This window comes from Micromonospora salmantinae, assembly GCF_022230905.1.
Classification (GTDB): Bacteria; Actinomycetota; Actinomycetes; order Mycobacteriales; family Micromonosporaceae; genus Micromonospora; species Micromonospora salmantinae.
Genome location: NZ_JAKKFG010000029.1, coordinates 1 through 57,671, shown reverse-complemented (window position 1 = coordinate 57,671; position 57,671 = coordinate 1). Strand labels below are relative to the sequence as shown.

Below are 57,671 nucleotides of genomic sequence, written 5' to 3'. Positions count from 1 at the left end.
CCGCCGGCGGCCGGGCGTACGCCAGATCGTCGGACGGTTGTGCCAGGCTGTCCGGCGTGGCACACCGACCCCCGATCCTGCTGATCGACGCAGCCAGCCTCTACTTCCGGGCCTACTTCGGCATACCGGAGTCCGCCGCCAAGGCCGAGGACGGCACCCCGGTCAACGCGGTGCGCGGCTTCCTCGACATGCTCGCCACCCTGATCCGGGTGCGGGGCGCCGACCGGATGGTCTGCGCACTCGACTACGACTGGCGCCCGGCGTGGCGGGTCGACCTGCTGCCGTCGTACAAGGCGCACCGGGTCGCCCCGCAGGGCGGCGAGATCGTTCCGGACACCCTCTCCCCGCAGGTGCCGATGATCCTGGAGGTGCTGACCGCGGTGGGCATCACCGCTGTCGGCGCGACCGGCTACGAGGCGGACGACGTGCTCGGCACCCTCTCGGTGACCCAGCCCGGCCCGGTCGAGGTGGTCTCCGGCGACCGGGACCTGTTCCAACTCGTCGACGATGCGCGACCGGTCCGGCTGCTCTACGTCGGGCGCGGCGTCGCCAAGCTCGACGACTGCGACGACGCCGCCGTACGAGCCCGCTACGGTGTGCCCGCCGACCGGTACGCCGACTTCGCCGCGCTACGCGGCGACCCGAGCGACGGGCTGCCCGGGGTGGCCGGCGTCGGCGACAAGACCGCCGCCCGGCTGATCGAGCGGTACGGCAGCATCGCCGGCATCCTGGCCGCGCTCGACGACTCCGACTCGTCCTTCGCACCGGGCCTGCGCGCCAAGCTGGTCGCGGCGCGCGACTACCTGGGCGTCGCGCCGACGGTGGTCCGGGTCGCCCTGGACGTGCCACTGCCGGAGCTGCCCACCGCACTGCCGAGCGCGCCCGCCGACCCGGACCGGCTGCTCGAGCTCGCCCAACGATGGAACCTGGCCGGCTCGGCCCGCCGCCTGGTCGACGCCCTCGCCGCCCCTCGCGGCGGCGCGAAGCCGTCGACACCCCCGCAAGCGGGGTAACCACCCGACACGACCCGGTCGGGGGACGAGCGGGCGAACGCCGGATCCCGCGCTCGCCCGCTCGTTACCGTCCGTAGAGGTGGACCGGACAGGTCCATCGAGTCGAGCGGTTCCGCAGGAGTATCCCGTGCACCTCGCCGCGCCGGAGCCCGGATCGCCACGGGCCAGCGGTCCGCCGGTGCGCGACCCGGAGGCCCCACGCCGGGTCACCCTCCTCGAACTCTTCTTCGACCTGGTGTACGTGGTCGCACTGGCGCTCATCTCACGGGGAATGGTCGACCAGCTCGACTGGCACCGTGCCGCCGAGGCACTGATCATGCTGGCCGCCGTCTGGTGGACCTGGGCGATCACCACACTGGTCACCGACCTGTACAACCCGGAACGCACCGAGATCAAGCTGCTGATCAGCGCCGTGATGTTCGGCGCGCTGCTGATGACCACGGCGATCCCGGAGGCGTTCAACGATCGGGGGCTCGTCTTCGCCGGCACCTACGTGGCGATCCACCTGGGGCGTGGCCTGTTCCTGATGCCGGCCGTACGCCGCGAACCGCAGACCCAGCGTCGGGCGGCCCGCATCTTCGTCTGGTTCACGGTGTCGGCGATCCCATGGCTCATCGGCGCGTTCGTCAGCGGGGACGCCCGGATCACGTGCTGGGCCGTCGCGCTCGCCATCGACTACCTCGGCTTCCGGCTCGCGTACCCGGTGCCGGGGCTCGGGGTGGTGCCCGAGAAGCAACGCAACGTCACCGCGGAGCATCTCTCCGAGCGCTACCAGCAGTTCTTCATCATCGCGCTCGGCGACGCCATCCTGACGATCGGCACCATGTTCAGCATTAAACACAACGAGGCCGAGAACATCGGGGCCTTCGCGGTGGCGTTCCTGACCACACTGCTGCTCTGGCGGATCTACGTGCACAAGTCCGGCGAGCTGCTGCCGACCGCCATCCAGGCGGCCCAGTCGCCCAGCAAGTTCCTGTTCAGCGCGCCGTACACCCACCTGTTGATGATCGCCGGCGTGGTCACCACGGCGGCCGGCTTCCACCTGGTGCTGCACGAGCCGACCGGGCGGACGCCGCCGGCCTGGCTGGCGGTGATCCTCGGCGGCCCGGCGCTGTTCCTGGCCGGCCGGGCCTCGTTCGAGTACGAGGTGTTCAGCCGGGTGTCGTGGTCCCGACCCGGTGGGGTGCTGGCGCTGCTGACCATCGCCCCCGCCCTGCTGTACCTGCCGCCGGTCTTCGCCTCCCTCGGCGGGCTGCTGGTCCTGGTCGGCGTGGCCTACGCGGACTTCCGGCGTAGCCACGGCAAGCCGCCGGAGGCCCCGTCACCGCCGCACTGAACCAAACCCGCCCTTCACCGCGGAATCGGGCCGGCCAGCAGCCGGCCCGCGTCGGGCACGTACGGTTCGACACCCAGACCGGTGAGCAGTTGATGCACTGTCGCCGTCGCCGCGGTGAGCACCGGGCGCCCGAGACGGGCCTCCACCTGCGGCACGGCCGCCAACGACGGCAGCTGCACGCAGGCGGAGAGGACCACCGCGTCCACGCCGGTCACGTCCAGACGACCGGCCAGCTCGACCAGCCGCGCCGCGGGGATGCGCCCGACCGCCACGTTGTCCGGCTCGCAGAGGCTCACCGAGTCGGTCACCTGCACGCCGTACGCGGCGAGGTAGGCGGCGACGGTCGCTGTCAACGGTGGCAGGTACGGCGCGATCAGGGCCACCCGGCGGGCACCGAGCGCCCTCAGCCCGGCGACCAGCGCGCCGGCACTGGTCACCACCGGCATGTCGTGCCCGGCGCGAACGGCCGCGCGGCCCAACCGCCGCTCGGCCCGCTCGTGCGCGCCGGCGCCTTCGCACATCACCGCCACCAGACAGGCGTACGCGAGCACATCGCAGCGGGCATCGGCCAGCTCCGCGACGCAGCGCAGGGCGGAGCGGTTCATCCGGGCCAACTCGTCGGCCGTCACCTGACGCAGCCGTACCCGACTGGCGTGGGTGGTGAAGCGGACCGTCGGATCGACGACCTCGCGTCGGCGCAGCATCGCCGGGATCTCGGTTTCCATCGTGGTGTTGGAACTGGGCACCACCAGGCCGATGCGGTAGCCGCTCACACCAGTGCCCCGGCGTACCCCCGGACCCGCAGTCGTTCCCGGGCACCTCCGGCCAGGCGTACCTGTAGGCCGAGCGGCGCGGCGGCGCGGCGGACGTCGTCCAGGTGCAGCGATCCGTGCCGGTCCACGGTGAGCACCGGCGGTTCTTCGAGGTCACCCTCCGGCGCGTGGAACGAGAGCAGCGTGACCGAGGTGGTGAGGTAGCCCGGGTACGCGGCGCGGGCCGCGGCCTCGTCCCGGTGGACCAGCACCACCAGATCATCGAGGTGGGCGAAGTCGGCGGCGAGGGCGCCCGCCTTCCAGTGCGCCGGTTCCTCCGCCGCGCCGGTGAGATGCCGGGAGCGGTTCGCCGAGGTGATGTAGAGGTGATCCGTTCCGGTCTCGGCGAGCGCCCGCTCGAAGAAGGCGTTGGACGGGCAGGTCAGCCCTGGTGCGATCACCTGGGTGGTCCGCATCCCCTGGTCGATCTGGGTGAGGTGCTCGGGGAGCCGATCCGCCGCGGGCCCGCGGAAGCCGAACGGCCCGGCCCCGTAGAGGGCGTCCATCAGCGCCCGCACCCGACCGACAGGCAACCGCGGCGAGATCCGCGTCCAGTCGAACATCCCGGGGATCCGGCCGATCGCGGTGGTGATGCTGCCGACCTGGTGGACCGGACGGCCCTTGGCCAGGTTGACCCGGCGTACGGTGGCCGCGTCGGGACGCGTCACGATGACGTAGAAGTTGGCGAACGCCGCCGCGACGATCGCGCCGCCAGCAAGCGCGCGGGCCGCGACCGCGACGTCCTCGGGGCGGTCGATATAGAGGGGCGGTGTCGGGGCGTCCATGAGTCCTCCTCGGCGGGGCCGTGAGGCAGTTCTACGTCCCCTCACCCGGATGACGGCGAGGTCGGTCGCGGATCCGATAGCCGACAGGCGCTACCCGGTGCGGGCGGCGGATACCCGGGCGGTACACAACGACGGACGGCATCGGCCGGATGGGGGATCCGGCGGGGGTCCGTAGCACGCAACCGTTAGCCGCGCGACCCGATTGGGTACAACGGCTGCACCTCAGATCCACCACATACCTCAGGAGGCAGCGATGCGCGGCACCTCGATTCTCGGAGTCATCGTCGTGATCTGGTTGGTGATCGGCGCCATCGCCGGTGGCCAGCGCGGTTACTACAGCGGCGACGACACCAACTGCGCCGAGGCCGGCACCATCCTGGTCACCATCGTGGCCGGGCCGTTGAACTACATCGGCGCCAACCCGAAGGTCGACTGCAAGCTGCCCGAGCCTTCCAAGTAGACGACAGACGTACCCCGGCCCGTGCCCCCACTACGGGGGCACGGGCCGGCGCGGTTTCGACGAGGTCGCCAGGATCACTGGGCCGTCTCCTCCCCCGACCGTCGACCGGTCGACCGGTCGCGTCCCCAGGCGGCCATTGGCTCCAGGGCCTCGTTGAGGCGCGTGCCGTCCTCGGTCAACGAGTACTCGACGCGGGGCGGCACCTCGTCGTAGGAGACGCGGTGCACCACGCCGTCCGCCTCCATCTCCCGTAGGTGGGAGGCCAGCACCTTCTCGGTGATCCCCGGAAGCAGTCGACGCAGCTCGCCGAAGCGACGCAGGGGGTGCTCATGGAGCGCCCAGAGGATCAGCACCTTCCACTTGCCGCCGATCACCTCCATCGCGGTGTCGATACCGCAGGTGTGTCCGTCCGCGGTGCCCGGCCGGTTCACCGTCGCCATACCCACCCCTCCGACGTGCTCGCTCACCCCCGGGTAACCACGCACTCCGAAGTGCGTACTTGATCATCTGGGGACCGATGACCAGCCTAATCGGCATGGAACCGAACACTGTGGAGAAGCCCTCCGTCACGATGCTGGGACTCGGTGCGATGGGTACCGCGCTGGCCCACGCCTGGCTTGCCGCCGGCTACCCGCTCACCGTCTGGAACCGCACCCCGGCCCGCGCCGCAGCGCTCGCGCCCGACGGGGCAAGGATCGCGGGCAGCGCCGCTCAGGCGGTCGCGGCGAGCACCCTGGTGGTCGTCTGCCTGTTGGACGACAGCTCGGTCGACGAGGTGCTGGCTGGCGTGGACCTGGTCGGCCGGGACCTGGTCAACCTGACCACCAGCACCCCTGCCCAGGCCCGCGCCCGCGCGGCCTGGGCCCGCAGCCGCGGCGCGCGCTACCTGGACGGTGGAATCATGGCTGTCCCGCCGATGGTCGGCGTCCCGGAGGCCGGCGGCTACGCCTTCTACAGCGGCTCGCGAGCGCTGTTCGAACGGCACCGGGAGACGCTGGGCGTCCCGGTCGGCACCACCTACGTCGGCGAGGACGCCGGCTTCGCGGCCCTGCACGACGTGGCTCTGCTCAGCGCCATGTACGGAATGTTCGCCGGGGCCGCGCACGCCTTCGCCCTGATCCGTCGGGAGGACATCGACCCGGCGGCGTTCGCGCCACTGCTCGCCGACTGGCTCGTCGCGATGGTCCCGGCGGTGCACCAGACCGCCGACCAGCTGCGCGGCGGGGACTACACCACTGGAGTCGTCTCCCCTCTCGCCATGCAGGTGGCCGGCACCTCGACCTTTCTGCGCACCGCCGAGCAGCAGGGCGTCAGCCCCGAACTGCTCCTTCCCTACTTCGACCTGATGCGCCGCCGCCTGGCGGAGGGCGGTGGCGAGGAGGACCTGACGGGCGTGATCGATCTGCTGGTGCGGTGACGATGTCCGGTGGCTGGAGGCGGTTCCTTGGTGCCTGACGTCGCCCACCGCACACCGGCTAGGGCATCCTAGGAGGCTGGTTTGCAGCTCGCCGGCGTTTGTCCGCGCCGAGACCGGGAACCGCCGATGCCTCAGTCGGCGAACGGGATCGGGAGTGTGGGCATGCAGATCGGCTACAAGCTGGCCGCGGAGGGATACGGCCCGCAGGAGATCATCCGGCAGGCCGAGCGGGCCGAGCGGGCCGGCTTCGACTTCGTCGAGATGAGCGACCACTTCCACCCGTGGCTGGACGCTCAGGGGCACTCGTCCTTCACCTGGAGCGTGCTCGGCGCCATCGCGGCCAGGACCAGCACCCTGCGCCTGGCCACCGGGGTCACCTGCCCGACCGTCCGCTACCACCCGGCGATCATCGCGCAGGCCGCTGCGACAATGGCGCTGATCTCCGACGGCCGGTTCACCCTCGGGGTGGGCGCCGGAGAGCGGCTCAACGAGCACGTGGTCGGGCAGGGCTTCCCCAGCGTGCGAGGGCGACACGAGCGACTACGCGAGGCGCTGGAGATCATCCGACTGCTCTGGCAGGGCGGCTACCAGTCATACGAGGGCCGGCACCTGCAACTGGAGGACGCCCGGATCTTCGATCTGCCGGACACCCTGCCCGTGATCGCGGTGGCGGCCAGCGGTGAGGTGTCGGCGCGGCTCGCCGCCGAGTTGGGCGACGGCCTGTTCGCCACCGAGCCGGACGCGTCGATCGTCGAGCACTACCGCCGCGCCCAGGGTTCGGGCCCGCGCTACGCCGAGGTGCCACTGGCCTGGGCCACCGACGAGCAACAGGCGGTGCAGGCGGTGTTGCAGACGAGCCGATGGATGGTCACCGGCTGGAAGGTGATGAGCGAACTGCCGAACCCGGTCAACTTCGACGCGGCCAGCGCGTACGTCGAGGAGAAGCACATCCGGCAGCTCTTCGCCATCGGCCCGGACCCGGAACCGCACGTCGCGAAGGTCCGGTCGTACGTCGAGGCCGGCTTCGACCACATCGTCCTGCAGAACGCCGGCCCCGACCCGGACGGCTTCCTCGACTTCTTCGCCGGCGACCTCTCCGGCCGTCTGCGCGCGATGGGCTGAGGGCGCACCCATCCGCTCGCCGAGGGCAGGCCAGGAGGCTGGTTCGGAGCATTCGCCGCCGGAGGTGTCGCCCGCATGACCATCAGCTACGCCAGGGGTACAGCCGGCGCACCCGGCCCACCGGCGATCGGTCGATCGCTCCTGCGGGTCGGGTGCGTTTTGGACCGGTGTCCGCCACCCGGCGGGCCACCCCACTGATGGTCAGCGGAAACAGTTGGGAACCGGCGCCGTGCTGTCCAGGCAGTTGCTGGGCTCGTTGCCGCTGATCTCGGTCTCGTCATCGACCTTGGCCTGGGCTTTGTCCACGAAGAGGCCGCCCGGCCGAACGTCGGAGACATTGTCGGCCACTCGGCTCTTGAACAGCGAAATCTGGCCCATGGTGACGAAGATGCCGCCCGCCTTCTTGTCGGCGTCGTTGCGGCTGACGTCGCTACGGCGCACCAGCAGGTTGGACTTCTCCGAGTAGATCCCACCACCGTCGCCTTCGGACATGTTGTCCGTGATGGTGCTCTCGTCGAGCGGAAGCAGGCCCTGGAAGGTGGAGATGCCGCCGCCCTTGACCGTGGCGGTGTTGTCACGGATCGTCATGCCCCGCAGGTAGAGCACCGCGTCCGAGTTCGCGATGCCCCCGCCGACCTCGGCGGTGTTGCCGATCACCCGGACGTCCGAGACCTTGCTGCGCGCCGAGAAACTGGCGAAGCCCCCGCCCTGCGCCGCCTTGTTGTCGGCGAACGTGCTCCGGTGGACCTCGGCCGCTCCCCGGTAGTTGCCGAGCCCACCGCCATAGCTGGCGGCGGTGTTCTCGAAGAACTTCGACTTGTCCAGGGTGAGCACGCCACCGTTGAGCAGCCCTCCGCCCTTGCCCTCCTTGCCGATGGCGCGGTTGCCGACGAAGGTGCTGTCGCTGATCACCATGTTGCCGTCGTTGAAGACCGCGCCACCGCCTCCCTCGGCGGAGCGGGAGGTGCTTCCGATGATCGTCGTGCGCCGCACGGCGGCGGCGGCTCCATGGACCACGTGGATGCTGCCCCCCTCGGCTGCCGACCGGCCGTTCTTGAGGACGACGTCACTCAGGTCCAACTCACCACCATCGCGGACGGTGAAGAACCGGAACTCCTCGGCGTCCGGGTCGCGCCGGATGGTGGCGCCCTCCCCCCGGATGGTGATGGCGTGGTAGATGACAGGCAGACCGGCCTTGTCGTCCTTCGGATCGCGCGGGGGCGTCTCGGCGTCCCCGGGGTTCTCGGCGGTGTCGGCAGCCTCGCGGGCGTCCCGGATGCCGCCGTCGTAATCGTCGGGTTGCTGGAAAGCCTCGGTGAGGGTGTAGGTGCACTTGCGCGCCAGGCGAAGCTCGCCGCCACCCTCGGCGTTGGCACGGACGAGCGCCGCGATGAGCCGGTCGGAGTCGCAGGGCACCGTCACCCGGTCGGCCGCCGCAGCCGCCACGCCGGTCAGACCCGTCGTCGCCACCACCATGCCACCAGCCACCAGACCACCGGTTAAGAACCACCGGGACCGCCGCCTGGGCCGCGCTGGGCGTCGACTCGCTCGGTACGTGAACATAGAACTTCCCTGCCCCTCGTGCATCTGAACACGGCCGCCCCCAAAACAGGCGCGGGGTGGCTAACGTCCCTACCGCCACCGAAATGACGATACGACGGTCAAATGTGACAAGGCAGGCGAACGTGAATAAGCTTGCGATTGCGCTTGGGTGCCCCGTCCGGCACCCGACCGGCACAACAGGGCCGAATCCCTCCGAAACACCGGCTCGGGGCCGCTCCAGTGCCAGGGGCCGGCCCCAATGGCGGCCACGTCAGCGCCGAACTCACCCGCCGACGTGGATGCCGGGTCGACGCAGCGGGTCCCGTTCGGTCCGGCGGATGATCTCCCGCACGACCGGCGGGGTGTCCCCCCGGCCCAGGATGAGGTAGCGCGCCAGATGCGCGATCGGGCTGCCCTCCGACCACTCGAAGTGCGCGTGCGGCCGGACGCCGGTGGCGTCCCGCAGGGCCAGCAGGATCGCGGCGATCGCGTTCGGCGCGGCCGGGCTGTTGGCCCGCAGCACCCGGAAGCCGCCCACCTCCATCCCGTGCACGCGCAACACCTGACTGAACTCCGACGGATCGACCACGTCGATCTCCAGGAACAGCACGTCCGCGGCCCCGGGCACCGGATTCATCCCGCGCTGCGCACGCTCCTTGATCGTGTACTCCTTCACCGACCCCTTCTGCCGCTTGTTCGCGATCAGGTGCAGCTGCCCGTCGTGCGCCAGCGACTCGGTGATGAACCGACGGGCCGCCTCGTCGAACTCGATCCGCTCGGCGCGCAACTCGGTGGTCCGGGTGACCCGGGAGACCAACGAGACCACGATGATGCCGAGGATGAACAGCGCGGAGATCGTGATGCCGTCCGGCTGTTCGATGACGTTCTCCAGCAGCGCGTACAGCAGCACCAGGGTCAGCACTGTGAAGCCGATCGCGGAGCCACGCCGGTGATGACGGGCCGCGGAGATCGTCACCGCCACCGCGCCGGAGACCATCATGGCCAGGATCCCGGTGGCGTACGCCCCGGCCTGGGCGTTGACGTCGGCGCGAAAGGCGATCGTGATGGCGACGCTGACGACGGTGTAGACGATCACCACGGGGCGTACCGCCCGCGCCCACTCGGGCGCCATGCCGTACGACGGCAGGTAGCGCGGCACGATGTTGATCAGCCCGGCCATCGCCGAGGCGCCGGCGAACCAGAGGATGAGCACGCTGCTCACGTCGTAGACGCTGCCGAACACCTCCCCCAGGTAGGTGTGCGCCAGGAACGCCAGCGCCCGCCCGTTCGCGCCGCCGCCCGGCCGGAACTCCTCCGCCGGAATGAGCGCCGTGGTCACGAAGGTCGTCGAGATCAGGTACACCGACATGATCAACGCGGCGGTGGTGAGCAGCCGACGAGTGTTGCGGATCCGGGCGGCGAGCCGGGCCTGCTTGTCCGCTCCGTCGGCCGAAACCAGGGGCATCATGCTGACCCCGGTCTCGAAACCCGACAGCCCCAGCACCAGCAGCGGGAACGCCAACACGGCGGTGACCAGCACCCCGCCCGGGCCGCCACCGGTCGAGGTCACCGCGGCCGTCCAGTTCGACACGATGCCCGGGTCCTCGACGATCCGGGCCACCGCGACCACGACGATCACCGCGTTGAGCACAAGGAAGACCGCGACCAGCGGGATGGCCACCACCACCGCCTCGCGGAACCCGAGCAGGAACACCCCGCCGAGGATGAGCAGCAGCACCACCGTCACCACGACCGGCACCACGGACCCGTGCAGGACGTCCGGCAGGTACGGGTTCTCCAGCAGGTGCACTGTGGCGTCGGCCGAGGAGAGGGTGATCGTGATGATCCAGGAGGTGGCCACGAAGCCGAGCAGCACGAGGACGAAAATCTTGCCCCGCCAGAACGGCAACAACCGCTCCAACATCGCCACCGAACCCTGACCGTGCGGGCTCTCCTGGGCCACCCGCCGGTACATCGGCAGCATGCCGAACAGGGTGAGCACGACGATCAACAGGGTCGCCAGCGGGGAAAGCGCGCCGGCCGCCACCGCCGCGATTCCCGGCAGGTACGACAGCGTGGAGAAGTAGTCCACGCCGGTCAGGCACATCACCTGCCACCAGGCGTGCCGACGGTTCTGCCCCTCGGTCGCCTCGGGGCCGGGCGGCTGCACCTGGTGCTGGAAGAGCCACCGGCGCAACGGGCTGGCCGGCGGCGCCGAGCGGGCCGGGGTGGCCACGCGTTCGGGCACCACGACGCCGTGCCGGCCGCCCCGGTGTGGGCGGGCCGGATCGCGGGCCGCCCGCAGCGCCGGGTCCGGGCCGCTCGGCGCGTGGCGGCGCCCGGTCCAGCGCCCTGGTTTCGCCCGGTGCTCGTCAGCCATCGCCAGTCCCACCCTCACAGGTCCTGATCTGACGGTAGGCGGTGACCCGGCGCCCGATCGGCGGAACCGGGCACCTGTTCGGCCTGCTCAGGACAGGTCCGTGACGGTGAACAGCCGGGCCAGCGCGGGTGGGTCGGCGACGGTCACCGTGGCCGCCGGGTGCCGGGGCCGCCCGCCAGGCAGCAGCGCCGGCACCGGTACGGCGAAGCGCAGGCAGATCCCGCCGGCCGCACTGCTGCCGAAGGTCGCACCGCCGTCGGCCAGCGACAGGTGCGGGCCGATCGCCCGCCACCATCGGTACGGCCCGCTCAGCTCGACGGCGGTGACGTTGTCCCGCTCGGTCCGCAGCCGCCAGGGCCCGTACCGGATCATCAGGTCCCGTTCGGTGACGACGACCCAGGCCGTCGCCGGGCGGACCCCCAGCAGCGCCAGCACCGGGCGGAACACCGGGTCGAAGCGGAACGGAAACCGGGCCACGACGCCGGTCATCGGGCGCCGGGCCGAGCGGTGGGCCGCGACACCGGGCCGCCCGGCCGCAGGGGGCCGGGCCGCGCGGGCCGGGGGCGGGCGGCGGGCCGGCGCCGGGCCAGGACGGTCATGGCGCGGGCGTACCCGATCCGGGCCCGCCGACACCCCCCGGATCCGCACGCCGGTCGAACTGACCCCGTTCGGTGCTCCCCCACCGCCGGCCGACACCCCCCGGGCCGGCCGACGGTGGCAGACGGTCGACACCCCCCGGGCCGACCGGCTGTCCCCCGGCGTGACCGACCCGACCTCGGGCGGCCACGCGGGGTGGAACTGGTGGGACGCGCCCCCGCGCTCCGCCGCCCCCCACGGGGCGGAGCGCGGAGGCCCCCCGTCCCGGCTACTGCAGGAACGCCCCGAGGGGCGAGAGCAGCAACCGGCCGAGCGCCGCGGCGTTGTCGTCCAACCGTGTGCGCTCACACTCGCGGGCGTCCGGATCGTGCCGGCACCGCCAGATCTTCTGCGCGTTGCGCCAGGCGACATCGCGGGTGTACTCGACCAGTTCCCCCTGGTACCAGTCGTCGATGTCGCCGTTGAGCATGTCGATGAGCAGCTGCCACCGCTCCAGGTAACCCCGGCGCAAGCCGGGGATCTTGTCCGCGAAGATGTTGTTGATCTCGAGGTAGTCGTGGTGCTGGTCGCTGCCGTCGACCGGCTCCGACTCCAGGTGGTCGAACGTGGTCACCAGTGCGAACGGCAGGTCGAAGTTGATGTGCGCGTTCACCCCGGCCGCCGCCGACGGCAGCGGGCGGGCATCGGGCCCCCGCATCCGCTCGAAGAGGCACGACCACGCCTTCGGGGTGCCGGGGCTGGAGTCGGTCCACAGTCTCATCGCGTCGAAGTACCGGGCGGCGAACTCGACGTCGAGCCGGGAGAGGAAGACCGGATCGACGAAGCGGTCGTCGTACAGCCCGTCCAGCACGCTGCTGGTGATGGTCAGGTAGAGCTTGTTGAAGTCAGCGAGGGGGCAACTGGCTTCCAACGGTGGCAGCCGGACCAGCATGTCCTGGAGCTTGGTCAGGTGATCGACCACGGCCGGCACGTCCGCGGGATGATCGGCGAGCAGGTCGACGATGTCCCGGTGCACGGGCCCCCAGACCGGTTCGATCATTTTTCCTCCATTGTGGTCGGCGGCATCCCCCGTGCCGTCGTCGACGCGGCCCAGCCTCTCAGCCGACACCGGGGCACCGGATCAGTAGAACGACGTATCCCGGCGCGCACACGCGCCGGGATACGTACTTCAGTGGTCGGGTCGGTCAGCCCCGTTGGTTGCGCAACTGGATCGCGCTGGCCTGCACGCGGGTACGCACCTGGAGCTTGTCGAAGATGTGCGACACGTGCACCCCGATGGTCCGCTCGCTGATGAACAGCCGCTGCCCGATCTCCCTGTTGGTCAACCCCTCGGCGACCAGGGCGAGCACTTCCCGCTCCCGGGCGGTGAGCGCCGCCAACTCGTCGTCGGACGCCTCGACCGGGACGCTGCGCGCACCGGTGGTGCTGTCGCGCTCGTCCAGCGACACCCGGGCCCGCCCGGCCAGCTCGCGGATCTCCGAGGTCAACGGCACCGCGCCCAACCCCTGCGCCACCCGGTACGCCTCCCGCAGGAGCTTGCCGGCGGTCGCCACCCGGCTGCGCCGAGCCAGCAGCGCCTCGGCCTGCCGCAGCCGCGAGTAGGCCGCCGGATAGGGGTGATTGCGTCGATCCCACTCGGCGGCCGACACGGCCCACAGCTCCGGATCGCTGCCGTCGAGGCGGCTCACCTCGGCGGCGCACAGCGCCAGGAAGCCCTCCACCACCGAGCGCACCGGCCGGGCGGCACCGGCGCTCTTGCGGGCCACCCGCTCGGCCACGTCCCGCAGCCGGCGCACCGCCGTCGGGTCCACCTCCACCGTGCGGCTGGCGTGCGCCTCAGCCTCGGCGCGCAGGCCGTGCCAGACCAGCGCGGAGAGGATCATCACGTCGTCGGAACGGCTCTCGGTGAGGCCGCGCTGCACCGCCTGCCGGGCCACGTCGTGGCGGCCCTCCCACATGGCGAGCCCGGAGCGCAGGGTGAGCAGCGGAATGACGTGTCGCGCCCCGCCGCCGGCGAGCAGGGTCGCCACCGCGTCGAGGTCCCGACCGGCGGCCTCGATGTCGCCGTAGCCCACCGACAGCCGACACCGGGCCAACAGCAGCTCCACGGCGTCCGCACCGGACGGTCGGTGCCGCAGGGCCGCGGCCACCACCTTCTCCGCCTCGGCCCACTGGCCCACCCGGAACAGCCCGTTGATGGCGATGGCCAGCAGCCGGGTGCCCCAGGTGCGGCCCAGCCCCAGCTCGGCCACCCGTTCGGCGCCCCGCCGGGCCACCACCACGCCCTCTTCGAGGACGTTCAGCGGCCCGGTCAGCAGCTCCGCCAGGTGCAGGTACGCGCAGGCCACGTCCTCGGGTTGACCGGCACGCTCGGCGGTGTCGAGGGCGTCGCGCATGACCGCCAGACCGGCGTCCGGGTCTTCCAGACAGGCGTCGCTGAAGCCCAACGCCGAACTGGCCAGCACCACCTCGGTGGCCGAGCCCGCCACGTTCTCGGCCAACGCCAACGCCTCGCGGGCCCGCTCACCGGCGTCGGCGTAGCGGCCCAGGTGCAGCAACAGCTCGGCCAGGCGGGCGGCGGCGCTCGCCCGGTCCCGAGGGGAGCAGTCCTCCGCCTTGAGCGCCCGCTGGTACTCCTCCTCGGCCAGCGCGGAGCGACCGGCGGCGGCCAGGTAGCGGGCCCGGCGGATGTGCAGCGCGCAGCTCGGCTCGCCACCCCGCAGCGTGGCGAGCTCCTCCAGCAGGGCCAACGCGCGGGCATGCTCCCCACAGTGGTGGGCCGCCTCGGCGGCGTTCTCGAGCAACTCGACCCGGTCCACAGTCAGCGGGCCCGGCTCGGCGGCCAACTGCAACGCCGCCGACCAGTGTCGGTGCGCCTCGGCGTAACCGTGCAGCCGCTCGGCCTCCTGGGCGGCGGCCACCGCCGCCGGCAGGGCCCGCGCCGGCTCGCCGGCCAGCCGCCAGTGGTGCGCCAACCGGGCCTGGTGCAGCTCACCCGGCGCCGTGGTCAGCGCCTCGGCGTAGCGGCGGTGCAGCCCGGAGCGTTCGGCCGGCAGCAGCTCGTGCGCCAGCACCTCGGCCACGAGGCGGTGCCGCAGCCGGTAGCCCTCGTCGGCGCCGACCAGCAGCCGGTGCGCCACCGCGGCCCGGGCCGCGGCGATCAGCTCGTCCTCCGGCATCCGTAGCACCTCGGCCAGCAGCCAGTGCTGCACCGGCTCGACCCCGGCGGCCACCGCGTGCACCACGGCGTGCGCGTGTTGGGGCAGCGCGTCGACCCGGTCGAGGAAGATCTCCCGCAGGGTCTCGGACAGGCCGTCGCGGCCGTCGCGCAGATCCCGGGCCAACTCCTCGATGACGAACGGGTTGCCACCGCTGCGCTGCCACACCTGCTCGGCCGCGTCCGCGGTCAGCGTCCGGCCGACCACAGCGGCGGCGAGCGTCTCGGTGTCGGCGCGGCCCAGCGGCGCCAGGTCGAGCACCCGCACCGTGCGGAGCCGACGCAGCTCGGTGAGCACCCGGCGCAACGGGTGCACGCCCTGCAACGACTCGGCGCGCACCGCCGCCAGCACCGACAACTGAAGATCACCCAGGCCGGCGAGCAGGTAGAGCAGGAGCTGCCGGGTGCTGCGGTCGACCCACTGGAGGTCGTCGAGGATCAGCACCAGCGGGCGGCCCTCGGCGATCAGGTGCAGGCCACGGGAGACCCGCTCCAGCAACGCGCCGGCGCCGTCCGGGCCGGCGGTCTCGTCGGCGAACATCTGCAGCAGCCCCCGCACCGCCGAGGAGGTGCGCGCGGGCGAGGCGGACACCTCGGTGTCGAACCGGCGCAGCGCCTGCAGCAGCGGGTGCAGCGGGGAGGCGTCGCCGATGTCGAGGCAGCTGCCGGTGAGCACCACGGCGCCGCGCTCCCGTAGGCGGTCGCCGATCTCGCCCAAGAGCCGGGTCTTTCCCACACCGCTCTCGCCGGTCAGGAAGACCGCCGCGGTCTGCCCGTGCGCGGCGTCGCCGAGCAACGCGGACCGAACCGTCTGCACCAGCTCGGCCCGGCCCACGAGCGGTGCGGTGTCCACATCGCTGGCCATGCCACGCAGCCTAATCACAGTGCCCCTCACCGTTCTACGGCCGCCCACCGCTTGTGGTACTCCTCGCGTCGACTTTGCGACTAAAGGTTGCAGGTGGCCGACATACGTCGTTCGGCAGATCCCCCGTCGGCCCACTAATGCCAATCTCCGGAGGTGATCAGGCAACAGCGGGGAGAAAGGCCGGTGCGACACCCATGACCACCAGCATCATCGTCGACACACAACGGACCGTCACCCCGCTCTGGCCGGTACCTCAGGAGAGGCGCGTCGTCACCGTCCTCTTCGCGGACATCGTCGGCTCCACGGCCCTGGTGGACCGGCTCGACCCCGAGGACGTCCGAGCGTTGCAACGGGCCTACTTCGACACCGTGGCAGGTGTGCTGCACCGCTGGCACGGGGTGGTGGAGAAGTACATCGGCGACGCCGTGATGGCGCTCTTCGGCGCTCGGCACTCCGACGGCTTCGACGCGTACCGGGCGGTGCGCGCCGGGCTCGAGATCCAGGCCGCGCTGGACCGACGGCCCATGGTCGACGGCATCAGGCTGCGTGTCCGGGTCGGTGTCGCCACCGGCGAGGTCGTGGCCGACCTGGGCGACGTCGTCACCGGTGGGCACGGCGTGGCCAGCGGCGCGGTGATCACCACAGCGGCCCGCCTGCAGGAGTACGCCGCGCCCGGTGCCGTCGCGCTCTGCGCGGCCACCGCGCGCGCCACCGCCGGCCTGATCACCCAGCGTCAGCTCACGCCGGTGCCGGTCGCCGGTCGGGTGCCGCCGGTGCCGGTCTGGCACGCCGTCGGTCCGGTACGCCCCGGCGCCGACCGGCACGACGGCCCGTTGATCGGTCGACGCCGCGAACTGGCCACCATCCACGACCAGTTGGGCGCGGCCATCCGAGACCGGACGCCACGCTGGATCTCACTGGTCGGCCCCACCGGCAGTGGCCGCAGCCGGCTGCTGCACGAGCTGACCCGTGGGCTGACCACGGTGGACGGATTGACGGTCCGCTGGTGCGTGGCGCACTGTCAGCCGTACCCCGATCAGGTGTTGGCGCCGGTCGCGCACCTGCTCCGCAGCCTCGCCGGGATCCGGCACAGCGACGGCCCGGCGGCGGTCCACGACCGGCTCGTCGCCGCCCTGACGCCGCTGTTCCCGCCGACCCGGGTGGCCACCGCCGTTCCGGCGCTCCAGCGGATGCTGACCACCCCGGACGGCTCGGCCGCCGCCCTCGCCGGCGCGGCGATCTGCCGCGAGGTCCTACTGCGGCTGGCCGCCCACCGGCCACTGATCGTGGCAGTCGACGACCTGGACCGGGCCGCGCCCCCGGTGAGCCGCTTCCTGCACGCGCTGTTCGGCGCGGCGACGGAGCGCGGGCTGCCGCTGGCCCTGCTCACAGTGCACCAGCCGCAGTGGGCCGACACCCGGCCCGGCCCGGCACGCCAGATGACGATCGGACCACTGGCCACTGTGCAGTCCGGACGGCTGCTGCGCCACCTGCTCACCCGGGCCGGGCAGCCGGTGGCCCTGGTCGACCGGCTGCTGCCGCTGGTGGGAGGCCGCCCCGGGCACGCGGCGGCGTACGTCACGTCGCTGGTGGACGGTGCCGATCCGGCGGCCCTCCCGCTGCCCGAGGCGGTACGTCGAGCCGTCGGCGCGGAGCTGGACCAGCTCGACGGTGAGCGGCGGGCGGTGCTGATGGCCGCCGGCACCCTCGGTGGTCTGATCTCCGGGGCGGCCGTGGACCGGGCACTCGGCTGGACGCCCGGTCGGTCCGCATCCGCGCTCCGCAAGCTGGTCGCCGCCGGGCTGCTCCTCCCCCACCACGTCGACGGGTACGCGTTCGCCGCTCCCGCGCTGCGCCAGGTCGCCGTCGAACGGTTGCCCCGCGCCCTGCGGGTCGTCTTCCAACGCCGGGCCGTCGACGTGCCGAGCGGCGACGCCGGGCACCTGGATGCCACCCCGCCCGACCCGCGCGCTCGTGGCGTCAACGGCTCGGCGGCGAGGAGTGCGGAGATCGTGCGCCTCGACACCGTCGGCGCTCGGACCGGCCGCCTCGACGCCGTCTTCGCGGCGCTGGCCCCGGCAGGGCCGGGCGGTGGCACCGGCCCGACCGCGCTGAGGCGAGGCAGTCCCACCCCGACGATGGCCACCCGTCCCGCCGCGTCGGGTTCCGACGCCAACCGTACGGCGGGCTCACGCCGGCTCCGAGCCGTCGCCTCGGCGGGCGACGTACCGCCGACGCCTGCCACGGCGGCGTCCCGACCTCGGCGCAGTGCGGGCGGTGACCCGTTCCGGGACATCGGACGCCCCGCAGCGCCGATCCGCCCCACGCCGGCGGGTTCGGCTGGGCACCGGACACTCGCCGACGCCGGCACTGCGCCGGGCGTGGTGCGGGCAATACCCCGCCCACCGTTGATCCGCCCACTGGACGGCCTGCCCGCCACCGCCTGACCATGGGGCATCGGGGCGGTTCAGGGCAGGTCAGGACGGTCGCCCTCCGAACTGCCAGTTGTGCACCTCGATGTCGGCGTACCGGTCCACGGTCAATATGGCGCGCGCCGCGTCCGGGTTCGGCGCCCGCAGCAGCGCGGCGGTGCCGAGCCAGGTGACGCCGTCGTCGGCCAGCAGGGGCCCGTACGCGACCAGCTCGTGCGGGTCGGGCGGCACGGCCAGGTCGGCGGCCTGCCCGGCGCCGAGGCCGAGCACCAGATAACGGGTGCCGCCGGTCCGACCGCCAGGGAAGTCCCACATGGTGCGGCCCAGCGTGTTGCGCCACCGGCGCAGCAGCACGTCCCGGTACACGCCGGCCTGGTAGTTCGGTTCCTCGAACGCGAACGCCCGCGCGGCAGCCGGGTCGGGCACGTCGACGATGTGCACGCTGCCGGTGGGCGTGTCGCCGACGAAGGTCGGGCCACGGGCGATCATTCCCGCCGCGTACCGATCCATGTACGACCAGTGCTCGGGCAACAGGTCGTCGCGCAAGGCCGCCGAGCCGGGCCGGTCACTGTGGTAACAGAGAAACTCCACGCCGCATTCTCGCCGGGTGCCCCTCGTCGGCGGCGGGCCGGGTGCCGCAGTGGCCGCTACGGTACGGACGCCGAGGCCAGCAGCGCGCGCCTGCCGTGAGCTGGGTGCCCGGTGTCCCGTGGCAGCGGTCGAGCCGCTCACCAGCGCGACTAGGATTGGTCCGTCATGCTGCTACGGGTGCTCGGGCCGCTTGAGGTCGAGGTCGACACAGGCGGGCCGGTCGACCTCGGCGGCCCCCGCCAACGCGCTGTGCTCGCGCTGCTGCTCGCGGCCCGCGGCCAGGTCGTCTCCGTCGGGCAGATGATCGAGGATCTGTGGCGGGGTGACCCGCCGCCCCGGGCGATCGCCTCCCTCCAGGCGTACGTCTCGCATCTGCGTCGCCTTCTGGAGCCGGCCCGCGAGCGCCGGGCGCCGGCCCGGGTCCTGGTCACCGCGCCACCGGGCTACGCGCTGCGGCTGCCCGTCGACGCCGTCGACGCCGGTCGGTTCGAGACGCTGCTCGCCGAGGCGCGTGCGGTCGGCCCCGCCGACCCGGACCGGGCACGTCGGTTGCTCAGCGTCGGGCTCGAGCTGTGGCGCGGTCGGGCGTACGCCGAATTCGCCGGTGAGCCGTGGGCGCAGCCGGAGGTGCTGCGGCTGGAGGAACTGCGGCTCGGCGCCCGGGAGCTGCTGCTCGACGTGACGATGCGCTGCGGCGACGCGGCCGAGGCGGTGCCGGAGGCGGAGCTGTTGACCCGGCAGGCGCCGCTGCGGGAGGAGAGCTGGCGGCTGCTGGCGCTGGCGTTGTGGCGTACCGGTCGGCAGGGCGACGCGCTCGCCGCGCTGCGCCGGGCCCGGACGACCCTGGCGGACCAGCTCGGACTGGACCCGGGCCCGGCGCTGGTCGAGGTGGAGTCCGCCATCCTGGGCCAACGACTCGACCTGCTGCCACCGGCGGCAGCGACAGCGCTACGCGTCCAGCGGCAGGGGCCGGAGGAGGTCTTCGTCGGCCGGGAGGCAGAGCTGGAGGCGCTTCGGCAGGCAGCCGCCGAGGCGATGGCGAGCGGGCCGCGAGTCGCTCTGCTCAGCGGTGAGGCCGGGGCCGGCAAGACGAGCCTGCTCACCCGGTTTCGGGACGAGCTCACCGCTAACGGCTGGCTGGTCGCTGTCGGCCGCTGCCCCGAGATCGAGGGCACCCCGCCGGCCTGGGCCTGGGTCGAGGCGCTGCGGCAACTCGCCGAGCAGGCGCCCCCGGGCGATCTCACACCGGCGCTCGCCCCGCTGCTCGGTGGGGGCGACGGCGAGGCCGGCGGCGACGTCACGGCCGGCCGGTTCCGGCTGCACCGCGCCGTCGGCGCCTGGTTGGACGCCGCCGCGGCCCGCAGACCGGTCACCATGATCCTCGACGACCTGCACGCCGCCGACGCGGAGACATTGCTGCTGTTGCAGAGCGTCACCGAGATGACCACCGGCACCGTCCTGTTCGTCGCGGCGCTGCGTCCCGCCGACAACACCGAGCGGCTCGCCGACACGATGGCCGTCCTGGCCCGCCGGTCACCGCAGCGGATCCCGTTGGGCGGTCTGAGCACGTCCGAGGTCGAACGGCTGCTCGGCGCGCTGGCCCGGACCACGGTCGACCCGGACACGGTCACCGCGTTGGCCGAGCGGACCGGCGGCAACCCGTTCTACGTCCGGGAGTCGGCGCGACTGCTCGCCGCCGAGGGCACGCTCGTGGCCACCTCCGACGTGCCCGAGGGCGTACGCGACGTGCTGCGCCGACGACTCTCCCGCCTCCCGTCGACGGCCGTCTCGGTGCTGCGTCTCGCCTCGGCCGTGGGTCGGGAGGCCGAGGTACGAACGCTCGTCGACGCTGCCGGCACCGACGAGGGAAGCGTCCTGCGGGCGCTGGAAACCGGGTTGGCCGCCGGGTTGCTCACCGAACCGGCGCCCGGGCGGGTGCGGTTCGTGCACGGCCTGGTCTGCGACACCATCTACACCGACCTGCCGCAGCTGCGCCGCACCCGACTGCACGCGCGGATCGCCGCCGCCACCCGTCGGCTGCGGCCCGACGACTACCCCGCCCTGGCCCACCAGTACGCCCGGGCCGCGTCGGCCGACACCGCACCGCTCGCCGTCGACTACGCCATCCGGGCCGCCGAGTTGGCCGAGCGGCGGTACGCGTACGACGCCGCGATCGAGCTGCTCAGCAACGCTGTCGAGGCCGCCGCCACTGTCGCCGGCGACCGCGACGCGCTCCAGGTCGACCTGCTCGGGCGGCTGCTGCGCGCCCAGGCGCGGGCCGGCGCGGTGGCCGCCGCCCGGCAGACCCGCGCTCGGGCGATCGACGTCGCCGCGGCGTCCGGCCGCGACGACCTGCTGGTCGCGGCGTTCACCGCGTGGACCGTGCCCACCCCGTGGCTGACCCACGAGTACGGCGTGGTGGACCACCGGGTCGTCGAGCTGCTCGGGCGGCTGCTGCGCGCCGACGACCTGGACCCGGTCGCCCGCTGCCGGCTGCTGGAGGCGCTGGCCACGGAGTTGGACGGCGAGTCCGATCCACGAGGCGTGGCGGCCGGACGGGAGGCGCTGGCCCTCTCGCAGCGGTTCGACGACCCCGAGCTGCGCGCCCTCGGGCTGGCCGCGCGGCTGCGCACCATGAGCTACGAGCGGGAGGCGCCGGACCGTCGGACCTTCGCCAGTGAGCTGCGTGACCTCGCCGACGAGCACGGGCTGGTGACCTACCGTTCGGTCGCCGAGCAGGCGCTCGGCCACTGCGCTGCCGCGCTCAACGAACCGGACGAACTGCGCCTCAGCGTCGCCCGGCAGGGGTGGCTCGCCGAGACGTACCAGCTGAACGAGGCGCAGACGATCAACCTGTGCTCGCTGGGCGCTCTCGCGCACATCGCCGGCGACTTCGCCGCGGCGCGGCGGCACTACGACCAGGTCGCCGTGCAGATGCGGCGGCAGGGTTCGCTGCACGCCGAGGCCTTCCACTACTTCTCCACCGGCACCCTGCTGATCAGCCAGGGGCGGTTCGCTGAGCACCTGGAGGCGACCCGGCGGATCCGGGGGTCGTTGGGCCCGATCGTGGACGACCTGCTGGCGCTGGCGCTGATCGGAAGCGGGCGCCTGGACGAGGCGCGCGCCATGCCGATCGGGCGGCACACCTACCGCCCGGACTATTTCGAGTCGGCGCTGCTCAGCGTGCGCGGGATGGTCGTCGTGGCGCTGGGTCGACGGGACCTTGCCCAGCCCGTGATCGACGCGCTGCTCCCGGTACGCGACCAACTGGCCGGTTTCTCCACCACAGCGGCCGTGGTGCGGCCGGTCGCGCTGACCCTCGGTGAGCTGTTCCGGCTGGTGGGCCGCACCGAGGAGGCGACCCGGCACTTCACCCTCGCCGCGCGGGTCGCCCGTCGGTGGGAGTCGCCGCACTGGCTGGCCGAGGCGACGGCGGCGATGGCCCGCTGACCGTCACTGTTGGCGGATTCCAAGCCGGTTCCAAGTGGCACCGAGCATGATCAACAGATCTGTGCCAGTTGATCCCTCGGAAAGGTCACCGTGAACCAGAACCAGCGCGAAGCCATGGCCGACGTACGCGACATGTACATGGCGCACTCGGCGCTCCGTCGCGAGTTCAGCCTGCTGCCGCAGCTCGTCCGCGACGTCACCCCGGGCGACGCCACGCGCGCGGAGGTCGTCGGCGCCCACGCCGAGATGCTCTGCCACATCCTGCACCTGCACCACGAGGGCGAGGACCTGCTGCTCTGGCCCCGGCTGCTGGAGCGCGGCGGCGCGGAGGCCGCGGCGATCGTCCCCACCATGGAGGCGCAGCACCACGCCATCGAGGACGCCCACGCGGCGGTGGTCGGCCTCCTCCCCCAGTGGCGCCGCACCGCACGCGGCGGTGAGCAGCTCGCGGACGCCCTGGAGCAGCTACGCGCCGCGCTGATCGAGCACATGGCCCTGGAGGAGAGCGAGATCCTGCCGCTGGCGCAACGGCACGTCACCGCCCGGGAGTGGATGCAGCTCGGCGAGCACGGCATGAGCAAGTCCCCGAAGAAGCAGCTCCCGCTGGCCTTCGGCCTTGCCATGTACGAGGGCGATCCGGAGGTGGTCAAGGCGGTGCTGGCGCACGCTCCGCTGCCGGCCCGGCTACTCATGCCGATCATCGCGCCCCGGCTGTTCGCCAGCCACGCCAAGCGGGTGCACGGCACCGCCACGCCCCCGCGCATCGGCGCCAGCGTCCGCTGAGCGAGGTCAGCGGCTCGGTCGGCGGCTCGCCGAAACTCCGCCGTACCCTGAACATGATCGATCCGGCGACCCAGCCGGCCGGGGATCCCGGCCGGCTGGGTCGCCGGGATTACTGGCCCACTTGGCTGCGTCCGGATACCGACGCCGGGGGTGCCAACCGCGCCACGGGCGGGAGCGGCGAGACATCCGGAGAGGCTTGGAACGCCGAGATGGCGAGCGCGGCGAAGCGCCGGGAGGCGCTGACCTGAGTGGTCGGCGAGGTCGCGTGGATACCGCTGTTGGCCATGAGCACGAGGATGACGTCGTCCAGGACGAAGTCGGGGCGGAGGCGACCCGCATCCTTGGCGCGCCGGGCCAGTTCGTCGATCGCTCTCAGCGCGTATTCACGGCGCGCCTCGAAATCAACTGCTTTGGGAAAGGTCGAAATTAGAGCTGCGGTAAAGCCTCGGTCGCGTGCGTGCAGTTCACACATTTTCTCGATCACGAGACAGAAGCCGTGCCATGGATCCGAATCGGCAAGGCCCTCGTCGACAACGCCGCGACAGGCGTACATCTGTTCTGTGAATGCCTCGGTGACCAGCATCTCCTTGGTCGGAAATCGGCGGTAAAGGGTGGCGGGTGCAACCCCGGCGCGCCGGGCAACCTCCCGCATCGGCACGTCCAGGCCGTCAACGGCGAAGACAGCGCGGGCGGCCTCGAGGATGCGCTCGCGGTTGTCCAGGGCGTCGGAGCGGAGGGCGTGAGGCAAACGATCGGTCACGACTCTCACTTTAGCGAGGCGGACAGCGGCCTGCGTTAGCGTCCGTGCGTATGAGGGCTTTGCAATTTTCGAAGTACGGTCCCGCGAGTGTCCTTGAGGTCTCGGAGGCACCGGAACCGCACGCCGGACCCGGCCAGATTCGGGTGGCGGTTCGGGCCTCGGGTGTCAATCCTGCCGATACGTACGTTCGCGCCGGCCGATTCCAGGAGTGGATGCCGCTCCGTCTGCCGCACGTGCCCGGTGTCGACGCTGCCGGCGTGGTGGATGAGGTCGGTGACGGGGTGACCACGGCTCGGGTAGGAGATGAGGTTTTCGGGATCACGGACTACGCCCAGATGGGCGGAGCGAACGCCGAGTACGCCGTCCTGGCCGCGTGGGCACGGAAGCCGGCCGCCCTGACCTGGGTGCAGGCCGGCGGCGCGGCGGGCAACATCGAGACGGCCACCCGGGTGCTAGACCGGTTGGGCGTCAAGAACGGCACTACGCTGTTGATCGAGGGCGCGGCCGGCGGGGTCGGTACGACCGCGATCCAGCTCGCTGTCGCTCGCGGTGCGGCCGTCATCGGCACGGCCAGCGACCGCAACCATGAGTTCGTCGCCGCGCTCGGGGCGATCCCGACCACCTACGGCCCCAGGCTGGCCGAGCGGGTCCACACTCTGTTGCCCGGAGGGGTGGATGTCGTACTCGACTGTGCCGGCTCTGGTTCTCTACCAGACCTGGTCGGGCTGGTCGCGAGCCCGGACAGGGTGGTGAGCATCGCCGACATCAACGCCGCGGCATACGGGGTGCACCTGTCGCGCGGCTCTGGCCCCGGCGCGGACACACCGGCTCTGGACGGAATCGCCGCCGTCGGCGAACTCGCCGAGCGGAGTCGTTTCACAGTGCCGGTCGCGGCCGTGTTCTCTCTGGATGAGGCGGCCGCCGCCCACGAGCTGAGCGAGTCCCGCCATGCGCGAGGCAAAATCGTGCTGAAGCCGTAGGGTGCCCCACCCAGCCTCTGTCCACCTGACCCGGGCACACACGGCCGACCATCCGGTGTAGTGGGCGAGCACCACGCGGGCGCGGGCCGCGGGACGGGTGTTCAGCGGGCGGCCAGGAAGGCCAGCACGCGTGGCCAGGCTGCCGCGGTGGCGTCCGGGGAGTATTCGGTGGCGTCCGGGTCGGTGAACAGGTGGCCCACGCCGGGATAGTGGAAGACCGTCAGGTCGGCCCCGGCGTCGGTCAGGGCCTGCTGCCACTCGTCGACCTCGTCCGGCGCGTCGTACGGATCGGGGTCGGCGAGGTGCAGCTGCACCGGCAACCCGGGTCGGACCGCGTCCGGGGCGCCGCCGGTGCCGTGCAGCAGGAGCACCCCGGCGGCGTCGGGGCGTTCGGCCAGCAGCGCCCCGGCCACCCCGGCACCCATCGAGAAGCCGGCGAGCACCGTGGCCGGTGGCAGGTCACGCAGCGCGTCGCGGGCTCGGTCCAGCACCACCTCCTGGCCGATCTTCTCGAGTAGCGCGAAGCCCTCCTCGACGGTGTCGGTGGCCGGGACGCCGTACAGGTCTGGGGTGCTGACCTGGTGCCCGGCGGCGCGTAACCGGTCGGCGGCGGCGCGCACGGCGGGCCGCAGCCCGTACACGGAGTGGAACAGCACGACGTGTCGCATCCGGTCATCCTGCCGCAGTCGAGCGGCCGTCCGGTGTGGCCACGCGGAGTGGGAGCATGATCGTGGTCGAGTCATCGGGTGTCCACTCGGGGCTGTGTTGGCGAACGGTGCGCCGGGATGGCGACATCGATGGCCGGCTGAGCTGCTCTACCGGGACGGGACGCTCGGGAGCACGTCGTCGTCGCGTCCGGTCTGGGGTAGCCCAGCCGCAGCGGCGATGGCGTTGACGGCCTCGTTCAGTCCGGTGGTCTCGGGGAGGACGAGTTCGTCGGGCCAGCCCAGGACGTCATGGGCGGCGTACCAGCCGCTCATGTGCTCGGCGGTGAACTCACCGGCCTGCGGGCGGGTGAGGTGTCGGCGCAGGGTCTCGGCCAGGGACACGTCGAGATAGCAGAACAGTGACCGGCCGCGGTGGTCGTCCCGCAGGGAGGTCAGCACGCTGCGGTAGCGGCTGCTGTGCATGATGCCCTCCAGCACGACGTGATAGCCGTGGTCAAGCGCAAGCCGGACGGTCTGCCCGATCAACGCCGGCGCCGCGCCGCCGGGCTTGTCCCGCTCGCGCAGCAGGATGCGGCGCAGGTAGTCCTGCTCGACCAGGGCGCAGCCCCGGCCGTGTCGGCGTCGTAGCTCGCGGGCGATGCTGCTCTTGCCGGAGCCGGAGTTGCCCCGGACGCAGACGAGGATCGTGTCCGGGCTGCCAGTGGGTTCAGCGAGCACGATGCCTCCTCGGCTTCAGTCGTTGCGCACGGTGAGATTGAGAGCGGCGACGGTCAGTTGGGTGAGGTCAGGAAGTTGGTCCTCGCCGAGGGTGACGCCGCGCAGGTTGTCCAGCGGCGTCTTGAGGCCCTTCAGCCGGCTGCCGCGCAGGTCGGTGCCGTCGAGGTGGCAAGAGTCCAATTCCAGTCCGGTGAGGTCACATGACCGCAGGGCGATGCGAGGTAGTCGACACGAAGACCACGCGCCGTTGGTGAGAGTGCAGTCGGTGAACGCGACCGAGCCGGCGGCGGTGACGCGTTGGAAGGTGGCGTAGTCGAAGCGGCAGCCGTCGAACAGGACGTCCTTGAGGCGTACGTCGGTGAGTCTGGTGCCGGTGAACCGGGAGCCGGTAATCGCGCAGCGTTCGATGGTGATGCCGGTCAGGGTCGCGCCGGAGAAGTCGGTGCGGGTGATCTCACAGCCGTAGAGGCTGCCCGCTTCCCAAGTGCTCTCGCTCAGGTCCACGCCGGTGATCAGGCTGCTGCGGATGCGGGCGTCCTCAAGGTGCGCGCCGTGCCACGCTGTGCCCTCGACCACGGCCTCGGTGAGGCCGCCGTCAAGGTCCGCCGTGGTGTCGAGGTCGTCCGGTTCGAGGTCCGGCAGCAGGACCTTCACGTCGCCGATCGTGGTGGTGCGCATGTGTCCTCAACCTGTGTGGGCGCGGGGTAGGCACGCCACCCCGCGCGTCCCGTGGTGGGTCGGGTGTGGCGTGGCGTACCCGCGGGTGCTGTCCTCCCTTAGGAAGATCAGCGACGCCGCAGGCCGACCCGGTGCCAGACGTCGCAGGTCCGATCGACGCCCGGTTGCGTTATGCCACAACTTGTCCGCTTTGCCCTCGTTCAGTTGTTGACGGGTGCGCCATGCGAACAGGCCCGTCAGTCCACTGAACGGGGGAAATTGGTGAGGCCTGTCCTGCGAAGAATCACAAGCGCGTCCACGGCGATGCTGGTCGCCGGCCTGGCAACCCTGGGGTTGGGGACGCCGGCACGGGCGGCACCGGGGGACGCGAACGCACGCGGTGCCGTTATCGACCTGTCCGCGGAGGTGGCCGGTATAGCCGTGATCACCGCCGATGCTGTCATCGGTACGGCCACCGCGCCGGCCGCCGGCGGTACCGACACCGAAACCCTGCTGGCCATCTCGGTACCCGGGGCGCTCGGAGTGACCGCCAGCGGCACCGTCGAGGAGGTCACCGCCACCAGGGCGGCGGGTGTGTCGTCGGCGTCGTCCAGCGTCAACGGCCTCAACCTGGCCGTGCTCGGTATCGACGTGCTGGACGCTACCGAGGTCACCGCCTCCGCGACCTGCCCGCAGACAGGCGCGACCAGTGCGGGCACCACGCTCGCCGGGCTAGAGCTGTTCGGCTCGGCGGTCACGCTGACGGCGAACACCCCCGCCGTCGTGGGCAGCGCGGCCGTCGTGGTGCCGGGGCTGGCGGGTGCCAGCCTGAACGCCTCGTTGACCCGCGTCGAGACGACCACCGCCACCGGCGCCACCGCCATCGCAGTGCGGGCCACGCTCACCCTGTCGGGCACCGTCCTCGGCGTCCCGACGACCATCCCGGTCGGGACCGTGATCGTGGCCGAGGCCACCTGTGAGCGCCCACCGGCGGCGCCCGCCGCCGCGACGATCACCCCGGACGAGGGCCCGCAGTCGGGCGGTCAGACGGTGACGATCACCGGTACGGGCTTCATTGCGGGCGGCACCACGGTCACCTTCGACGGCGTACCGGCGACCGGTGTCACGGTGGCGCCGGGCGGTGCCTCGCTGACGGCGGTCACTCCGCCTGGTGCGGTCGGTCCCGCGTCGGTCGTGGTCAGTACGGTGAACGGCACGTCGCCGCCGCTGGGCTACACGTACCTGGCCGACGGCAGCGCGGCCGTCATCACCGGTCTTACGCCGACATCCGGGCCGACCGCCGGCGGCACGACGGTAACGGTCACCGGCACCGGTTTCACCGGTGTGGCGGGAGTGGACTTCGACGGGCTACCCGGCACGGGGTTCACGGTCAACCCGGCCGGCACCACGATCACCGTGGTGACCTCGCCGAACCCGGAGGGACCGGCCCTGGTCGAGTTGGTCTTTCCGGCCGGTCGGGTGACCGCGCCGACGTTCACCTACATCGCGCCGACGATCACGTCAATCGTGCCGAACACCGGCCCGACAACCGGCGGTACGACGGTAACGATCACCGGGACCGGGTTCACCGGCGCGACCGGAGTCACCTTCGACGACACGCCGGGCACCAACCTCGTCGTGGACCCGAGCGGCACCTCGCTGACCGTGGTCACACCACCCGGGCAGGTCGGTCCGGTGGACGTGACCGTGCTCATCCCAGGCGCGAACGCGACCGCACCGAACGGGTTCACGTACGTGGCGGCACCGCCCACCGCTGCGTCGATCACGCCGAACACCGGCCCGCAATCAGGCGGCCAGACGGTGACGATCACCGGCACCGGCCTCGTCCCCGGTGACACGACCGTCACCTTCGACGGTGCGCCAGCCACCAACGTCACGGTCAACCCGGGCGGCACGTCGCTGACGGCGGTCACGCCGCCCGGCGCGGTCGGGCCGGCGGCCGTGGTGGTGACCACCGGCGGCGGATCGGCGACTCCGCTTGACTACACCTACGTCGCCGACGGCAGCGCCGCCAACGCGACCGGACTGACCCCGACAACCGGGCCGACCTCAGGTGGCACCACCGTCACCATCACCGGAACCGGCTTCACCGGGGCGACCGGAGTGACCTTCGACGGGGTGCCCGGCACCGGTTTCACCGTCAACCCGGCCGGCACCACGATCACCGTCGTGACCCCGCCGAACACCGCCGGACCTGCGGACGTGCGACTGGTGTTCCCTGCGGGCACCGCCGTCGCGCCACCGTTCACGTACGTCGCGCCGACGATCACCTCGATCGTGCCGAACACCGGCCCGATCACCGGTGGTACCACCGTGACGATCACCGGGACCGGCCTCACCGGCGCCACCGGCGTGAACTTCGACAACACTCCGGGGACCAACCTCGTCGTGAACCCGAACGGCACCTCGCTGACCGTCGTCACCCCACCCGGCCTGCCCGGCCCGGTGGACGTGACCGTGCAGCTGCCCGGTGACGACGTCACCGAACCAGGCGGGTTCACCTACGAAATCGCCCCACCGCGCATCGACACCGTGAACCCGAGTCAGGGGCCAACCGGCGGCGGCACGACCGTGACGGTCGGTGGTTCCGGGTTCATGCCGGGCGCGACAGTGGTCACCATCTGCGGAAAGACCATCCCGGCCAGCCAGGTCACGGTGGCAGCGGACGGTCGCACGTTGACCTTCCGCACCCCGCCCTGCCCGGCTGGAAACACCACGGTCATCGTGAGCACCGACGGTGGATCCTCCAACGGGCTCACCTTCCGCTACGTTTCGCGGATTCTGCCGGTGACCGGTGACACCATCGCCGCACCGCTGACCATCGGGGCGATGCTGGCGCTCCTCGGCGTCGTCCTCGTGCTGCTGACCCGCGGCCGGCAGCGCGCCGGCCGAATCGACTGACCGGTAGTCCCGGCCAGGGCCCAGACTGGGCCCTGGCCGGGACGCACGCGGACGACTTTCCCGAGGTCCCTGACCGTTGTCGGGTGCGGCGGCCAGAGCCCTCCAGTTCCGCACAAGGATGCCGGTTCGTTTGACAAGCCCGACCAACCGGCCCGGCTCATCCTTGATGACCTGCAACGTGTCCACGCCAAAGTGATCGACGATCCGCTCGGCGAACACCGGCCCGATCCCCTTGACTGGAGTCGACAACCCGCGGATTAAGAGTCAGACCAGTGCCGCCAGCCGCGCGACCAGGTCGGTCGGTGGCGGCATCGCCGCGATCTCGCGGCTGACCTGCGCGGCGGCGGTCCGCAGACGCTCGTCGGTGAGCAGCCGGGTCAGCGCCTGCGCGGTGATGTCCCGGGAGCGCAGCGCCAGGCCGGCGCCCCGGCGGGCCACCAGCTCGGCGTTGTGCCGCCGGTCCCCCGGACCCGTGGTGGCCAGCTGGGGCCGACCTGCGGCGAGTGCGCCGAAGGCGCTGCCCGCACCACCGTGGTGCACCAGCGCCGCGCTCGCCGGCAACGCCTCGTCGAGCGGAATCCAGCCGACCACCCGCACGTTGCCGGGCACCGAGCGGGCCGACCGCTCGTCGGGGCGGACCAGCACGATCTCGGCGTCCACCTGGGCGGCGGCGGCCACCACGGCGGGCATCGGCCCCCGGTCGCCGGGGCCGGTGAGGGTGCTGCGGGTGACCAGGATGCGGGGGCGCTCACCCGGCTCGCGCAGCCAGGCCGGCAACTCCCCGCCGCCGACATAGGACGTGTAGCGCATCGGCCAGCCGCCCTGCGTGGCGACGCTGAGTGGGGCCACGGCGAGGGCGGCGGCCGGCGCGGGCAGCTCGGTGAGGCCGTGGCGGCGCAACGCGGCGCCGAGTCGGGCGACGGTGGCGCGGACCAGGTCCCGGCCGTCGAAGAGGGCGTTCTCCTGGCGTACGGCCGGCACGTCGAGCCGTGCGGCGGCCACCGCACCGGCGACCGCGAACGGCTCGTACAGCACCAGATCCGGCCGCCACCGGGTGGCGAGCGCCACCACCGGGTCGGTGAGCTGGTCGTTGAGCGCGCCGAACAACAGGCCGGCGCCCCGGGTGCCGGCGGTGCCGGCCATTTCCGCCCGCGCGATCAGCGGATGGCGGGGGAAGACCCGCAGCGCGATACGCCCGAAGTCGAAGCCCGGTGCGATGTCGTGCACCGGCAGACCCGCCTCGGCGGCGGCCAGAGCTCCGCCGCCAGTGGCCACCAGCACGTCGTGGCCGGCGTCGCGCAACGCGACCGCGAGCGGCACCAGTGGGAAGACGTGCCCGACGAGCGGGGCGGAGACCACCAGCACGCGCATGGGCAGGATCCTATGTCGACCACTGCCATGCCCGAGGGCCCGGAACGTCGGGCAGCGGTCAGACAGACGGTCGCTGGTCGACGATGCGGCGCATCTTGCCCATCGACCGTTCTACGGTGTCGGGGGCCAGAACGTCGACCGCCACGCTCACGCCGATGGTGTTCTTCACCAACTGGACCAGCGTGTCGCTGGCCCGCTCGGCGGCGTCCACGTCGACGTCGGCCCGCCGCTCCACCCGCACCGTGAGGGTGTCCAGTCGGCCGTGCCGATCGAGGACGCACTGGAAGTGCGGCGAGAGCTGCGGGGTACGCAGGATCATTTCCTCGATCTGGGTGGGGAAGATGTTCACCCCACGCAGGATCATCATGTCGTCGGTGCGGCCGGTGATCTTCTCGATCCGGCGCATCGGGCGGGCGGTGCCGGGCAGCAGCCGGGTCAGGTCGCGGGTCCGGTAGCGCACGACCGGCATCGCCTCCTTGGTCAGGGAGGTCAACACCAGCTCACCCCGCTCGCCGTCGGGCAGCACCGCCCCGGTGACCGGGTCGATGATCTCCGGGTAGAAGTGGTCCTCCCAGAGGTGCAGCCCGTCCTTGGTCTCGACGCACTCGGTCGCCACGCCGGGACCCATCACCTCGGAGAGCCCGTAGATGTCGACGGCGTGGATGTCCAACTGCTGCTCGATCTCGCGGCGCATGTCCTCGGTCCACGGCTCGGCACCGAAGATGCCCACTTGCAGTGAGGTGGCCCGCGGGTCGATGCCCTGGCGGCGCATCTCGTCGACGATGGCCAGCAGGTAGCTGGGCGTGACCATGATGACCTCGGGCTCGAAGTCGCGGATCAGCATGACCTGACGTTCGGTCATGCCCCCGGAGACCGGGATGACGGTGCAGCCCAGTTCCTCGGCACCGTAGTGCGCGCCCAGGCCACCGGTGAAGAGCCCGTAGCCGTACGCGACGTGCACCCGGTCGCCGGGGCGGCCGCCGGAGGCGCGGATCGAGCGGGCCATCAGGCGCGCCCAGGTGCGCAGATCGTCGCGGGTGTAGCCGACCACTGTCGGCCGACCGGTGGTGCCGGAGGAGGCGTGCAGGCGGGCGACCCGCTCGCGGGGTACGGCGAACATGCCGAACGGGTAGTTCTCCCGCAGCTCCGCCTTGCCGGTGAACGGGAAGCGCGCCAGGTCGTCGAGATCCCGGCAGTCGTCGGGGTGCACCCCGGCCGCGTCGAACGCCTGCCGGTAGTGCGGCACGTTGTCGTACGCGTGCCGCAACGACCAGCGCAGTCGGTCGCGTTGCAGGGCGCGCAGCTCGTCGATGCCGGCGCGCTCGATCGGCTCCAGCTCCTCCGGACGAGGGGTGCGGTCCTGCATCGGCTGCCTCCTTGGCGCGGCGGTCCCGGTGGGGCTGCGGGTACCGTACGCCCGCTGTCGCCCGCGGCCGGCGGGCGGTCAGCGGGTGGCCGGCAGCCGGTGCAGGGCGTCGACCAGCGGCGCCAGCTCGGGGGTGGCCTCCGCCTGGGCGAGCGCGTCGGTGAGCACCCGGTCATGGGTAGGTCGGGTCTGGGCGAGCAGCTCGGAGCCGGCCGGGGTCAGCTCGGTGTAGATGCCGCGCCGGTCGTCGGCGCAGAGGATGCGGGTGAGCAGCCCTCGCTGTTCGAGGCGGGTGACCAGCCGGGTGGTGGCGCTGCCGGAGAGCGCGGCGGCGCGGGCGAGCTGGCTCATCCGCATGTGCCAGCCATCCTGGCGGGAGAGCGCGTCGAGCACCGTGTATTCGACGACGGAGAGGCCGTGGCCGGCCTGTAGGGCCCGCTCCAGGGATGTCTCGATCAGCCCGTGCAGGGCGGCGAGGGTGCGCCAACCCTGCGCGCGGATCTCGACCGCGTCGTCGGCGATGCCCATGCCGGCCTCCTGGGTGTGATCTGAACGGACCCCAGGTTACCACGCTTGCGCCGATATGAAGCGCGTGCAAGTATTTCGTTGCCGGCGCCTGTAGTTGCACACGCCGCATAACTGCCCTCTCCCGATGGGAAGACAATGCCCGTACGCCCACAGTCCCTGCCGCCCGGCCTGATCGCGCTGGCCATCGGCGCCTTCGGCATCGGGCTCACCGAATTCGTGATCATGGGGCTGCTGCCCGAGGTGGCCGCCGACTTCGCTGTCACCGAGCCGGTCGCCGGCTGGCTGATCTCCGGCTACGCGCTCAGCGTGGCCGTCGGCGGGGTCGCCCTCACCGCGGCGGTCACCCGACTGCCGCGCAAACCGGTACTGCTCGGCCTGATGGTGCTCTTCATCATCGGCAACCTGCTCTCCGCCGTCGCCGACGACTACGCCGTGATGATGGCCGGCCGGATCGTCGCCGCGCTCTGCCACGGCGCGTTCTTCGGCATCGGCGCCGTTGTCGCCGCCGGCCTGGTCGCACCGGCCCGACGGGCGGGCGCCATCGCCATGATGTTCGCCGGCCTGACCATCGCCAACGTGCTCGGCGTGCCGTTCGGCACCTTCCTCGGGCAACACTTCGGCTGGCGGTCGACGTTCTGGGCGATCACCGCCATCGGGGTGGTCGCCCTCATCGGCCTGGCCCTGCTCATCCCGGCGGGCGACACCGCCAACGCCGACCGCCCGGCCGGTGGGCTGCGCGGCGAGTTGCGCGCCTTCACCCACCCGCAGGTCTGGCTCTCCCTGGTGATCACCGTCCTCGGCTTCGGTGGGATGTTCGGCGCGTTCACCTACATCGCCTACACGCTGACCGAGGTGAGCGGCTTCGCCAGCAGCACCGTGCCGTGGCTGCTCGTCCTCTTCGGCGTGGGGCTCTTCGCGGGCAACCTGCTCGGCGGTCGGGCCGCGGACAGGTCACTGTCGCGCACCCTGGTCACCGTCCTGGCGGTGCTCACAGTGGTGCTCGTCGGCTTCGCGCTGACCGCCACGAATCCGGTGTTGACCATCATCGCGCTGGTGCTGATGGGTGGGTTCGGCTTCGCCACAGTGCCGCCGCTGCAGATGCGGATCATGCGGTACGCCCACCAGGCGCCGACCCTGGCGTCCGGGGCGAACATCGCCGCGTTCAACCTCGGCAACGCGTTGGGCGCGTGGATCGGCGGGGTGACCATCGCCGCCGGACTCGGCTACACCTCGCCGATCTGGGCCGGGGCCGCACTCACCCTCATCGGGCTGGGCGTGCTCCTCGGGGCGCTGCGGCTGGCCCGGCGCGACGAGCCGACCCGGCCCGACGCGAGCCTGGTGGACAGCACGGTCTGACCCCGCCGGGAGGAGGACGCCGGGCCGGGCGGGTCACCCGGCCCGGCGTCGCTCTGATCATCGCCCTGCCATCGTCTCGCAATTGCAAAAGATGTGCAACAAGGTCTGGACAACAGGCTCGTGCCGTAACTAGCCTGAACGCTATGAGTCCTTACATTGTGGATCCCTGGGCCTGGCAGGAGAGCTGGGACCGTCAGCAGGAGGCCTACCTCCCCGACCGGGAACACCGGTTCACCGCCATGCTCGACACCGTCGACGCGGTCCTCGACGGCCGGCCGCCGCGGGTGCTCGACCTGGCCGGCGGCACCGGCAGCATCTCGCTGCGGACCCTCGCTCGCTTCCCCGCCGCGGAGCCGACACTGGTCGACCTCGACCCGGCGCTGCTCGCCATCGCCGCCGCCTCGCTGGCCGACCGGGCCACCATCGTCACGGCCGACCTCGGCACCCCCGAGTGGCGCTCCGCGCTCCCCCACCAGGAGTTCGACGCCGTCCTCACCGCCACCGCCCTGCACTGGCTGCCGGCCGACCGGCTCGGGCAGCTCTACGCCGAACTGCGTGACGTGCTGCGACCGGGCGGCGTCTTCGTCAACGCCGACCACATGCCCGACGACACCCTGCCGGAGCTGACCAAGCGGCTGATGGACCGCGCCCGGGACCGGCGCAACGCCCGGTACGCCGCCGGCTCGACGCTGTCCTGGTCGGACTGGTGGGAGCGGGCCGGCGCCGACCCGACGCTCGCCCCGCTGGTCGCCCAGCGGCACGCCATCTACCCGACCGGGCACAGCCCCGAGTGGAACCCGCCGGCCTCCTGGCACCTGGCCGCGCTCACCGCGGCCGGCTTCAGCGAGGTCGGCACGGTCTGGCGAGGCGGCCCGGACGCCGTCGTCGCGGCGGTGCGCTGACGCCACCCTCGCCGGGAGGTGACTGACGCGCCCTCGTCGGGAGGTGACCGACGCCGTCGTCGCCGGCACTAGGCTGAGGAGCCGTGCCAGAGCCGTTCGAACCGCGTACCGACCCCGACGTCGACCTGCGCGTCCCCGCCGACCGCCGCGAACTGACCGCGCGTCCCGCGACGATCCTCGCCGCGATCGCGGCCGGTGGGGTGCTCGGCGCGCTGGCCCGGGCCGGCCTGCAACACGCCGTTCCGCACCCACCGACCGGCTTCCCGTGGGCGACGTTCACCATCAACACGTCCGGCTGCCTGCTGATCGGCGTGCTGATGGCGGTGCTCGGGCAGCTCGACGGTGGGCCCCCGCTGGTTCGCCCGTTCCTCGGGGTCGGGGTGCTCGGCGGGTTCACCACCTTCTCCACCTACGCGGTCGACGTCCAGCAGGCCATCGTCGTGGGCGCACCGGGCACCGCGCTGGCGTACCTCGCCGCGACGCTGCTCGGGGCGCTCGTCGCGGTCGCCCTGGGCGACGCCGGCACCGCCGGGCTGCTGCGGCGGGCGACCCGATGACCGTGCTGCTGATCGCCCTGGGCGCGGCCGTCGGCGCGCCGTTGCGTTACCTCACCGACCGGGCCGTGCAGTCCCGGCACGGCTCGACGTTCCCCTGGGGGACGTTGCTCGTCAACGTGGCCGGGTCGCTGCTGCTCGGCGTCCTGGTCGGGTGGCCGGCCGGCCCGGCGGTCAGCGCGTTGCTCGGCACCGGCTTCTGCGGTGCGCTGACCACCTACTCCACCTTCAGCTACGAGACGCTGCGACTGACCACTGGCGGCCATCGGCTCCTCGCGCTGACCAACGTGCTGGGCAGCGTGACCGCCGGGCTCGCCGCTGCCACCGCCGGCTACGCCCTGGCCCGCGCCCTGACCGGCTGACCGCGCGCCCGCCGCGCCCCACCCGTTTCCACCCGACACCAACGCCTGGACCAGGCGTCGGTCGGCAACACACCGAGGGTATATACGCGATGTATACCCTCGGTGTAGTCTGCTGGCATGAGCGTGCCACTGACTCTTCTCGGCCTCCTCGAACGGGAGCCCAGCCACGGTTACGACCTGAAGCGCGACTACGACGCCTTCTTCGGCCGGGGCAAGCCACTGCCGTTCGGCCAGGTCTACTCCACCCTCAGCCGACTGGCCCGCGACGGCAAGGTGGTGATCAGCGACGTCGCCCCCGGCTCCGGCCCCGACCGCAAGCGCTACATCATCACCGACGTCGGCGCGACCGAGGTCGAGCAGTGGCTGACCCAACCGGTCGACCCGGAACCACACCTGCAGACGGTGCTCTTCGCCAAGGTCGTGCTCGCGCTGATGCTGGACCGGCCGGCCGCCGAATACCTCGACACCCAGCGCAGCGCGCACCTGCACCGGATGCGTGAGCTGACCGAGATCAAGCGCGCCGGCAGTCTGGTCGACGCGCTGCTCGCCGACCACGGCCTCTACCACCTGGAGGCGGACCTCCGATGGATCGAGATGACCGGTGCCCGACTGGACGCCCTGCGGAAAGAGGTGCGGCCGTGAGTGTCGTGATCGAAGCGCGCGACGTGGAGTTCTCCTTCGGTCAGACCCCCGCCCTGCGCGGCGCGAGCGTCGCCGTGGAGGCGGGCGAGATCCTCGCCGTGATGGGCCCCAGCGGCTCCGGCAAGTCCACCCTGTTGCACTGTCTGGCCGGCATCCTGGTGCCCGACTCCGGAGAGATCCTCTTCGACGGGGCGCGGGTCGACGCCATGGCCGAGACCCAGCGCAGCAGCCTGCGCCGGGACCGCTTCGGCTTCGTGTTCCAGTTCGGCCAGCTCGTTCCCGAGCTGACCGCTGTGGAGAACGTCGCGCTGCCGCTGCTGCTCAGCGGCGTACACCGCAAGCAGGCGCTCCCCAGGGCGCGAGCCTGGTTCGCGCGCCTCGGCCTGGACGGCCTGGAGCAGCGCCGCTCGGGTGAGCTCTCCGGCGGGCAGGCGCAACGCGTCGCCCTGGCCCGCGGCCTGGTCGCCGAGCCGCAGGTGCTCTTCGCCGACGAGCCGACCGGCGCGCTCGACTCGCTCACCGGTGAGGAGGTGATGGACCTGTTGGTCGGCGCCGCCCGCGAGCAGGGCACCACAGTCATCCTGGTGACCCATGAGCCGAGGATCGCGGCGTACGCCGACCGCGAGGTCATGGTCCGCGACGGGCGTGTCAACGCGCCGGATCGGATCGCCTCGTGATCCGCTTCGGGCTCCGCCTCGCCGTGGCCGGTGGCCGTGAGGCGCTCACCCGCCTGATCGTCATCGCCGCCGCCGTCGCAGTCGGCAGCGGGCTGCTGCTGACCACTCTCGCCGGGGTCAACGCGGTGAACGCCCAGCTCACCCGGTATGCGTCGATCTATCCCAACGCCTCGACGGGCGGCGACGCCGATCCCCTGTGGTGGTCGACGCGCGAAGACTACTTCCACGGCAAGCAGATCATCCGGATCGACGTCGCCGCGACCGGTCCGGACGCGCCCACCCCGACCGGTGTCCCGAACACGCCAAGGCCCGGGGAGTACTACGCCTCGCCGGCGTTTCGGAAGCTGCTGGCCGCCCACCCGGCCGAACAACTGGGTGACCGCTACCCGGGGCGCGACGTCGGCACCGTCGGTCCGGCCGGATTGACCTCACCGGACACCCTGCTCGTCATCCGGGGCGGCACCCCCGACGAGGTGGCCAAGGTGCCCCTCGCCAAGCAGCTCACCACCGTCGGCGACATTCCCGCGCTGCCCGAGACGACGATGAACCTCATCCTGAGCGTGATCGCCGGTGGGTTGCTGTTCCCGGTGCTGATCTTCATTGGCACCGCCACCCGGCTCAGCGCCGCCCGCCGGGAGCAGCGCTTCGCCGCGATGCGTCTGGTCGGCGCCACACCGAGGCAGATCTCGCTGGTCGCGGCCGTGGAGGCGGCCGTCGCGGCCGCCGCCGGCACCGCTGTCGGCTTCGCACTGTTCTACGCGTTGCGCGGTTCGATGGCGGGCATCCCGTTCACCGGCATGCCGTTCTTCCCCAGCGACATGTCCCTGGGCGTGCTGGACACCCTGCTGGTGGCGCTCGGCGTCCCGGCCGGTGCGGCGGTGGCGGCCCAGGTCTCGCTTCGCCGGGTACGGATCTCGCCGCTGGGCGTCACCCGGCGGGTCACCCCTCGGGCGCCGCGCGCGTACCGGCTGATCCCGATCCTGCTCGGCGTTGCGGTGCTGTTCTTCGCCATCGGCTTCCGGCCTCCGACGTCCGACGGCCAGGCCGCGGTCTTCCTGCCCGCCCTGCTGCTCATCATGGCCGGCCTGGTCCTCGCCGGCCCGTGGTTGACGATGGTCGGCGCCCGGATCCTGGCCCGGTACGCCAACCGCCCGGCCACGCTCATCGCCGCGCGACGCCTCGCCGACAACCCGAAGGCCGGCTTCCGGGCGATCAGCGGCATCATGCTCGCGCTCTTCGTCACGAGCGTGTCCGTCGGCGTGATCACCACGATCGTCGCCGAGCGCGGTCCGGCCCCGGTCGGGTCTGCCGAGGCGGGACAGGTGTCTCTCTACCTTCCCGAGGATGCGCCGGCAGTGCCTGACACGCTCTTCACCGAGCTGCGCTCGCTCACTGGTGTGCGGTCCGCGGCCGCGGTTCGCGAGAACCCGGACTGGATGACCGCCAGCGAGCCCGGCCTGATCGCGTGCACCGACATCCCGAACGCGTACGGCCGGTGTGCCGAGGGCGCCACAGTCGCAGAGGTGGCGACGGGCCTCGTCCCCTTCCGGGCATCGGCGTCGTCTGCCAGGATTTGGCCCTCCGCCTCGGTTTCGGTCGGCGATCTCCAACAGCTGCCGGTGATGTCGATCGTCGTCGACACGGATGGATCCGCAGCCACCGTCGAACGCGCACGCACCGTCCTCGAGGCCGCCTTCCCGGCCTTCCGGGTGGCACCGAACGTGCCCGGCGACTTCGAGTCGGAGTTCGCGAACACGCTGCGCGGCTGGGAGCAGCTGGCCAACGTCGTCATCATCGCCAGCCTCGCGCTCGGAGGGTGCAGCCTCGCGGTCAGCGTCATCGGCGGTCTCACCGAACGCCGACGCCCGTTCAGCCTGCTGCGCCTCAGCGGCGCTCCGGTGCGGGTCCTGCGTCGGGTGGTGGCGTTGGAGAGCGCCGTGCCGATGCTCGCCGTCGCCGCCGTCGCCATCGGCATGGGCCTCCTCGCCGCCCACCTGTTCCTCCGGGCGCAGATGGACTACACCCTCGTCGCGCCGCAGCCGGGCTTCTACGTGATCGTCGTGGTCGGGTTGGCAGCCTGCCTCGGCGTCATCGCCTCCACCCTGCCGCTGCTGGAACGCATCACCGGGCCGGAGACCGCCCGCAGCGAGTAGTCATCCCGTCGGCCCAGTGGTGGCGAGGGCCACCACCGGGCCGAGGACGAAGACGGCGGGTGGGCCGACGCCCTCCCGGGCGGCGACGGCGCCGATCTCGTCCAGCCGGGCGGGCACCGATCGCTGGTCGGGCAGCCCGGCGTCCTGCACGGCCAGCACCGGGCTCTCCGGGGCACGACCGTGCTCGATCAGCACGGTCGCGATCTTGGCGATGGTGTCGACGGCCATCAGCAACACGACGGTGCCCCGGGCCCGGGCCAGCGCCGCCCAGTCGACGAGCGAGTCGGGGTGCCCGGGCGGCAGGTGCCCCGACACGACTGTGACGTCGTGCGCCACGCCCCGGTGCGTCACCGGCACGCCGGCGAGGGCCGGTGCGGCGAGCGCGCTACTCACCCCCGGCACCACCGTCACCGGCACACCGGCCGCCACGCACGCCTGCACCTCCTCGTGGCCGCGCCCGAAGACATACGGGTCACCACCCTTGAGCCGGACCACGCGGCGACCGGCGCGGGCGTGCGACACCAGGGCCTCGTTGATCGCCTCCTGGGCCATCGACGGGCCACGGGGCACCTTCGCGGCGTCGACCACCAGCACGTCGGGGCGCAACCCGGCGAGCAGCCCCTGCGGGGCGAGTCGGTCGACCACCACGACGTCCGCCGCGTCGAGCAGCGCCTTTCCGCGTACCGTGATCAGGTCGTCGGGCCCCGGCCCGCCACCGACCACGGCGACCGAGCCGTGCCCGTGGTCGTGGTGGTCGTGCCGGTGATGGTGGTGGCCGACCGGGTCGTCGGGGTGGTCGTGCGGGCGTTGCGGGCGACCCACCTTGTCCGCGAAGCCGGGCATCAGCACCCGGTACGCGCAGGTGTCGCAGTTCATCCGGATGTCCCCGCCCAGTGCCTCGGCGTACCGCTCCAGGACGAGGTCGGCGAGGGCGTCACAGTCGCCGATCACCTCGGCGACGCGGACGTCCAGGTCGGGGTGGGCGGCGGCGAACTCCGCCGACTGGGCGACGATCCGGTCCGGCAGCACACCGGCGAACAGGAAGTACGGTGCCACCACGATCCGGCGCGCACCGAGGCGGCGCAGGCGCTCCAGCACCGCCGGCACCGACGGCTGCGCCAGGGAGATGAACCCCGGCTCCACACCCGCGTAGCCGCGCCCCTCCCAGAGCAGCCGGGCGACCTTGGCGACCTCGGCGTTGGCGTCCGGGTCGGTGGACCCCCGCCCGATCAACGCCACCCACGTGCCGGCCCGGTCGGCACCAGCAAGCTCCGTGCCGGCCCGGTCGGCGCCGGCCGGTGCGGCGTCGATGCGCTGTTCGAGGGCTTCGTGCAGCAGCGGGTGAGGGCCGAGCGGGCGGCCGTAGCGGTAGCTCAGCCCGGGGTGGCGCTGCTGCTCCCGGGCCATCGCGGCGGGGATGTCGCCCTTGCCGTGACCGGCGCCGGTGAGCACCAGCGGCAGCGCCACCAGCGCCCGGTGCCCGCGGGCGACGAGCGCGCCGACAGCGTCGGTCAGCGGTGGGCGGGACAGCTCGATGAAGCCGCCCTCGACGTCGCCGATGTCACCGCGACGACGGACCCGCTCGACGAGAGCGGCGAACTGCTCGACCCCGGCCGCGCTGCGCGTGCCGTGCCCGACGACGACCAACCCGGTCATGACTTCTCCTCGACGTAGAGCAGGGCGTTGAGGGCGGCGGCGGCGACCGCCGAGCCACCCTTCTCCCCCACGTTGGACACGGCGGGCAGGCCGCTGGCCCGCAGCGCCGCCTTCGACTCGGCGGCGCCCACGAAGCCGACCGGCAGGCCGACGACGAGCGCCGGTGCGGCGTCCACTATGAGCAGTTCGACAAGCGCGGTGGGCGCGCAGCCGACCACCCAGACCGCGCCGGGCCCGACCCGTTGCACTGCGATCCGGACGGCCGCCGCCGAGCGGGTGATCCCGGCCGAGCGGCCCAGCGCGGCGGCGGCCGGCTCGGCGACCGGGCAGACCAGTTCCAGGCCGGCCCGGGTGATGCCGGCAGCGACCATCGCCACGTCGGTGACCACTGGCGCACCGGCGCGCAGCGCCGTCAGCCCCGACTCCAGGGCGGCCTCGTCGCAGACCAGCTCGTCGACGTACGCGAGGTCGGCGCTGGCGTGCACCACCCGCTCGGTCACGGCGCGGCTCAGCGGCGGCAGGTGCGACAGGTCGACGCGCTCGCGCAGGATGCGGTACGACTCGGCCTCGATGGGGTGCACCACCCGGCTCATCGGGCTCCTTCACAGGGGTCGGGCTCGACGACGCGGATCGCGTCGACCGGGCAGATCTCCAGGCACTCCAGGCAGCCGGTGCACCGGTCGGCGCGGACCGTGAGGCCACCGGCGACCGGTCGGATGGCGTGCGTGGGGCAGGTGAGCAGGCAGGCGCCGCAGCCCTGGCAGGCGTCGATCGTCACGAGCGCCATCGGTACCCCCGGGGTGTGACCATCCGGCCGGCGATCAGCCGGGTGTCGCTGCTGCCCACCACCACGACGCTGTACATGTCGACGATGGCCGGGTCGAGCGTGGCCACTGTGGCGAGGTGCACCCGTTCGCCGGGGCGGCTGGCGTTGCGCACCACGCCCACCGGGGTGTCCGGTGACCGGTGGGCGGCGAGGATGCCGAGCGCCTTGCCGAGCTGCCAGTCGCGGGCCCGGCTACGCGGGTTGTAGAAGAGCGTCACGAAGTCACCCTCGGCGGCGGCGGTCACCCGCCGCTCGATGACGTCCCACGGGGTGTGCAGATCGGACAGGCTCAGGTAGGCGTGGTCGTGGCCGAGTGGCGCGCCGAGCAGCGCCCCGGCAGCGAGGGCGGCGGTGACGCCGGGCACGCCCACCACGTCGATGCGCTCGTCGGCGTACTCGAGGGCGGGGCTGGCCATCGCGTACACCCCGGCGTCGCCGGAGCCGATCAGCGCGACCGCCCGGCCGGCGGCGGCCTCGGTGACGGCGGCGCGCGCCCGTGCCTCCTCCGCGCCCAGCCCGCTGGAGAGCACCCGGGTTCCCGGGCGGAGCACGTCGCGGACCTGCTCCAGGTACTGGTCGAGGCCGACCACCACTGCGGCGCGACGTAGCTCGGCCACCGCGCGGGGGGTGCGCAGGTCGGCGGCGCCCGGCCCGAGGCCGACGACGGCCAGCCGGCCGCGTGGCGCGTGCCGGGCCACCGCGACGGTGGTCATCGCCGTCGCGGTCTTGCCCACCAGCAGCGTCGCGCCGTCGGCCCGGCCGTCCGGGCCGAGCAGGGCCGCGGCCTCCGCCACGCTCGGCGTGCCGACCGCGGCACGGACCACCTCGCTGGGGTGCGGCACGTCCACCGCCGCCAGCCGCGTCGCCGGCCAGGTCACCAGGGGTACGCCGAGCGCGTCGACGGTACTGCGGATGCCCGCCTCGTCGGCCTTGATGTCGGCGGTGGCCAGGCAGCGCAGGCTCGCCGGGTCGAGGCCGGCCTCGGCCAGCACCCGGTGCAGCAGCTCCGCCACCTCGGCGGCGGGTACGCCCCGACTCGCGCCCACGCCGACGACCAGCGACGGCGGCCGCAGCACGGCGGTCCGCTCGTCGGGTGACACGACCCGGTCGGTGACCAGCAGCCGGTACCCGTCGTCCGTCGGGTCCTCGTCGGCCGCGCGCACGTTCGGGGGCAGGGCGGGCAGCGGCCAGTCGGCGTCGGCGATCAGCCGGACCGGCTCGCCGTCCAGGATGGCCCGGGACACCGCGGCGACAGCGCCCTGCACGGGCCAGCCGAGGGTGTCCAACCCCGGCAGGTCGACAGCGTCGGTGGCGGTGGTGATCACCGGTCGGGCGTCCAGCAGGGCGGCGACCCGCTCGGCGAGCGCGTTGCCCCCGCCGGCGTGTCCGCCGAGCAGCGCCACGGCGTGCCGGGCCGCCTCGTCGACGACCACCACCGCCGGGTCGGTGCGCTTGTCGTCGAGCAGCGGCGCGACGATCCGCACCACAGCACCGGTGGCCAGGAACGCGATGACCGCGTCACACCCGACCCAGGCGGTCCGCAGCGCGTCGGCGACGGTCTCCCCCTCGACCAGCCGGGCGTGCGGCCAGGCGGCGGTCAGGGTGTCGGCGTGGCGGCGGCCGGCGGCGGTGGCCGCCACCAGGCCGATCCGGGCTGGCGGGTTCTGATCGGTCACGGGCGCTCCCCGGTGAGGACGACCACCGGGTTGGTGGCCGCGAGGCGGATCGACCCGCCGGGCAGGTCGGCGAGGCGGGCGGCGGAGAGCTGGCTGCCCTCGACGGTGTAGCCGGCGGCGCGCAGCAGACCCACTGCCGGTGCGACCCGGTCCAGTGCGGCCAGGGTGAGGACCACCCGCTCGGGTTGGCGGGCCACCACCGCGGTGAGGACGTCGACGCCGCCACCGCCGACGAAGACCGCGTCGGGCTCGGGGAGGTCGGCCAGCGCCGCCGGGGCACGTCCGCTAACCAGTCGGACGTGCACGGCGTGCGCGGCGGCGTTGGCCTGGATGGTGGCACCGGCGTCGGGGTCCTGTTCGACGGCGAGCACTGCCGCGCCGAGCAGCGCGCACTCGATGCCGACCGAGCCGCTGCCCGCCCCGATGTCCCAGATCAGCCGGCCCAGCCGGGGGCGCAGCCGGGCGACGACGAGGGCCCGCACCTCCCACTTCGTGATCATGGAGTTGCGGTGGGTGTACCGGTCCTCCGGCAGCGCCCAGCCGCCGGCCGGCGCGGCGGCGGGCTGGTTGTCGGCACGCATCCCGCCGGCCGTGGCCGTCTCGGGAACGACATCGGCGGGCGCAGCCCCGACGGGAACGGGGTCGGCGGGCGCGGACCCGGCCGGTTCGGGGTCGGCGAGGCTGAGCAGGACGTGCGGGTCGGCCCAGGTCTCGGCGGCGGCCTGCTCGGGGGCGACCGCGCGGATCCGTTCGGCGGCGGTGCCCAGGTGCTCGGCGACCAGCAGGCGGCGGGACCAGCCGATCAGGCCGGCGCCCAGCTCGGCCGCGCCGGCGCCGGGTGCGGTGAGCACCGCGACCAGTGGCAGCGCCCGGCAGGCGTTCACCGCGGCTCGGGGGTCGCGCCCGTGCGCGGTGACCACTGCGGCGCCGTCCCAGGGCAGCCCGACGCGGGCGAACGCGGCGGCCACACTGGACACCGCCGGCACCACCCGCAGTGGCAGCCCGGCCGCGCGCAGCCGCCGGACGATGCCGAACAGACCGGGGTCGCCGCTGGCCAGCACCACGGCCGGCACCCCTGCGGCGACGGCCTCGGCGAGGCGGCGCAGGGCGGGGGCGAGCGGCCCAAGGGTGATGCTGTCCGCGCCGGCCGGTACGGGCACCGCGGCCAGGTGCCGGGCGGCCCCGACCACCAGCCCGGCGGTGGCCAGCACCGGTGCGAGCACGGGGTGCGGCGGTGCGCCCGCCGCGTCCAGGCCGACCACTGTCACGGCGGTCACCGGGGCCAGCGGCGTCGTCGGGGCCACCCGCGTCATCGGGGCCACCTGCCGGACGAGGCGACGACGTGCGCTCCGGCGAAGTCGACCATCGCCACGTCGACGGTGACCGTCGGCCCGGCGAAGCGCCGCAACACCTGGCGGACCCGCTGGCAGAGCAAGTCGCCGGCCGGGGCGAGCAGCCCGGCGGCCTCCCACAGCTCGTACGCGTGCCGCCCGGTGTTCGCCTCGGTCACGGCGGCGACCAGCGACGGGTCACCGCCGGCCTCGGCGGTCACCGCGCCGAGCAGGGAGAGGTCCACCTTGGAGCGGGTGTAGTGGGTCATCAGGATGCCGGCCGCGAGTTTGGCGAGCTTGCCGGCCATGCCGACGAAGACCACTCCGGTCATGGCGTCACCCACGGCGGCGGTCACCGCGGCCCCGGTGAAGTCGCCGACCTCGACGAAGCAGACCTCGGGCAGGTCGGGCAGGAGCGCGCGGGCGGCCCGCTCGGTACGCCCGCCGGTGCAGAGCACCACTGTCGGCTCGCCCTGGGCGGCCATCACGTGCACTGCCTGCACGACGCTGGCCCGCCACGACGCGGTGGAGAAGGGGCGGACGATCCCGGTGGTGCCGAGGATCGAGATGCCGCCGAGGATGCCGAGCCGGCGGTTGGTGGTCTTGCGGGCCATGATCTCGCCCCGGGGCACGCTGATCACCACCCGAACTCCGACCTCGCTGAGGTCGACCACCTCGGCCACCGCCTCGCCGATCATCCGGCGCGGGGTGTCGTTGATCGCCGGGCCACCGACCGCGAGCCCGAGGCCGGGCTTGGTGACAGTGCCGACGCCGGCGCCGCCGGCCAGCCGCAGGCCGGGGACGTCGGTCCAGTTCACTGTGGCGGTCAGCTCGGCGCCGTGGGTGACGTCCGGGTCGTCCCCGGCGTCCTTGACCACCACCGCTTCGGCCCGGACCGGTGGGGTGCCGGTCACCTCGCAGCGCTCCACCGGGAAGCGCACCCGGCGTCCGGCGGGCAGCCCGATCTCCACCTCCTGCTGGGTGGTGCCGGTGACCAGCGCGGTGACAGCGGCCTTGGCCGCCGCCGTGGCGCACGCGCCGGTGGTCCAGCCGGTGCGCAGCGCGGTGGGCCGGACCTTCGCGGTGCGCGGCAGGTCCGGCTCGCGCAGCGGCGGCTCGGCGTACGTCATGGTGTGTGCCCCGGTGTGGCTGTCCCCCCGGTGCGGGCGCCGACCTGGCGGCGCAGCTCGGCGCGGGCGGCCGGCTCGGCCCGGCGGAAGGTGTGGAAGTGCCCGGGGTGGTAGAGGTGCGAGCGGGTGCCCTCGGCGGCGAGTGCCGGGCCGACCAGGAAGAGGGTGTGCTTCCACAGCTTGTGCTGTTTGACCGTCGCCGCCAGGGTGCCGATCGTGCAGCGCACCACCAGTTCGTCGGGCCAGGTCGCCTGGTACGCCACCACCGCCGGGGTGTCCTCCGGGTAGCCGCCGGCCAGCAGCTCGGCCTGCACCTGCCCGGAGCGGGCGGCGGAGAGGAACAGCGCCATTGTGGTGCCGTGCCGGGCGAAGTCGCGGACCCGCTCGCCGGGCGGCATCGGGGTCTTGCCGCCTTCGAGGCGGGTGAGGATGACCGACTGGGCCACCTCGGGCACTGTGAGCTCCCGTCCGACGATCGCCGCGACGGCGGTGAACGAGGACACCCCGGGCACGATCTCGACGGCCAGGTCGAGCGCCCGGCACACGTCCAGTTGCTCCTGCACCGCGCCCCACAGCGCCGGGTCTCCGGAGTGGATCCGGGCCACGGTCAGCCCCTGCTCGGCGGCGCGCCGGTAGAGCGGCAGCACCCCCTCGATGGGCAGCTGCGACGAGTCGACGATCTCCGCGCCGGGGCGGGCGTGGTCGAGCACGTCGGCGTGCACCAGGCTGGCCGCCCAGATCACGATGTCCGCCTCGGCGATGACCCGGGCGGCCCGCAGCGTCAGCAGGTCCGCCGCCCCCGGACCGGCTCCGACGAACCACACAGTGCCGTCGCTGGTCACAGCTTTCCTCCTCGGTGCTCACGGCGGGCCGGAACCAGCAGCGTCGACAGGTACGGCAGGTCGTGCTCGGTGTCGTCGACCGGCCCGATGCGTTCACCGGGCAGCCCCAGGCTGCGTCCGAGCACGGCGTCGGCGAGGCGACCCTGCCGGCGCAGCTCGGTGAGCAGCTCCGAGTGCCGCCGCCAGCCCTTGTAGGCGACGACGGTGCCCGGCCCGGCGAGGGCGTCGGCGAAGAGCGCCAGGCCCGCGGTGGCCGGCAGCAGGGTGAGCGGTTCGCGTCCCTCACAGAGCGGGGTGCCGCTGCGAGCCGCCAGCTCCTGCATGGCGGTGACGCCGGGCACTGTCGCCACCCGCACCTCCGGGCGCAGCGCGCGGACGCTCTGGGCCAGGTAACCGAAGGTGGAGTAGACGTTGGGGTCGCCGATGGTGGCGAACGCGAGGGACCGGGCGCCCGCGTCGATCGCCTCGACCACCACCCGGGCGGCGTCGTCCCAGGCCGCCGCCCGGCGCGCGGTGACCCCACCCCTGTCGTCCAGCGCGAACGGCAGCCGGCGCAGCCGCTCCGCCGCGACATGGGAGCGCACTGTCGTCTCGGCCCGCCCGTCCGCACTCGGCGGCGTCGCACCGGCGGTCGCGGTGGGCGCGACCCGGTCCGCCATCACGGGTACGAAGACCAGGTCGGCCTCGCGCAGCAGCCGCACCGCCTTGACGGTGAGCAGTTCCGGGTCGCCCGGCCCGACGCCGACCCCGGTGAGCGTGACGTCGGCGCTCACCGGCACGCCTCGACCAGTCGACGGGCCGCGTCCGGGTGACCGGCCCAGTGGGTGTGCAGGTAGGACGCGTGCACCCGACCGGCGACGAAGCCGTGCCCGGTGTCGTTCCAGCGCCACGCCGGCGCGTCGCCGTGCCCCGGGTCGGTGGTGGTGCGGTGGAACTCGTGGCCGCGTACCGGCTCGCCGGCGCGCGCCACCGGGGAGTCGGTGACGGCGAGGGCCTCCCGGTAGCCGAGGGTGAGCCGGTCGGTCATCCGGGCGGTCAAATCCAGTCGGCCGCACATCGGTACGCCGTCCAGGGACCGCCCGAGGTAGAGCAGTCCGGCGCACTCGGCCACGATCGGCCCGGCGAAGTCGGCCAGCTCGGCGCGGAGCGCCGTGTTGTCGGCCAGCGTCTGGGCGTACGCCTCGGGGAAGCCGCCGCCGATCACCACCGCCCGGGTGCCGGTGGGCAGCGCCGGGTCTCGCAGCGGGTCGACAGTGACGACGTCCGCGCCGGCGGCGGTGAGCAGTTCGGCGGTCTCCGCGTACGAGAAGGTGAAGGCCGGACCACCGGCGAGGGCGACGCGTGGTCGCTCGACGCCGGCCGGCCCGCCGACGGCGACGACCGGGTCCCACGCCGGGCCGGTCAGCGGGGGGGCGGTCCGGGCCAGGGCGAGCACGGCGTCGAGGTCCACTGTGGCCTCGACCAGTTCGGCGAGCGCGGTGACGATCGCGACGGATTCGGGTGCCCGCTCGGCGACCGGCACCAGCCCGAGGTGCCGGGCCGGCGCGGCCACCTCGGCGGCGCGGGTCACCGCCCCGAGCACCGGTACGTGCACCTCGGCGAGGGCGTCGCGCAGCAGCGTCTCGTGCCGGGGTGAGCCGACCCGGTTGAGGATCACCCCGCCGACCCGTACCGCCGGATCGAACGCGGCCATGCCGAGGGTGAGCGCGGCGGCCGACCGGCCCTGCGCGGTGGTGTCCAGTACCAGCAGCACGGGTGCCTCGATCAGCCGGGCGACGTGCGCGGTGGAGGCGTAGTCGCGGCGGCCCACCGCGCCGTCGTGCAGGCCCATGACGCCCTCGATCACGGCGATGTCGGCGGGCGTGGGGACGCTCGCGCCGTGTCGCAGCAGGGGGGCGATCCGGTCGGCCCCGACCAGGAACGGGTCGAGGTTGCGCCCGGGTCGGCCGGCGGCGAGGGCGTGGTAGCCGGGGTCGATGTAGTCGGGGCCGACCTTGTGCGGGCTGACCGTCAGGCCCCGTCGGCGCAGCGCGGCGAGCAGCCCGGTGGCCACAGTCGTCTTGCCGTGTCCGCTGGCCGGCGCGGCGACCACCACCCGGGGCAGCGCCCAGTGTGCGCTCACCACTCGATGCCCTTCTGGCCCTTCTGGCCGGCGTCCATCGGGTGCTTGACCTTGGTCAGCTCGGCGACCAGGTCGGCGGCGGCGACCAGGCGTGGGTCGGCGTCCCGACCGGTGATCACGACGTGTTGGAAGCCGGGGCGGTCGGCCAGGGTGGCGACCACCTCGTCGACGTCCACCCAGCCCCACTTCATCGGGTAGGTGAACTCGTCCAGCACGTACAGCCCGTAGCGCTCGGCGGCCAGGTCACGCTGGACCTGCCGCCAACCTTCCAGGGCGTCGGCGGCGTGGTCGGCGTCGCCGCCGCGCTGGATCCAGGACCAGCCCTCGCCCATCTTGTGCCAGGCCACCGGCGCGCCCTGGCCGGTGCGCTCGTGCACCTCGCCGAGCGCCCGGAAGGCGTTCTCCTCCCCCACCCGCCACTTGGCGCTCTTGACGAACTGGAACACCCCGACCGGCAGCCCGGCCGTCCAGGCCCGCAGGGCCAGCCCGAAGGCGGCCGTCGACTTCCCCTTCATCTGTCCGGTGTGGACGATCAGCAGTGGCCGGTGCCGCCGCTGCCGGGTCGTCAACCCGTCAAGAGGCACCGAACTAGGTTGTCCCTGCGGCATCAGCACTCACTCCCTCGCGTCAGCACTCCCGCGATCTTGCAGTTTCTGTTGGTCATATGCGCACCTCGCCCCTTATGCCGCGACCGGAAGTGCAAGATCGCGGGGGTGGGGGTGGGTGAGGGCTTCCAGGGGGGTTCTTGGGGCGTTCAGCTGGGTGGCCAGGCGGGCGGCCAGGTGCAGGCGGACCGGGCCGGACTCGCAGTCGACGACCACGCAGGGGGCGCCGGTGGCGGCCAGGACGGCGGCCGCCGCTGCCGCCCGGTCCAGCGGGCGGGTGCCCGCCGTGGCTCTCCCGTCGGTGACGATCAGGACCAGTGGGCGGCGCTTCGGATCGCGCAGGCGCTCCACCCGCAACAGGTCCACGGCGGCGAGCAACCCCTCGGCCAGCGGCGTACGCCCGCCGGTGGGCAACTCGGCCAACCGGGTCGAGGCGGCCAGCACCGACGACGTCGCCGGCAGCAGGGTCCGGGCGCCGGCACCCCGGAACGCGATCACCGCGACCTTGTCCCGCCGCTGGTACGCGTCGGTGAGCAGGGCGAGCACCGCGTCCTTCACTGTGGTCATCCGCTGCCGGGCGCCCATCGAGCCGCTCGCGTCCACCACGAACAGCACCAGGTTGCCCTCGCGCCCCTCACGAACCGCCTCGCGCAGGTCGTCCCGGCGCAGTCGCAGCGGACCGGTGACCCGGCCCCGAACCGCCTGGTGCGGCGCGGCGGCGCGGATCGTGGCCGGCAGGTGCAGCGCGCCCACCCGACCCGCCGGCACCCGGGCGCCGGTGGTGCGGCCCCGCCCGGTGCGGGCCCGCGACCGTCGGCCCGGCACCCCGTCACCCAGGCCGGGCGCGGTGAGCACCCGCGCCTTCAGCCCACCCCGGGGTACGGCCACCGGCTGGGACTCCCCACCGCGGGTCGGGTCGTCGGCACCGGTCGCCGACTGCCGGCCACCGCGCGGGCGCGAGTTCCGGCCGTCGCCGCCCTGCTGGTGCTGCGGCCAGCCGTCGTCGTCGCCCCGGTCGCCCGGCTGGCGCGGCGGCCAGCCGTCGGTGCCGTCGGTGCGCCCGTCGGGGCCAGCGCCGTTCCGCGCCGCCGAGTGCCCGGCCGTCCCGGGTTCACAGTGGTCGACGCCGTCGCCGCCCTGCGGTCCGCCACCACTCGGGCCGCCCTCGTTTGGTCCGCCTCCGTTCGGACCGCCCCCGTTCGGGCCGCCGCCGCCGTCCGGGCCACCGCCCTGCGGGCCACTGTCGTCCGGGCCGGCGTTGTCCGGGTCGTCGGGGTGGGCGTCCTGGGCGCGCTGCAACGCCTCGTCGAGGCGCTTCTCGTCCAACCCCGGGGTGTCGAACGGGTCGCGGCGGCGACGGTGCGGCAGCGCCAGCCGGGCCGCCACCCGGACGTCGTCGATGGTGACCCGGTCCCGGCCGTGCCAGGCGGCGTGGGCGAGGGCGGTCCGGGCGGTGACGATGTCGGCCCGCATCCCGTCCACGTCGAACGCCGCGCACACCTCGGCGATCTGCCGCAACGCGGCGTCCGGCAGTCGTACCCCGGGAAGTCGGCGGCGGGCGGCGGCCACCTGGCCGGCGATCTCCGCGTCGGCGTCGGCCCAGCGGGCGGCGAAGCCGACCGGGTCCGCGTCGGCGGCCAGCCGGCGACGGACCACCTCGACCCGGATCTCCGGGTCCCGGCTGGCGCCCACCTCCACTGTGAGCCCGAACCGGTCGAGCAGCTGCGGGCGCAGCTCCCCCTCCTCCGGGTTCATCGTGCCGACCAGCAGGAACCGGGCCGCGTGGCTGACCGAGACGCCCTCCCGCTCGACGTGGCTGCGGCCCATCGCCGCCGCGTCGAGCAGCAGGTCGACGAGGTGGTCGTGCAGCAGGTTGACCTCGTCGACGTAGAGCACACCCCGGTGCGCGGCGGCGAGCAGGCCCGGCTCGAAGGCGCGTACCCCCTCGCCGATCGCCTTCTCCAGATCCAGCGCGCCGACCACCCGGTCCTCGGCGGCGCCCACCGGCAGCTCGACGAGGCGGGCCGGGCGGGTCTCGGCGTCGGCGTCGGCCGGGTGCGGGCCGTCCGGGCAGGCCGGGTCGGGCTCGGCCGGGTCACAGCCGAAACGGCAGCCGGCCACCCGGCGCACCGGGGGCAGCAGCGCGGCGAGAGCCCGCACGGCGGTGGACTTGGCGGTCCCCTTCTCACCCCGGACCAGTACCCCGCCGATCGCCGGGGAGACCGCGTTGAGCAGCAACGCCAGCCGCATGTCGGCCATGCCGAGCACGGCGCTGAACGGGTAGATCGTCATGCCCGGTCCTCCAGATCGCCCTCACTGGCCAGGTACGTGTCGCGCAGCCGGTCGAGGGTGGCCGGCTCCGGTTTGGCCCACAGCCCCCGGTCGGCGGCCTCCAACAGCCGCTCGGTGATGCCACGCAACGCCCACGGGTTGGACTTCTCCAGGAACTCCCGGGTGGTCTCGTCGAAGAGGTACGCGGCGGCCAGGTGCTCGTACATCCAGTCGTCGACCACACCGGCGGTGGCGTCGTAGCCGAACAGGTAGTCCACTGTGGCCGCCAGCTCGAACGCGCCCTTGTAGCCGTGCCGGCGCATCGCGGCGATCCACCTCGGGTTTACCACCCGGGCCCGGAACACCCGCCGGGTCTCCTCACCCAGCGTGCGGGTACGCACGTCGTGCGGCATCGCCGAGTCACCCACGTACGCCTGCGGTGACGTGCCGGTGAGGTGGCGGACCATCGCCACCATCCCGCCGTGGTACTGGAAGTAGTCGTCGGAGTCGACGATGTCGTGCTCGCGGGTGTCCTGGTTCTTCACCGCCACCGCGATCCGGGCGAACGAACGCTCCATGTCGGCGCGCGCCTCCCGCCCGTCCAGGCCCCGGCCGTACGCGTAGCCGCCCCACACCGCGTACACCTCGGCCAGGTCGGCGTCGCTGCGCCAGGTCCGGGCGTCGATCAGGGGCAGCAGCCCGGCGCCGTACGCGCCGGGTTTGGAGCCGAAGATCCGGGCGGTGGCCCGCCGCTCGTCGCCGTGCTCGGCGACGTCGGCGGCGACGTGCGCCCGCAGGTAGTTCTCCTCGTCCGGCTCGTTCAGGGCGGCGACCCGCCGGACGGCGTCGTCGAGCAGCGCCACCACGTGCGGGAACGCGTCGCGGAAGAAGCCGGAGATGCGCACTGTGACGTCGACGCGGGGCCGGCCCAGCTCGGCGGTCGGCACCACCTCGATGCCGGTGACCCGCCGGGACCGGTCGTCCCAGACGGGCCGGCAGCCCAGCAGCGCGAGCACCTCGGCGATGTCGTCGCCCTGGGTCCGCATCGCGCTGGTGCCCCAGACTGTCAACCCCACCGAGCGGGGGTACGCCCCGGTGTCGGCGAGGTGCCGGGCCAGCAGCGAGTCGGCGAGGGCCACCCCGACGTCCCAGGCGTTGCGGCTGGGGATGGCCTTCGGGTCGACGGAGTAGAAGTTGCGGCCGGTGGGCAGCACGTTGACCAGGCCCCGGGTGGGTGAGCCGGACGGGCCGGGCGGCACGAACCTGCCGTCCAGCGCCCCGAGGGTGTTTGTCAGCTCGTCGGTGGTCCGGTCCAGTCGGGGCACCAGCTCGGTGGCGGCGAAGTGCAGCACCGCGGCGACGTCCGGGATCGGCCGACCGGTCACCTCCGTCACCACCGCGTCAACAGTGTCAGCGGCCCAGTCCAGGGTCTCCATGCCGACGACCAGCCGCCGCGCGAGGGCCTCGATGAGGTCGATCGCGTCGGCGGCGGTGCCGGCCGGCCCGTCCACCACGTCGGTCAGCGCGGCGGGCAGCGCCAGTCGCTGTCCCGGCGACGCGAGCAGCTCCTGCTCGTCGAGGGAGTACGCGACGGCGAGGGCCTGTCGCAGGCCGGGCAGGGCCCGGGCGCCGCCCCAGATCTGCGGGGCGCGCAGCACCGCGAGGACCAGGTTGACCCTGGGCTCGCCGGTGGGCGCGTCGGCGAGGATGTGCAGCCCGTCGCGGATCTGCACGTCCTTGACCTCGCACAGGTACCCGTCGAGGTGCAGCACGAAGTCGTCGAAGTCGTCCGCGTCGGGCATCGCCTCGGCGTGCAGGTCGTGGTGCAGCTCGGCGGCGCGCACCAGGTCCCAGATCTGGGCCCGCACGGTGGGCACCTTGGCCGGGTCGAGGGCCTGCACCGTCGCGTACTCGTCGAGCAGTTGTTCCAGTTTGGCCAGGTCGCCGTAGGTCTCGGCGCGGGCCATCGGCGGGACCAGGTGGTCGACGACAACGGCGTGCGCCCGCCGCTTGGCCTGGGTGCCCTCGCCGGGGTCGTTGACGATGAACGGGTACACCAGCGGCAGGTCGCCCAGGACCGCGTCGGGCGCGCAGTCCGCGGCCAGGCCGAGGCCCTTGCCGGGCAGCCACTCCAGGGTGCCGTGCTTGCCCAGGTGCACCACGGCGTCCGCGCCGAAGCCGCCGTCCGCGGCGGGCGCTGTCAACCAGCGGTACGCGGCCAGGTAGTGGTGGCTGGGCGGCAGGTCCGGGTCGTGGTAGATGGCGATCGGGTTCTCCCCGAAGCCGCGGGGCGGCTGGATCAGCAGCACCACGTTGCCGAAGCGCAGCCCGGCGAGCACGATGTCGCCGCCCTCGGTGTACAGCTCGCCCGGCGGCTCACCCCAGTGCTCCCGCATCCGCTCGCGCAGCTCGGCCGGGACCTGGTCGAACCAACGTCGGTACGTCGGCCCGGGTATCCGGGCCTCGGCGGCGGCCAACTGCTCCGGGGTGAGCCACTCCACGTCGTGACCACCGGCGGCGATCAGCGAGTGGATCAGCGCGTCGCCGTCGTCGGGCGGTGGCGCGTCACCCAGGTCGTAGCCGGCCCCGGCCAGCGCGGCGAACAGCCGGACCGCCGAGGCCGGGGTGTCCAACCCGACGGCGTTACCGACCCGCGAGTGCTTGGTGGGGTAGGAGCTGAGCACCACGGCGACCCGCTTGTCGGCGTGCGGCACGTACCGCAGCCGGGCGTGGCGCACCGCGATCCCGGCGACCCGGGCGGCCCGCTCAGGATCGGCGGCGTAGACCGAGAGCCCGTCGGCGTCGATCTGCTTGAACGAGAACGGCACCGACACGATCCGGCCGTCGAACTCGGGGATGGCCACCTGCATGGCGGCGTCCAGCGGGGACAGGCCGGCGTCGCTGTCGGCCCACTGCGCGCGGGTGCTGGTGAGGCAGAGCGCCTGGATGACCGGCACGTCCAGGGCGGCCAGGGCCCCGACGTCCCAGGCGTCCTCGTCGCCGCCACCGGAGGCGTCCGCGGCGACCGCACCGCCGGCCGCCAGCACCGTGACCAGCAGCGCGTCACAGCGGGCGAAGAGCCCGAGTGGGCCGGCGCCCGCGGTCAGCCCGCGCAGCGAGCCGCAGAAGATCGGCAGCGGGTTGCCGCCGGCTTTGTGGACCGCGTCCGCGAGCACGTCGACGAAGTCGGTGTTGCCGGCGAGGGCGTGCGCCCGGTAGAAGACGATCCCCACAGTGGGCCGATTCGGGTCGGCGGGGTGTTCGCCGTGCACGCCGTACGCCGGGGTGGGCGTGGGTGCGGCGAACCCCTCGCCGGTGAGCAGCACCGTGTCGGAGAGGAACCGGGCCAGCTGCCCCAGGTTGTCCGGGCCGCCCTCCACCAGGTACGCCAGCGACTGGGTGACGACCCCGGACGGCACTGTGGAGGTGGCCATCAGCTCCGCGTCGGGCAGCGCCTCACCGCCGAGCACTACCGTCGGCACGCCGGTGGCGAGCACCGCGGCGAGACCGTCCGGCCACGCCTGCCGACCGCCGAGCAGGCGTACGGCGACGAGGGCGACCCCGTCGAGCAGGGCGGGCACCTCCTCGGCGGTGACTCGGGCGGGGTTGGCCAACCGGTAGTCGGCACCGCTGGCGCGGGCGGCCAGCAGGTCGGTGTCGGCGGTGGACAGCAGCAGGATGCGCACGGCAGGCTCCGGAAAGTGACGCCCTGGGCCCTCACGGGGGGCGACCGGGGCGATGCGGGTGGGTACGGCGTCAGCCGGTACGACGGCCCGAGCGAACGGCGCCCCGACGCATGCGTCGGGGCCGGTCAGCGCCGGGCGATCAGCTCAGCGGTGCCGGTGGCCGGTGTCCTTGGAATGCACTGCCTGCAGCGCGATACGACGATAATCGTCGATGAATGAGACGCCGTGCGTCATCGGGTCCTCCTCGGGTGTCCACGCCCTGGGGTACGTCCCGACGGCCGAAGTATCCTGGCTTCCGGATCGACGCTCTCCCCCGGCCTTCCAACCGCAGACACACGGCCGTGACTCACGAGGGGGGATCGCTCCCCGGTGACAGTGGCGGGACCGCGTCGGATTCGCACCGACTTCCTTCACTGCCGTCAGGCCGCGAATGCTGCCACACCGCCGCGCCGCCGGTCAACGCCGGTCCGGCCCCGCCAGACGGGCGGCACTTATCGAGCTTCAACGATTGGTGCGGGCGCGGCTCCGCGCGACGCAATGCCCCAGATCAATGCCTGACGTCCTTTGCTCTGCTTACCTATGCGCACCGGGCACGGAGGGTCACCGGTGCAGATAGGCAAGCAGAGCAAAGGATGGCCGGACGAGCTCTGACCTGCGCCGACCCTCCGGCAGGGCGGTGCCGGCCGACACCCTCACGTAGGATCGGCGAACGCCACACCAGTGTCCGCGATCAATCTCGGAGGTCGATCACCATGATCGCCCCGCAGTTCCACCACCTTGCGGGCCGGGTCTGGCTCTGTCCGGGCGATCCCGACCCGGAGGCGGTCCAGGCCGGCGTCGCCGTCGTCGTCGACGAACGCGGCAGTGTGATGATCGACGCCGGGCAGAGCCCCGCGCACGCCCGCGCGATCCAGGCCGCGCTGGTCGCCGCCGGGCTTCCGGAGCCGCGCTGGCTGGTCTACACCCATCATCACTGGGACCACGTGTGGGGCGCCTGCGCCTGGCCCGGGGTGGAGATCGTCGGGCACGAGACAGCGGTGTCGCTGCTGCGCGCCGAGGCCGCCCGGCCGTGGAGCCACCGCTACCTGCAAGAGCAGGTACGTGCCGATCCCCGCCTGCGCCCGAGCTTTCAAGCCCGCGCACGCGCGATGGCGTCCTGGGAAGACTTCGCCATCCTGCCGCCAACTCGGACTTTCGCCGACGTGGACGAGCTGCCGGTCGGGGTTCGGCTACGCCACGTCGGCGGCGGGCACGCACCGGATTCGGCAGTGGTGCTGGTGCCCGACTCGGGGGTGATGCTGCTGGGCGACTGCTTCTACCCGCCGCCGGCGCACCTGCGCCGGCCGGAGGACGGCCTCGACGTCGACCTGGTCCGGCGACTGCTCGACAGCACCTACCACTGGTACGTCTCGAGCCACGCCGAGCCGATGACGCGTGAGCAGGTCGGCTCAACCCTCGATGCTGCCTGACCCAGCCTCAGCGGGCGTGGCGTTCCGGGTGGGCCCGGCTCCAGGTCCGCATCCGTTCCGGGTAGCCGGTGCGCGCCGCCTCGTACAGCGGCACCGCGTGCTTGCGGGCGATGGCCCCGGCCGCGCGGGGCGTTCCGGTACGGCGGCGGATCCACTCGCCGTCGTGGGCGATCGCCATCACCGTGGTGTCCGTCGCGGTCGTCTCCGGTTCCAGGTAGAACTCCACCCCGCGCCGGGTGGCGACGAACGCCTCCAGCGCCGCGAGGTCGTCGCGGGTCGCCTCCCGGTCCAGCTTCGTCGGGGTCGCCTCGGCACCCCGTGACCGGCGGTTGAACCAGCTCATGCCCCGCCCCTCTCCTCGACGTCCCTCCAGTGCAGCACCGGTTCCTGGCAATACGCTGCGCGCCGGATGGGAGAGAGCTGACCTACCTCGGGAAAGCCGGGTGGAACCCGCGGCGGGTGGAACCCGCGGCGGGTGGAACCCGCGGCGGGTGGGCGGTGTCATGAGTGTGATCCGAACGGAGGCTCCCCTGGACGACGAGGCGCTCGTCACCCGCGCTCGGGCAGGTGACCTGGAGGCGTACAACCTCCTGGTCGCCCGGCCCCCCGCTTCCGCGTCCGGGGCCGCGGCTCTGTGCTG

The 57,671-nt window shown here is 73.0% G+C and carries 47 protein-coding genes and 1 riboswitch; of the genes, 18 read left to right on the top strand and 29 right to left on the bottom strand.

All coding sequences use genetic code 11. The features are described from left to right. Positions 1-56 precede the first annotated feature (56 nt). Both PSH03_RS21685 and PSH03_RS21680 read left to right on the top strand, forming a co-directional pair. Complete coding sequence (locus PSH03_RS21685) at positions 57-1,013, top strand: 5'-3' exonuclease (RefSeq protein WP_210785773.1); 957 nt, start codon at positions 57-59, stop codon at positions 1,011-1,013. Between the two features lie 127 nt (positions 1,014-1,140). Next, entirely contained in the window at positions 1,141-2,349 is a 1,209-nt protein-coding gene (locus PSH03_RS21680) for a low temperature requirement protein A (protein ID WP_238690242.1), read from the top strand. Between the two features lie 14 nt (positions 2,350-2,363). Here PSH03_RS21680 and PSH03_RS21675 read toward each other — a convergent pair whose 3' ends face one another. Both PSH03_RS21675 and PSH03_RS21670 read right to left on the bottom strand, forming a co-directional pair. Beyond that, on the bottom strand, positions 2,364-3,122 hold the full coding sequence (locus PSH03_RS21675) for a maleate cis-trans isomerase family protein (protein ID WP_210785771.1): 759 nt from the start codon (positions 3,120-3,122) through the stop codon (positions 2,364-2,366). Further along, the gene (locus PSH03_RS21670) at positions 3,119-3,946 is read right to left on the bottom strand and encodes a hypothetical protein (RefSeq protein WP_210785770.1); all 828 of its coding nucleotides are present in this window, start codon (positions 3,944-3,946) and stop codon (positions 3,119-3,121) included. Before PSH03_RS21670 ends, PSH03_RS21675 begins: the two co-directional genes overlap by 4 nt. A 253-nt stretch (positions 3,947-4,199) precedes the next feature. On the opposite strand from PSH03_RS21670, the gene PSH03_RS21665 reads away from it, so the two are divergent. Then, positions 4,200-4,406, top strand: coding sequence for a hypothetical protein (locus PSH03_RS21665; protein WP_007460667.1), 207 nt, complete (start codon positions 4,200-4,202; stop codon positions 4,404-4,406). 74 nt (positions 4,407-4,480) lie between these two features. Here PSH03_RS21665 and PSH03_RS21660 read toward each other — a convergent pair whose 3' ends face one another. Beyond that, positions 4,481-4,846: a winged helix-turn-helix transcriptional regulator gene (locus PSH03_RS21660; RefSeq protein WP_238690241.1), complete on the bottom strand. Its 366-nt coding sequence runs from the start codon at positions 4,844-4,846 to the stop codon at positions 4,481-4,483. A gap of 95 nt (positions 4,847-4,941) precedes the next feature. Here PSH03_RS21660 and PSH03_RS21655 point away from each other — a divergent pair, with 95 nt between their 5' ends. Continuing rightward, the gene (locus PSH03_RS21655; RefSeq protein WP_210785768.1) at positions 4,942-5,823 is read left to right on the top strand and encodes an NAD(P)-dependent oxidoreductase; all 882 of its coding nucleotides are present in this window, start codon (positions 4,942-4,944) and stop codon (positions 5,821-5,823) included. Positions 5,824-5,985: 162 nt separating this feature from the next. Beyond that, positions 5,986-6,945 (top strand): TIGR03557 family F420-dependent LLM class oxidoreductase, encoded by a 960-nt coding sequence (locus tag PSH03_RS21650; protein WP_210785767.1) that lies wholly within the window; start codon positions 5,986-5,988, stop codon positions 6,943-6,945. Between the two features lie 201 nt (positions 6,946-7,146). Here PSH03_RS21650 and PSH03_RS21645 read toward each other — a convergent pair whose 3' ends face one another. The 5 genes from PSH03_RS21645 to PSH03_RS21625 all read right to left on the bottom strand — a co-directional run bounded on the left by PSH03_RS21645 (position 7,147) and on the right by PSH03_RS21625 (position 15,546). Beyond that, positions 7,147-8,508 (bottom strand): right-handed parallel beta-helix repeat-containing protein, encoded by a 1,362-nt coding sequence (locus PSH03_RS21645; RefSeq protein WP_210785766.1) that lies wholly within the window; start codon positions 8,506-8,508, stop codon positions 7,147-7,149. 262 nt (positions 8,509-8,770) lie between these two features. Then, on the bottom strand, positions 8,771-10,867 hold the full coding sequence (locus PSH03_RS21640) for an APC family permease (protein WP_238690240.1): 2,097 nt from the start codon (positions 10,865-10,867) through the stop codon (positions 8,771-8,773). An 87-nt stretch (positions 10,868-10,954) separates the two neighbouring features. Next, positions 10,955-11,356, bottom strand: a complete 402-nt coding sequence (locus PSH03_RS21635; protein ID WP_210785764.1) for a hypothetical protein — start codon at positions 11,354-11,356, stop codon at positions 10,955-10,957. Positions 11,357-11,732: 376 nt separating this feature from the next. Next, positions 11,733-12,503, bottom strand: a complete 771-nt coding sequence (locus tag PSH03_RS21630; RefSeq protein WP_210785763.1) for a DUF5995 family protein — start codon at positions 12,501-12,503, stop codon at positions 11,733-11,735. Positions 12,504-12,648: 145 nt separating this feature from the next. Further along, a complete protein-coding gene (locus tag PSH03_RS21625) occupies positions 12,649-15,546 on the bottom strand; it encodes a helix-turn-helix transcriptional regulator (RefSeq protein ID WP_210785762.1) in 2,898 nt (965 codons plus the stop codon). Positions 15,547-15,740: 194 nt separating this feature from the next. Here PSH03_RS21625 and PSH03_RS21620 point away from each other — a divergent pair, with 194 nt between their 5' ends. Further along, positions 15,741-17,993 carry an adenylate/guanylate cyclase domain-containing protein gene (locus tag PSH03_RS21620; RefSeq protein WP_238690239.1) on the top strand — a complete coding sequence of 751 codons (2,253 nt, stop codon included), beginning with the start codon at positions 15,741-15,743 and terminating at the stop codon, positions 17,991-17,993. Between the two features lie 30 nt (positions 17,994-18,023). On the opposite strand, the gene PSH03_RS21615 is transcribed toward PSH03_RS21620, so the two are convergent. Then, positions 18,024-18,569: a YciI family protein gene (locus PSH03_RS21615; protein ID WP_210785760.1), complete on the bottom strand. Its 546-nt coding sequence runs from the start codon at positions 18,567-18,569 to the stop codon at positions 18,024-18,026. Between the two features lie 165 nt (positions 18,570-18,734). Here PSH03_RS21615 and PSH03_RS21610 point away from each other — a divergent pair, with 165 nt between their 5' ends. Further along, positions 18,735-22,019 (top strand): ATP-binding protein, encoded by a 3,285-nt coding sequence (locus tag PSH03_RS21610; protein ID WP_238690238.1) that lies wholly within the window; start codon positions 18,735-18,737, stop codon positions 22,017-22,019. Between the two features lie 90 nt (positions 22,020-22,109). Next, the gene (locus tag PSH03_RS21605) at positions 22,110-22,802 is read left to right on the top strand and encodes a hemerythrin domain-containing protein (protein WP_210787369.1); all 693 of its coding nucleotides are present in this window, start codon (positions 22,110-22,112) and stop codon (positions 22,800-22,802) included. A 109-nt stretch (positions 22,803-22,911) separates the two neighbouring features. Here the strand turns inward: PSH03_RS21605 and PSH03_RS21600 are convergent, their stop codons facing one another. Continuing rightward, the gene (locus PSH03_RS21600) at positions 22,912-23,562 is read right to left on the bottom strand and encodes a TetR/AcrR family transcriptional regulator (protein ID WP_238690237.1); all 651 of its coding nucleotides are present in this window, start codon (positions 23,560-23,562) and stop codon (positions 22,912-22,914) included. A 50-nt stretch (positions 23,563-23,612) separates the two neighbouring features. Between PSH03_RS21600 and PSH03_RS21595 the strand changes: the two genes are divergently transcribed. Further along, complete coding sequence (locus PSH03_RS21595) at positions 23,613-24,542, top strand: NADP-dependent oxidoreductase (protein WP_238690236.1); 930 nt, start codon at positions 23,613-23,615, stop codon at positions 24,540-24,542. 101 nt (positions 24,543-24,643) lie between these two features. Here the strand turns inward: PSH03_RS21595 and PSH03_RS21590 are convergent, their stop codons facing one another. From PSH03_RS21590 to PSH03_RS21580, 3 genes are all read right to left on the bottom strand, one after another. Further along, positions 24,644-25,210, bottom strand: coding sequence for a dienelactone hydrolase family protein (locus tag PSH03_RS21590; protein ID WP_238690235.1), 567 nt, complete (start codon positions 25,208-25,210; stop codon positions 24,644-24,646). A 147-nt stretch (positions 25,211-25,357) separates the two neighbouring features. Beyond that, positions 25,358-25,927: a kinase gene (locus tag PSH03_RS21585; RefSeq protein WP_210787365.1), complete on the bottom strand. Its 570-nt coding sequence runs from the start codon at positions 25,925-25,927 to the stop codon at positions 25,358-25,360. Between the two features lie 15 nt (positions 25,928-25,942). Beyond that, a complete protein-coding gene (locus tag PSH03_RS21580) occupies positions 25,943-26,605 on the bottom strand; it encodes a pentapeptide repeat-containing protein (RefSeq protein ID WP_238690234.1) in 663 nt (220 codons plus the stop codon). A gap of 420 nt (positions 26,606-27,025) precedes the next feature. Here PSH03_RS21580 and PSH03_RS21575 point away from each other — a divergent pair, with 420 nt between their 5' ends. Beyond that, the gene (locus PSH03_RS21575; RefSeq protein WP_238690233.1) at positions 27,026-29,506 is read left to right on the top strand and encodes an IPT/TIG domain-containing protein; all 2,481 of its coding nucleotides are present in this window, start codon (positions 27,026-27,028) and stop codon (positions 29,504-29,506) included. A 264-nt stretch (positions 29,507-29,770) separates the two neighbouring features. Here the strand turns inward: PSH03_RS21575 and PSH03_RS21570 are convergent, their stop codons facing one another. The 3 genes from PSH03_RS21570 to PSH03_RS21560 form a co-directional block, all read right to left on the bottom strand. Beyond that, a complete protein-coding gene (locus PSH03_RS21570; protein ID WP_238690232.1) occupies positions 29,771-30,877 on the bottom strand; it encodes a nucleotide disphospho-sugar-binding domain-containing protein in 1,107 nt (368 codons plus the stop codon). 58 nt (positions 30,878-30,935) lie between these two features. After that, positions 30,936-32,243: a phenylacetate--CoA ligase PaaK gene (paaK, locus tag PSH03_RS21565; protein WP_238690231.1), complete on the bottom strand. Its 1,308-nt coding sequence runs from the start codon at positions 32,241-32,243 to the stop codon at positions 30,936-30,938. Positions 32,244-32,321: 78 nt separating this feature from the next. Beyond that, the gene (locus PSH03_RS21560; protein ID WP_238690230.1) at positions 32,322-32,771 is read right to left on the bottom strand and encodes a MarR family winged helix-turn-helix transcriptional regulator; all 450 of its coding nucleotides are present in this window, start codon (positions 32,769-32,771) and stop codon (positions 32,322-32,324) included. Between the two features lie 135 nt (positions 32,772-32,906). Between PSH03_RS21560 and PSH03_RS21555 the strand changes: the two genes are divergently transcribed. The 7 genes from PSH03_RS21555 to PSH03_RS21525 all read left to right on the top strand — a co-directional run bounded on the left by PSH03_RS21555 (position 32,907) and on the right by PSH03_RS21525 (position 39,417). Then, on the top strand, positions 32,907-34,127 hold the full coding sequence (locus PSH03_RS21555; RefSeq protein ID WP_238690229.1) for an MFS transporter: 1,221 nt from the start codon (positions 32,907-32,909) through the stop codon (positions 34,125-34,127). A 143-nt stretch (positions 34,128-34,270) separates the two neighbouring features. Next, the gene (locus PSH03_RS21550; protein ID WP_238690228.1) at positions 34,271-35,029 is read left to right on the top strand and encodes a class I SAM-dependent methyltransferase; all 759 of its coding nucleotides are present in this window, start codon (positions 34,271-34,273) and stop codon (positions 35,027-35,029) included. Between the two features lie 83 nt (positions 35,030-35,112). Further along, positions 35,113-35,586 carry a fluoride efflux transporter FluC gene (locus tag PSH03_RS21545; RefSeq protein ID WP_238690227.1) on the top strand — a complete coding sequence of 158 codons (474 nt, stop codon included), beginning with the start codon at positions 35,113-35,115 and terminating at the stop codon, positions 35,584-35,586. Further along, the gene (gene crcB, locus PSH03_RS21540) at positions 35,583-35,945 is read left to right on the top strand and encodes a fluoride efflux transporter CrcB (protein ID WP_238690226.1); all 363 of its coding nucleotides are present in this window, start codon (positions 35,583-35,585) and stop codon (positions 35,943-35,945) included. The genes PSH03_RS21545 and crcB overlap by 4 nt, the downstream gene beginning before the upstream one ends. A 117-nt stretch (positions 35,946-36,062) precedes the next feature. Further along, entirely contained in the window at positions 36,063-36,587 is a 525-nt protein-coding gene (locus tag PSH03_RS21535; protein ID WP_091398392.1) for a PadR family transcriptional regulator, read from the top strand. Then, positions 36,584-37,264 (top strand): ABC transporter ATP-binding protein, encoded by a 681-nt coding sequence (locus PSH03_RS21530; RefSeq protein WP_238690225.1) that lies wholly within the window; start codon positions 36,584-36,586, stop codon positions 37,262-37,264. Before PSH03_RS21535 ends, PSH03_RS21530 begins: the two co-directional genes overlap by 4 nt. Then, positions 37,261-39,417, top strand: a complete 2,157-nt coding sequence (locus PSH03_RS21525; protein ID WP_238690224.1) for an ABC transporter permease — start codon at positions 37,261-37,263, stop codon at positions 39,415-39,417. Before PSH03_RS21530 ends, PSH03_RS21525 begins: the two co-directional genes overlap by 4 nt. Here PSH03_RS21525 and cobA read toward each other — a convergent pair whose 3' ends face one another. From cobA to cobN, 12 genes are all read right to left on the bottom strand, one after another. After that, positions 39,418-41,073 (bottom strand): uroporphyrinogen-III C-methyltransferase, encoded by a 1,656-nt coding sequence (gene cobA / locus PSH03_RS21520; RefSeq protein WP_238690223.1) that lies wholly within the window; start codon positions 41,071-41,073, stop codon positions 39,418-39,420. Beyond that, positions 41,070-41,666, bottom strand: a complete 597-nt coding sequence (locus tag PSH03_RS21515) for a precorrin-8X methylmutase (RefSeq protein WP_210787252.1) — start codon at positions 41,664-41,666, stop codon at positions 41,070-41,072. Before PSH03_RS21515 ends, cobA begins: the two co-directional genes overlap by 4 nt. Continuing rightward, positions 41,663-41,860, bottom strand: a complete 198-nt coding sequence (locus PSH03_RS21510; RefSeq protein ID WP_112588067.1) for a DUF362 domain-containing protein — start codon at positions 41,858-41,860, stop codon at positions 41,663-41,665. Before PSH03_RS21510 ends, PSH03_RS21515 begins: the two co-directional genes overlap by 4 nt. Then, positions 41,848-43,575, bottom strand: coding sequence for a precorrin-3B C(17)-methyltransferase (cobJ, locus tag PSH03_RS21505; protein WP_238690222.1), 1,728 nt, complete (start codon positions 43,573-43,575; stop codon positions 41,848-41,850). Before cobJ ends, PSH03_RS21510 begins: the two co-directional genes overlap by 13 nt. Then, the gene (gene cbiE, locus PSH03_RS21500; RefSeq protein ID WP_308194393.1) at positions 43,572-44,888 is read right to left on the bottom strand and encodes a precorrin-6y C5,15-methyltransferase (decarboxylating) subunit CbiE; all 1,317 of its coding nucleotides are present in this window, start codon (positions 44,886-44,888) and stop codon (positions 43,572-43,574) included. Before cbiE ends, cobJ begins: the two co-directional genes overlap by 4 nt. Further along, entirely contained in the window at positions 44,885-46,036 is a 1,152-nt protein-coding gene (locus PSH03_RS21495) for a cobalt-precorrin-5B (C(1))-methyltransferase (protein ID WP_210786352.1), read from the bottom strand. The genes cbiE and PSH03_RS21495 overlap by 4 nt, the downstream gene beginning before the upstream one ends. After that, entirely contained in the window at positions 46,033-46,878 is an 846-nt protein-coding gene (gene cobM, locus PSH03_RS21490) for a precorrin-4 C(11)-methyltransferase (RefSeq protein WP_238690221.1), read from the bottom strand. The genes PSH03_RS21495 and cobM overlap by 4 nt, the downstream gene beginning before the upstream one ends. Next, complete coding sequence (gene cobI / locus PSH03_RS21485) at positions 46,875-47,651, bottom strand: precorrin-2 C(20)-methyltransferase (RefSeq protein WP_238690220.1); 777 nt, start codon at positions 47,649-47,651, stop codon at positions 46,875-46,877. The genes cobM and cobI overlap by 4 nt, the downstream gene beginning before the upstream one ends. Next, positions 47,648-49,003, bottom strand: coding sequence for a cobyrinic acid a,c-diamide synthase CobB (locus PSH03_RS21480; protein ID WP_238690219.1), 1,356 nt, complete (start codon positions 49,001-49,003; stop codon positions 47,648-47,650). The genes cobI and PSH03_RS21480 overlap by 4 nt, the downstream gene beginning before the upstream one ends. Beyond that, complete coding sequence (gene cobO, locus PSH03_RS21475; protein WP_210786348.1) at positions 48,997-49,608, bottom strand: cob(I)yrinic acid a,c-diamide adenosyltransferase; 612 nt, start codon at positions 49,606-49,608, stop codon at positions 48,997-48,999. Before cobO ends, PSH03_RS21480 begins: the two co-directional genes overlap by 7 nt. A gap of 72 nt (positions 49,609-49,680) precedes the next feature. Then, the gene (locus tag PSH03_RS21470) at positions 49,681-51,897 is read right to left on the bottom strand and encodes a magnesium chelatase subunit D family protein (RefSeq protein WP_210786347.1); all 2,217 of its coding nucleotides are present in this window, start codon (positions 51,895-51,897) and stop codon (positions 49,681-49,683) included. After that, positions 51,894-55,562 carry a cobaltochelatase subunit CobN gene (cobN, locus tag PSH03_RS21465; protein ID WP_238690218.1) on the bottom strand — a complete coding sequence of 1,223 codons (3,669 nt, stop codon included), beginning with the start codon at positions 55,560-55,562 and terminating at the stop codon, positions 51,894-51,896. Before cobN ends, PSH03_RS21470 begins: the two co-directional genes overlap by 4 nt. Positions 55,563-55,821: 259 nt before the next feature. Continuing rightward, a riboswitch (cobalamin riboswitch) is annotated at positions 55,822-55,998 on the bottom strand. 316 nt (positions 55,999-56,314) lie between these two features. Here cobN and PSH03_RS21460 point away from each other — a divergent pair. Further along, on the top strand, positions 56,315-57,031 hold the full coding sequence (locus PSH03_RS21460) for an MBL fold metallo-hydrolase (protein WP_238690217.1): 717 nt from the start codon (positions 56,315-56,317) through the stop codon (positions 57,029-57,031). A 7-nt stretch (positions 57,032-57,038) separates the two neighbouring features. On the opposite strand, the gene PSH03_RS21455 is transcribed toward PSH03_RS21460, so the two are convergent. Further along, positions 57,039-57,374, bottom strand: coding sequence for a hypothetical protein (locus tag PSH03_RS21455; protein WP_124771482.1), 336 nt, complete (start codon positions 57,372-57,374; stop codon positions 57,039-57,041). Positions 57,375-57,671: the final 297 nt, after the last annotated feature.

Excerpts from the sequence above, each read along its gene's own strand:
- PSH03_RS21670 (WP_210785770.1), bottom strand. The coding sequence starts at position 3,946 with ATGGACGCCCCGACACCGCCCCTCTATATCGACCGCCCCGAGGACGTC.
- PSH03_RS21665 (WP_007460667.1), top strand. The coding sequence starts at position 4,200 with ATGCGCGGCACCTCGATTCTCGGAGTCATCGTCGTGATCTGGTTGGTG.
- PSH03_RS21660 (WP_238690241.1), bottom strand. The coding sequence starts at position 4,846 with ATGGCGACGGTGAACCGGCCGGGCACCGCGGACGGACACACCTGCGGT.
- PSH03_RS21655 (WP_210785768.1), top strand. The coding sequence starts at position 4,942 with ATGGAACCGAACACTGTGGAGAAGCCCTCCGTCACGATGCTGGGACTC.
- PSH03_RS21650 (WP_210785767.1), top strand. The coding sequence starts at position 5,986 with ATGCAGATCGGCTACAAGCTGGCCGCGGAGGGATACGGCCCGCAGGAG.
- PSH03_RS21645 (WP_210785766.1), bottom strand. The coding sequence starts at position 8,508 with ATGTTCACGTACCGAGCGAGTCGACGCCCAGCGCGGCCCAGGCGGCGG.
- PSH03_RS21640 (WP_238690240.1), bottom strand. The coding sequence starts at position 10,867 with ATGGCTGACGAGCACCGGGCGAAACCAGGGCGCTGGACCGGGCGCCGC.
- PSH03_RS21635 (WP_210785764.1), bottom strand. The coding sequence starts at position 11,356 with ATGACCGGCGTCGTGGCCCGGTTTCCGTTCCGCTTCGACCCGGTGTTC.
- PSH03_RS21630 (WP_210785763.1), bottom strand. The coding sequence starts at position 12,503 with ATGATCGAACCGGTCTGGGGGCCCGTGCACCGGGACATCGTCGACCTG.
- PSH03_RS21625 (WP_210785762.1), bottom strand. The coding sequence starts at position 15,546 with ATGGCCAGCGATGTGGACACCGCACCGCTCGTGGGCCGGGCCGAGCTG.
- PSH03_RS21620 (WP_238690239.1), top strand. The coding sequence starts at position 15,741 with ATGACCACCAGCATCATCGTCGACACACAACGGACCGTCACCCCGCTC.
- PSH03_RS21610 (WP_238690238.1), top strand. The coding sequence starts at position 18,735 with ATGCTGCTACGGGTGCTCGGGCCGCTTGAGGTCGAGGTCGACACAGGC.
- PSH03_RS21595 (WP_238690236.1), top strand. The coding sequence starts at position 23,613 with ATGAGGGCTTTGCAATTTTCGAAGTACGGTCCCGCGAGTGTCCTTGAG.
- PSH03_RS21590 (WP_238690235.1), bottom strand. The coding sequence starts at position 25,210 with ATGCGACACGTCGTGCTGTTCCACTCCGTGTACGGGCTGCGGCCCGCC.
- PSH03_RS21580 (WP_238690234.1), bottom strand. The coding sequence starts at position 26,605 with ATGCGCACCACCACGATCGGCGACGTGAAGGTCCTGCTGCCGGACCTC.
- PSH03_RS21570 (WP_238690232.1), bottom strand. The coding sequence starts at position 30,877 with ATGCGCGTGCTGGTGGTCTCCGCCCCGCTCGTCGGGCACGTCTTCCCA.
- paaK (WP_238690231.1), bottom strand. The coding sequence starts at position 32,243 with ATGCAGGACCGCACCCCTCGTCCGGAGGAGCTGGAGCCGATCGAGCGC.
- PSH03_RS21560 (WP_238690230.1), bottom strand. The coding sequence starts at position 32,771 with ATGGGCATCGCCGACGACGCGGTCGAGATCCGCGCGCAGGGTTGGCGC.
- PSH03_RS21555 (WP_238690229.1), top strand. The coding sequence starts at position 32,907 with ATGCCCGTACGCCCACAGTCCCTGCCGCCCGGCCTGATCGCGCTGGCC.
- PSH03_RS21550 (WP_238690228.1), top strand. The coding sequence starts at position 34,271 with ATGAGTCCTTACATTGTGGATCCCTGGGCCTGGCAGGAGAGCTGGGAC.
- crcB (WP_238690226.1), top strand. The coding sequence starts at position 35,583 with ATGACCGTGCTGCTGATCGCCCTGGGCGCGGCCGTCGGCGCGCCGTTG.
- PSH03_RS21535 (WP_091398392.1), top strand. The coding sequence starts at position 36,063 with ATGAGCGTGCCACTGACTCTTCTCGGCCTCCTCGAACGGGAGCCCAGC.
- cobA (WP_238690223.1), bottom strand. The coding sequence starts at position 41,073 with ATGACCGGGTTGGTCGTCGTCGGGCACGGCACGCGCAGCGCGGCCGGG.
- PSH03_RS21515 (WP_210787252.1), bottom strand. The coding sequence starts at position 41,666 with ATGAGCCGGGTGGTGCACCCCATCGAGGCCGAGTCGTACCGCATCCTG.
- PSH03_RS21510 (WP_112588067.1), bottom strand. The coding sequence starts at position 41,860 with ATGGCGCTCGTGACGATCGACGCCTGCCAGGGCTGCGGCGCCTGCCTG.
- cbiE (WP_308194393.1), bottom strand. The coding sequence starts at position 44,888 with ATGACGCGGGTGGCCCCGACGACGCCGCTGGCCCCGGTGACCGCCGTG.
- PSH03_RS21495 (WP_210786352.1), bottom strand. The coding sequence starts at position 46,036 with ATGACGTACGCCGAGCCGCCGCTGCGCGAGCCGGACCTGCCGCGCACC.
- cobO (WP_210786348.1), bottom strand. The coding sequence starts at position 49,608 with ATGCCGCAGGGACAACCTAGTTCGGTGCCTCTTGACGGGTTGACGACC.
- PSH03_RS21470 (WP_210786347.1), bottom strand. The coding sequence starts at position 51,897 with ATGACGATCTACCCGTTCAGCGCCGTGCTCGGCATGGCCGACATGCGG.
- PSH03_RS21460 (WP_238690217.1), top strand. The coding sequence starts at position 56,315 with ATGATCGCCCCGCAGTTCCACCACCTTGCGGGCCGGGTCTGGCTCTGT.
- PSH03_RS21455 (WP_124771482.1), bottom strand. The coding sequence starts at position 57,374 with ATGAGCTGGTTCAACCGCCGGTCACGGGGTGCCGAGGCGACCCCGACG.